Here is a 56,123-nt window from a genome sequence, read left to right on the forward strand (position 1 = left end):
CGTCTTCGTCATTGACATGCTGTCTTACGGTGTGCATAGCGTAAATATAGAAGGGCTGCGCCCTTCATCGTGCTCGCTAGTTTCTCGTTTGTTTCGTTTTTTTTTTTCAAAAACAGAGCGGGCCTCGCGGTTTCCCCGGGGGTGTGGGGTGTCAAGTGGTGTCCTCTCCCGTTCGGGCCCCGCCGCTACCGGGACCGCCTCGTCCTGATGGTGGTCGTCGGCGCCGTCGTCGCGGGCGTCACGAGCGTCACGGTCGGTCCGCGCTGGGCGGCGTCGATCGGGTGGGCGGCCGCGTGCGCGGTGTACGTCGTCACCGCGCTGCCCCTGCTCCGGGCGGACGCCGACCGGACCGCGCGGCTCGCCTCGCGGGAGGACCCGCGGCGGACGGTCTCCGACCTGCTGCTCGTTGGTGCCGCCGGTGCGAGCGTCGTCGCGCTCCTGGTCGTGCTCAGCACCGCGAAGGGGCTGCACGGTCCGTCGCAGGACCTCGCAGCGGCACTCGGCGTGGTCAGCGTGGCCCTGTCGTGGATGCTCGTGCAGACCCTGTTCACCCTGCGCTACGCCGAGCTCTGGTACAGCGGGACCCCGGGCGGCATCGACTTCAACCAGCAGGAACCCCCGCGGTACTCGGACTTCGCCTACTTCGCCCTGACGGTGGGGATGACGTACCAGGTGTCGGACACCTCGATCACGGCGAGCAGGATCCGGGTGGTGACGCTCCGGCACGCGCTGCTCTCGTTCTTCTTCGGGACCGTCGTCATCGCGAGCGTCGTGAACCTCGTCGCCGGACTCGGGAACTGAACCTTCGGAGCAGTGTCCTGAAGATGTGCTCAGCCGCCAGTGCCCGCTCCCAGCCTGGGGAGTGGGGCGAAAGGGGGACAGCGCGAGGGTGACGCGACACCTTCTTCCCCCCGTTCGGGGGTGGCACAGAAGGTACCGTTCGGCCGCGCTGCGCCCCACCGGAGGGCCGCGCTCAGGGAAACGACAGGGAATCAACTACTCACATGAAGAACGACACACGGAACACGAGCGGGCGCCGGAAGCGTCGCATCGCCACCGGCGCGGCGTTCGCGGCGGCCGGGGCACTCGTCATCGGCATGACGCAGCAGGCGACACCCTCGGAGGCGGCGACGGACTCGCTCACCGCGATGCCGAAGGGCGACCTGTACTCGAACGGCCGCACCTGGAAGCAGTCGTACGCGGAGGACTTCGACCGGGACGCCCGCCTGGGCAGCGTCCTGCGGGAGTACCCGGAGATGGAGGCCTACTCCGGCTACTCGGACACCAGCGGGCGCGGGTACTACGCCCCCGACAAGGTGCTCAGCGTCAGCAACGGCAACCTCGACTTCCGACTGCACACGGAGAACGGGCGCCCGCTGGTCGCCACCGTGCTGCCCGACGGGTACGCGCCGCACGAGACCGGCCGGGTCTCGATCCGCTACAAGACGACGGACACGCCCGGCTACAAGTTCGTCGGCATGCTCTGGCCCACCGACGACGACTGGAACAAGGGCGAGATCGACTGGCCCGAGGGCGACCTCGACAGCACGGTGCGCCCGGCAGCGGCCATCCCCGGGACGTGGTCCCGGGGCATGATGCGCTTCGATTCGAGCGTGCAGCGGCACACGTCGACGACGCAGAGCAGCGGGTACCACGTCGCGACGACCGAGTGGGACCACGGAGTGGTCCGCTTCTACTGGGACGACCAGCTCGTCTCGCAGACCTGGTCGGGTGTGCCGAAGGACCCGATGCGCGTGACGCTGCAGGCCGAGACCGCGATCACCGGCGACGTCCCGTGGTGGGCCGACGGCCACGTCGACATCGACTGGATCTCGATCTGGGACTGATCGCGTCCCGTCGCGACCGGTGACGGACGGGAGGCGCGTGGCGGCCTAGCCACGCGCCTCCCGTCCGTCCGTCGGTCCGCTCCCGACGGCGTCAGGCAGGCAGCTCCGCATCCTGCGCGACGGCGTCCTGCTGGACGGCGAACTGGGTCCGGTGCAGCTCCTCGTACCGGCCGCCCGCGGCGAGCAGTTGCTCGTGCGTGCCGCGCTCCACGATCGAGCCGTCCTCGACGACGAGGATCAGGTCCGCACTCCGGATGGTCGACAGGCGGTGGGCGATGACCATCGCGGTGCGCCCCTCGAGCGCCTCGCTCAGCGCGGCCTGCACCGCCGCCTCCGACGTGGAGTCGAGTGCCGCGGTCGCCTCGTCGAGGATCACCACGCGCGGCTGGGCGAGGAGGAGGCGCGCGATCGTCATGCGCTGCCGCTCACCACCCGACAGGCGGTAGCCGCGCTCCCCCACCATGGTGTCCAGCTGGTCGGGCAGCGACCGGACGAGCGGCTCGAGCCGTGCCCGTCGGACGGCGTCCCAGACCTCGTCGACGGTCGCCTCCGGTCGGGCGAGCCGCAGGTTGGCGAGGATCGTCTCGTGGAACAGGTGCCCGTCCTGGGTCACCATGCCGAGGGTGTTGCGCATGGAGGCGAAGCTGACGTCCCGCACGTCCGTGCCGCCGAGCCGGACCGCGCCGCTGTCGACGTCGTAGAGGCGCGCGAGCAGCTGCGCGACGGTCGACTTGCCCGCCCCGGACGTGCCGACGAGGGCGACCGTCTGTCCCGGTTCGATCCGGAACGAGACGCCGTGCAGCACCTCCTCACCGCCGCGGGTGTCCAGCGTCGAGACCTCCTCGAGGGAGGCGAGCGACACCTTGTCCGCCGACGGGTAGGCGAAGCGCACGTCGTCGAACTCCACCGCCACCGGGCCGTCGGCGACCGTGACGGCGTCCGGCTTCTCCGTGATGAGCGGTCGGAGGTCGAGCACCTCGAAGACCCGCTCGAAGCTCACCACCGCGCTCATGATCTCGACGCGGGCGTTCGCCAGGCTGGTCAGCGGCGCGTAGAGCCGGGTGAGCAGGAGTGCCAGGGTGACGACGTCGCCCGTGTTGAGCTGCCCGCCGAGTGCGAGCGCGCCGCCGAGCCCGTAGACGAGCGCGAGGGCGAGCGCGGCCACGAGGGTCAGCGCCGTGACGAAGACGAACTGCAGCATCGCCGTCCGGACACCGATGTCGCGGACCCGGGCAGCGCGGACGCGGAACTCCTCGGCCTCCTCGTCGGGGCGCCCGAAGAGCTTGACGAGGGTCGCGCCCGGGGCCGAGAAGCGCTCGGTCATCTGGGTGCTCATCGCCGAGTTGTGGTCGGCGGCCTCGCGGCGGAGCGCGGCGAGCCGGGTGCCCATCCGGCGTGCGGGGACGAGGAAGAGCGGGAGCATGACCACCGCGAGGACGGTCACGAGCCACGACGTGCTGAGCATGACGGTCAGGGTGAGGATCAGCGCGACGAGGTTCGTGACGACGCCGGACAGGGTCCCGCTGAAGGCCTGCTGCGCGCCGATCACGTCGTTGTTGAGCCGGCTGACGAGCGCTCCCGTGCGGGTGCGGGTGAAGAACGCGATCGGCATCTTCTGCACGTGGTCGAACACGGCCGTCCGGAGGTCGAGGATGACCCCCTCACCGATCCGCGCCGAGTACCAGCGCGTCGCGAGCGAGGCACCGGCGTCGGCCACGGCGACGACGGCGATCAGGACGGCGAGCCCGACGATCGTGCCGAGCGCCCCGCGGGCGACGATCACGTCGATCACGCGACCGGCCAGGACCGGCGTCGCCACCGCGAGGAAGGCCCCGACGACCGACAACAGGATGAAGACGACCAGTTTCGACCGGTACGGCACGGCGAACGTCATGATCCGCCGGAACGACTCGCGCGAGAACCCGCGACCGCTGTCCTTCGCCGACGAGATCTTGTACAGCGAGCTCCAGGCTGCGCCTTCCATGCTCATGGCAGTTCCTTCCCGGGGCGCCGGGCCCGGTTCGACGGGCGTGGGCCCGGTGGTCACGTCCCGGCGACGGTGCGCCGCGGACCCGAGCCAGCCTACGTCCGCGGTCAGTGCTGCGGGTGCGTCGTCCGCCCGCGGTCGGTGCTGCGGGTGCGTCGTCCGTCCGCCGTCAGTGCTGCGGGTGCGTCCCGAGGAGCAGGTGCGCATCGAGGAGCGGCGCCGCCGTGGCGGAGCGGACCAGCGCCTCCGCTGCCTGTCGCACCGCCCGTCGCTCGTCCTCGGACATCCGGCGGAGCGCCCCGCGGAACTCGGCGGCGCGGCGATCGAGCACCTGCTCGACGAGGGCGGTCGCCGCGGGCTGGGCCGTGACGGTGACCTCGCGTCCGGACACCCGTCTGCTGACCCAGTCGTCGCGGACGAGCCGGTCCACCATCCTCGTGATGCCGGACGGCAGCAGGCCGAGCTCGTCGGCCAGGTCTCCCGCGCGCAACGGGCCGCGGGTCACGAGCAGCACGAGGATCCGGTACTGCTGCAGGGTGACGTGCTCGAGGGCCGGGGCGAGCGAGCGCAGCACGATGCCGAGCCCGACGACCGACGCATCGACGACGACGGACTCCGTCCCCGCTGCGGACTCCTCGGCACTGGTCACCGGGTCAGCCTAACGGCGTCCCGCGCTCGTCCTCGAGGAACGCTCGTCGTGGACGACCACGCTCACCGATCGGTGCTGCGGTGGTCCGGCCGGAACCCGTTCTCGGTCCCCCAGAGCACGGCGTCGACCCGGTTCTCCGCCCCGATCTTGCTGTAGAGCGTCCGGATGTGGGTCTTGACCGTGTTCGGGCTGAGGTGCGTCAGCTCGGCGATCTCCGTGTTGCGCTTGCCCTGGGTGATGAGCGCGAGGATCTCGGACTGGCGGTCCGAGATGCCCTCCGCGCGACCGGGCCACCGGACCCCGGGACCGCTCGGCACCCGTCGTCGGGGCGACTCGAGCACGCGCTCGCCGGCAGCGACCCGCTGGAGCCCCTCGGCGAGGTGCTCGGCGGTCGAGCTCTTCGCGAAGTACCCCGTCGCGCCACGCGCCACCGCCGCGTCGATGAGGTCCTGGTCCATCTTCCACGTGAAGACCGCGACGGTCCGGATGCGCGGGTTCGATGCGAGCCGGTCGATGTCCTCGTCGTCGGGTTCAGGCTGCGCGAACGTGTCGTAGAGCGCCACGTCGACATCCACCGTGACACGGCGTCGGGCGTCGAGCTGCACGACGTCGATCCGGTCGGCGAAGGGCGCGAGCATGTCCGCCAGCCCGCGCAGCACGAGCTCGTAGTCGTTGACCAGGGCCACGCGGATGCGGTCGGACATTCCGTTCCTCTCAGGACCACCCCTGGGGGTGAGACGAGCGCCGGGCGGCGCTGATTCGTTCGGATGTACCACGCTACTGACGCCGTTGTACCCCGGTCCGAGCACTCGCTGGGACCGGGGATGGTTGCCCAGGAGCAAGTTTCTCTGGTCGGCGACGAACCGCCACCACCACCCACCGGAAGGACCCCCATGTCGGACGCACTCGCTCCGTGGAACGCGACGCTCACGCTCGCGGAGCACTCGATCATCGTCTACGCGCTCTCCGTCGCCGGACTCGCGCTCTTCGCGTTCTTCGTGAAGTCGCTCGTGTCGACCAACGAGGTCAGCGGGCGGTACCGCGCCGGCGTGTACGCCGGCATGACCATCACCGGCATCGCCTTCCTGTCGTACGTGCTCCTGGTCGTCGAGTTCGCGCTGGGCTACGAGCGCCGGGGCGACTCGTGGGTGCCGAACGCCAACGCGATCCTGTCCTGGGCTCCGCGCTACTTCGACTGGACCGTCACCGTGCCGCTCCTGGTGATCGAGCTCCTCGCGGTGGCCACCCTCGCCGGCGCCGCAGCACGCCGTCTCCGCGCCGTCGGCATCGCCGCGGCGTTCCTGATGATCAGCACCGGCTTCATCGGCGGCGTCGCCGTCGACTCCGGCACGAACACGGGCGCGCTCTGGCTCTGGGGCGTCGTCTCCGGCGTCTTCATGGTGATCCTGTACGTCCTCGTGATCTACGTGGTCGTCAAGGGCGGCCGTGACCTGGCGGGCACCCCCGCCGCTGCGACGCTGCGCAACGCCGGCATCCTGCTCATCGTGACGTGGCTCGCCTACCCGATCGTCTTCGGCCTGCAGGGCTGGGGCCACGGCGGTGCGGTCATCACCTGGATGCAGGTCGTCCTGTCGGCCGCGGACATCGTCGCGAAGGTCGGCTTCGGCTCGCTGATCCACAAGATCGCCAAGCTCCGTTCCGCCGAGGACGTCCGTGCCGGCGTCGACACCCTGCCCGAGGCGCTCTGGATCTCGTCCGAGAAGCTCTCGGACGGCGTCCTGCCCGGCACCGTCGCCGTGGACGACACCGCGCTGTCCGGTCGCGGCGAGCGCCGTGTCCGTCGCTGACACCGGCACGACGACGACACCGGGGGCCGGAGCGCGCGTCGCTCCGGCCCCCGGTCCGGTCCGGACGACCCTCCCGGAGCGCGTCGACGTGGCCGTCGTCGGCGGCGGGTGCTCGGGGCTCTCGACAGCCGTACGGCTCGCAGCGCTCGGCGACCGTTCCGTCCTGGTGCTCGAGGGCCGGGCCACCCCGGACCCGCGGTCGTGGTGCTCGTGGGACGACGGCACCGACCCGCTCCCCGAGGCCCGCTCGGCGTCGTGGGACCGGTGGGAGGTCCGGACCGAGGACGGGACGAGCGTCGGCTCGGATCCCGACCACCCGTACGTCCTGGTGCGGGCGTCCGACCGGTCCGCCGCCGCCGCGTCCCGTGTCGCTTCGGACGGGCGGGTCCGCATCGTCCGGGGCACCCCCGTCGCGGCGGTCCGACGCAGCGACGCCGACACGACCGACGACCGGGACGTCGTGGTGCACACCACCGACGGTCCCGTCCGGGCCGGCCGCGTCCTCGACGCCCGCGGACCCCGGTGCCCCACGGACGTCCCGGCCGGTCGGGTGCTGCTCCACCAGCGCTTCGTCGGACGGTGGGTCACCACGAGCCGCCCGGTGTTCGACACGACGACGGTGACGCTCATGGACTTCGGCGGCCAGGAGCCGGGCGGTCCCGTGCGGTTCGTCTACGTGCTGCCGGTGACGCCGACCGAGGCGCTCGTGGAGAGCACGCTGTTCACGCCCGACCCCGCGGAGGCGTTCGACCACGAGGACCACGTCGCCCGCTACGTCTCGCGACGGTGGGGTCTCCGGGCGGACGAGTGGCACGTGACCGACGAGGAACGCGGGTGCATCCCGATGACGGACACCCCCGCGCCGCCGGACGCCCGGTGGGCCGCTGCGGACACCGTGACCGGGACCACCCGTCCCAGCAGTGGCTACGGGTTCGCGCGGAGCAACCGGCACAGTGCGGTCGTCGCCCGGCACCTCGTCGACGGCACACCCGTCCCCGCGTTCTCCGACCGGTTCCGCACGCGCTTCCTCGACGCGGTGTTCCTCCGGTTCCTGCGGGACCGCCCCGAGCAGGCCGCGGAGGCGTTCCGTCGCCTCTTCGCGCTGCCCGGTCCGCTCGTCGTGCGCTTCCTGTCGGAGCGCTCGTCGGTGGCGGACGACCTCCGGATCGTGCTCGCCCTGCAGAAGCGTCCGTTCCTCGCCGCGCTCGTGCGGACCCTCGCCGACGCCGTCGCGCGCCGGCGCGAGGTCCGGCCGTGACGGCGGCGACGGCCGTCGACCGGAGCAGGGCCGTGGCGCCGGACGCGGCGGTCCCGCCCGCACTGCGGACCTGGGTCACCGACCGGGTCCTCGCACCGGTCACCACGGCCCTCGCCGCGGTGGCCCTGACGTGCGCGGTGCTCGGCCTGACGGGCGTGGCCGTCCCGATGGCCGTGCAGCTCGTGCCGTTCGCCGTGAGCGTGCTCGTCTTCGGGCTGCCGCACGGCGCCCTCGACCACCTCGTCCCGGCACGGCTGCGCCCGGGGACGAGCACCGTGCGGTCCGTCGTCGTGGTCGTCGTGCTCTACCTGGTGGTCGGCACGCTCACCGCGGCGCTGTGGGTCGTCGCCCCGCTGCTCGGCTTCGCGGTCTTCGTCGGCATCACCTGGTTCCACTGGGGCCAGGGTGACCTGTTCGTCGACCGGCTGCTCGGGGACGGTGCGCCCGGTCCGCTCGGGTCCGTCCTCACGGTGGCCCTGCGCGGTGCCGTGCCGATGGTGGTCCCGTTCGTCGTCCAGCCGGACGCGGCGCTCCACGTCGTCGTCGACACCGCTGCGGTCGTCGGCGGCGGGAGCGGTCCGTCGGTGCTGACCGTCCCCCCGGGCGTCCGGATCGCCGGGGCGGTCCTCGTGGTCCTGCTCGTCCTGCTGCACGCCGCTGTCGTCCACCGGGCGGGCGGTCCCCGCTGGCGGCAGCTCTCGGAGGACGCCGTCCTGGTGCTGTTCTTCGCGGTGGTCCCGCCGGTCCTCGCCGTGGGCCTGTACTTCACGCTGTGGCACGCGGTGCGGCACGTCCTCCGTCTCGAGCTCACCGACCCGACCAGCGCCGAGCTGCTGCACCGCGGTCGCCTGCTCGCGCCGTTCCTCCGGTTCCTGCGGCAGGCCTGGCCGATCACGGCGATCGCGATCGCGGCCCTCGTCGTCCTCGCCGTCGTCGTCCGACGCGCGGACCTCGGGGTCTACCTCGCGCTCATCGCCGCGCTGACGACCCCGCACACCGTCGTCGTCACCTGGATGGACCGCGTCCAGCACACCTGGGGCCGGGCGCCGTCCGACCTCGTCCCGTCTCCCACAGCCCCGGAGGGCACCCCGTGACCGTCTCGAACCCCGCCCCTCGTCCGTCCGGGCTCCGCACCGGTGCCGTCTTCGCCGGACGGGTACTGGTGATCGCCGCCGCGGTCGGCCTGGTCGGGTGGATCGCCGTCACCCTGGCGAACGTCGTCGTCCCCCTGCTCATCGGACTGGTCGTCGCAGCGCTGCTCGTCCCCTTCAGCGCCCTGCTGCAGCGGCACGGGGTGCCGAAGTGGCTCGCGATCGTCCTCGCGCTGCTGTCGCTGGTCGCCGGCGTCGCCCTGCTCGTGTTCCTGGTCGTCTGGCGCGTCAGCGAACAGTTGCCGAGCCTCGAGGACCGGACGGTCTCGCTCATCGGCAACGTCCAGGAGCTGCTCCGGCACCCGCCGATGGGGCTGCCGTCGGTCGACCTCGACACCGTGTCGACCGATGCCCGGACGTTCGTCCAGCGGCACGCTGCCGACCTGCAGCGCGGGGTCGTGGTCGCCGGCGCCACCCTGGTGCACCTCGGCGAGGGGCTGTTCATCGTCACGTTCGTCACGATCTTCGCGCTCACCGGCGGACGGCGGATGTGGGAGTGGGTCGTCTCGCTCTTCCCGAGGGCCGCACACCACCGACTCGGGGTGGCGGGCGAGGCCGGGTGGACCACCCTGACGCACTTCATCCGCGTGCAGGTCGTCATCGCCGCGACCGACGCGCTCGGCATAGCCCTCGGCGCCGCCCTGCTCGGGGTCCCGCTCGCGGGGCCGATCGGGGTGGTCGTCTTCGTCGGGGCGTTCATCCCCGTGGTCGGCGCGTTCGTCGCGGGAGCGGTCGCGGTGCTCCTCGCCCTGGTGTTCCAGGGCTGGGTGGTGGCCCTGGTCATGCTCGGGGTCGTCGTGCTGGTGCAGCAGTTGGAGGGGCAGGTCCTGCACCCGTTCCTGACCGGCTCGGTCGTCGCCGTCCACCCGTTGGCGGTGCTCCTCGCCGTGATCGCCGGCACGACGATCGGCGGCATCGCGGGCGGGTTCTTCGCGGTGCCGCTCGCGGCGACCGCGAACTCCATGATCCGCGCCGCGCGACAGGACGACCCCGACGTCGAGGTCGCCCTGCCGATCCCGCGGAGCGCCGAACCCGCGAGGTGACGGCGGAGGGGCCATGCTGGCAGCCGTGAGCGAAGCCTTCGACCTCGGACCCGTCCCGCAGCGCGTCCCCGTCGACGCGCAGCTCGTCGCGACGCTCGTGGCACGGCAGTTCCCGCAGTGGCGCGACCTCCCCGTGCAGCCGGTCGCGGACGACGGCTGGGACAACCACACCTTCCGCCTCGGCGACGCCCTGTCGGTCCGTACGCCGAGTGCGGCGGCGTACGCGCTGGCGGTCGAGAAGGAACACCGGTGGCTCCCCCGGCTGGCCCCGCAGCTGCCGCTCCCGGTCCCGGTGCCGGTCGCCGGGGGCCGACCGGACACCGGGTACCCCTTTCCCTGGTCGGTGTACCGGTGGCTGGCGGGCGAACCGCTCGCCACGGCACCGGTCGCCGACCCCGGACGACTCGCGGAGGACTTCGCCGAGTTCCTCCTCGCCCTGCGCGCCGTGGACCCCGAGGGAGGCCCGGGACCCGGTCTGCACGACTGGTTCCGCGGTGGACCGCTGCGGACCTTCGACGGTCTGGCGACCGAGGCCCTGCACGCGCTCCGGGGTCGGGTCGACCTCGACCTCGACCTCGCCCGGGCGGTCTGGACGGACGCACTCGAGACGCCCTGGGACGGCGTCCGGACCTGGTTCCACGGCGACCTCGCCCCGGGGAACCTCCTGGTGCGGGACGGCCGGCTCGGTGCGGTCATCGACTTCGGCACCTGCGGCGTCGGCGATCCCGCGTGCGACGTCGCAGCCGCCTGGACCCTCCTCGACCCGGCCGGGCGGCAGGTGTTCCGCGACCGCCTGCAGCTGGACGACGACACGTGGACGCGCGGACGCGGCTGGGCGCTGTGGAAGACGCTGACGACGGTCGCGAGCAGCACCGGCCGCACCGACGGGACCGCTGCCCGCTCCCTGGCGGTCCTCCACGGCCTGCTCGAGGACGCCCGGTCCCCACGCTGACAGCGGTCGGACACGCGCACCGGTGGTGCGGAGGGACGGACGGGAGGCGCGTGGCGCGGCCGCCCCGCGCCTCCCGTCCGTCAGCGGGTCACGTCGGTCGGTCGCACCGTGACCGGAGCCAGCCAGCGGGTGAGGCACACCGCCGTGCAGGCGCCCGCGGCCGCGATGGCCGTGAGGACGACGATCTGGAACCGACCCGCCTCGATCGGGGACAGCCCGCCGAACACCGCACCGACGAAGGCGCCTGGCAGGGTCACCAGCCCGGTCGTCTTGGTCTGGTCGACCGTCGGCACGAGCGCCGCGCTGACCGCTCGGCGCACCAGGCGCTCGGTCGCACGTCGCGGTGCGGCCCCGAGTGCGAGCCAACCCTCGACCTCGTCCCACTGGTCGGACACGAGCTCGCGGAACCGGCGTCCGCTGATGGTCGCGATCGTCATGGCGTTGCCGATCACGATGCCGCCCACCGCGAGGGCGTAGCGGGGGCTCAGCTCGATGGCGCCGGTGCCGAACACGACGACCCCGGTCACGACGATCCCGGCGGCCATCGACGCCCCGACCGGCAGGGCGGCGCTGGCGATCCCGCCGAGGCGTCGAGCCGCCGTGAGGACCGCGACCGTGAACATCACCAGGAGTGCGACCGCGATCAGCGCCGGTGAGCGGATCACCCCGGACAGCACGAGGCTGATGACGGCCAGCTGCGCCGCTCCGCGGACGATCGCCAGGGCCGGTGCCCACGGCGCCTCGGCCCGCGCCAGAACGAGCACCGCCGTCGCGATGCCGATGAGCAGCAGGACGCCCGACAGCGTGGGCACCAGGTGACCGGTCACTCGCACTCCTCTTACGCCGGTCGCACCGCGGCGCGCCGCCGTCCTCGTCCTCCCAGTGAACATGACCGGCGGACCGGCGGACCGGCGGACCGCCGCGCCGCGAGCACGGCCGACGGATCGGCGCCGGCGACGAGGGGGCGCGAGGGCGACCGTCGGCGTTCGGGTCGGTGACGGTCGCCCTCACGCGTGGACGACTCGGCGGCGCCGTCTCGGTGAGGGCTCGTTCGTCGTCGAACGTGGGCGACGGTTCGGGTCCGTGCAGCTCCCCCACGAGGAGGGTACGACAACGAACCGACGGATGCTCATGGATGGGTCAGTATCGTGCGGGAACCCGCACGGCGTCCGACCCGGCAGCTTCCTGACACCTGATGCGACACGTCGCCGAACGACGGGAGGCACCCCGCGCCACGGAATCCCGTGGCGCGAGGTGCCTCCCGTTGTGGAGATCGCGGCCAGGCCCGGCCAGCCAGGCCCCGGCCAGCCCGGCCCCGACCCGCCGGACCCGCCCGACCAGCCCTACCGCTTCAGGTTCGTCAGCTCCTGCAGCACCTCGTCCGAGGTCGTGATGATGCGCGCGTTCGCCTGGAACCCGCGCTGCGCCACGATCAGGTTCGTGAACTCCTGCGACAGGTCGACGTTCGACATCTCGAGCGTGCCCGAGGCGAGCGAGCCGATGCCGGCCGACCCGGGGACGCCGACGTTCGCGTTGCCCGAGTTCGCGGTCGCGCGGTAGCCCGACGCCCCGGTCTTCTCGAGGCCCGCGGGGTTGGCGAAGGTCGCGAGGGCGATGCGGCCGATCGCGAGCGAGGACCCGTTCGAGAAGGAACCGACGAGCGTGCCGTCCTTCGAGATGGAGTAGCCCTGCAGCGAGCCGGCCTCGTGGCCGTTCTGGGACGAGATCGACGCGGTGTTGAGCGTCGCGAAGCCGGACAGCTGCGTCATGTCGACGGTGATCCCACCCACCTGCATGGTCTGGCCGCTGGTGATCTTGCCGTCCGCGCCGAAGGTGATCGCGCCGGTCGCCGAGGTGCCCTGCCCGTTCGAGGCGGAGACGGACCAGCCGCCGGCGGTGCGGGTGTAGCCGAGCGACAGCGTGTGCTTGGTGCCGTACTGGTCGTAGACCGTTGCGTCGCGGTTCAGCGTCTGGCCGACGGCGGTGTCCGACGGCAGGTTGCCGCTGACGGTCGCCGAGCTCGTGGCGGTCGCCGGGGCGGCCGCGTCGACCGGCAGCATGATGTCGCTCAGGCCGCCGCCGTCGTTGACGACGCCGTTCGTGGCGGAGTAGCCCTGGACGATCTTGCCGTCGGCGGTGACCAGGCGGCCGTTCGCATCGAAGTCGAACGCACCCGCCCGCGAGTAGACGGTGTCGTTGCCGAGGCGCGTCACGAAGAACCCGTCGCCCGAGATCATCAGGTCGGTGGCCTTGCCGGTGGCCTGCGCCGAACCCTGGGCGAAGTTGGTCGAGACGCCGGCGACCTGCACGCCGAGGCCGATCTGTGCGGGGTTCGTGCCGCCGATGCCGGTCTGCGGTCCCCCGGCGCCCTGGGTCATCTGCGACAGGGTGTCCTGGAAGACGGTGGTCGACGACTTGAAGCCGACGGTGTTGACGTTGGCGATGTTGTTGCCGGTGACGTCGAGCATCTGCTGGTGCGAACGGAGACCGGAGATGCCGGAGTAGAGCGAGCGGAGCATGGTGCGACCTTTCGTGGAAGGAAGACGAGGTGGGGAAGAGGGAGGAGGGAGCGGGTCAGGCGGACTTGATACCGGAGATCACGTCGAGGTCGACCTCCTTCCCGTTCACGGTCACGGTCGGCACGCTCGCGGCGTACGACACCGCGGTGGCGGTCCCCGAGACCGCGGTCCCGGTCGTGGCGTCGGTGTAGCTGACCTGCTTGCCGACGAGGTTCGCGGCGGCCATGCGCATCTGCAGCGAGAAGTTCTCGTTGGCCGTCGTGGTCTGGTTGCTGACCTGTTCCATCATCGCGAGCTGCGTCTGCTGGCTGATCATCTGGTTCGTGTCCATCGGGGACGACGGGTCCTGGTTCCGGAGCTGCGTGACGAGCAGCTTCATGAACACCTCGGAGTCCATCGTCTGGGACTTCTTCGCGCTCGCGGTCTGCGCGACCGCGGCGGCCTGGGTGGCCGCGTCCACCGATCCGGTGATGCCGTCGAGGGGCATGGTGGTCCTCCTTCGGTCCGCGTCAGGCGAGGACGTCGAGTCCGACGGATCGGACGGTGGTCGGGCGGGTGGTGACCGGTGCGGTCGTGGTGGGGCGGGCCTCCGGGCCGGCTTCCGGTCGGAAACCTGCGGGGGTCCGCCGGTCGTCACGGCCGGGCTGCGCGTCGGGGTGGTTCTGCGACGACAGGTCGAGCGTGGTCACGACCGCGCTGCCGGCGGCGTCGCGGCGCAGGTCGGGCAGTACCTGGCGGACCGCGTCACGGCCCGCGTCCGACGCCGCGAACAGCTCGACGTGCATCCCGTGCGCGGTGACGTGGGCGCGCACCGTCACCGGACCGAGCGCGTCGGGCGAGACCTGCACGGTCACGACGTGCTCCCCCGGACCCGCCTGCGCGAGCGTGAAGAGCGGACGTGCGAGCTGCTGTGCGAGCGGGGCCGGGGCGTTCGCCGTGGCGGCGCCCGCGACGGTCGCCGGCGCAGTCGACGCGGGGATGGGGACCACGAACGGCGTCTCGCCGCCGCGGGTCGGGAGCACGGCCGGGAGGCCCGCGTCGCCCTGCCCGGTCGGCCCGCGGTCCGCCCCGTGGCCGGTCCTGCCCCCGGTGGCCGGTCCGGTCGACACGACCGGTGCACCGGTGGTCGCGGCCGTCGCCGCCGGGGCCGGCTGGCCCGGACGGACGGCCTCCGCGGCGTCGCGTTGCGGGGCGGCGGCCGGGAGTCCGCCACCCGGCGTCGGGGTCGCCGGGGCGGCAGTGAGGGCGGGTGCACCGGCGGGGGCGTCTTCCGGGGTCGGGGTCGCCGGACCGACCGGCTGCGCCGCGGGGGCGCGTCCGGCCACCCCGGTCGCGGTCGGGAGGGGGCTGCTCGTCGCGGCTCCGCCCGACGCCGGGGCGGTGCTGCTGCTCGGCGTCGAGGGCACGGGCGCCGGGACCACCGACGCGGTACCGGCGCTGCCATCGCCGGCGGGGCGGCTCGTGGCGCCCGCGCCGAGGGCGGTGGTGGCTGACGCCGTCGCGGGGGTCGCAGCGATCGCCGCGTCGCCCGCTGCCGTCGCGATCGGGGTCCCCGTCGCGGGAGCAGCGGCGTCGACGGGCACGGTCGGCACCGGGGTCGGGACGGGCAGCGCCCCGAGCAGGGCCGGGTCGACGAGCGAGGCCGACACGGCGACGGTCGGAGCGACGACGGCCGGAGCGACGACGGCCGGGATGACGACGGCGGGAGCGGTCGTGGTGGCGTCCTCCGTGCCGGAGCGATCCGGGCCGGGCTGCTGCGCGGAGTCCGCTCCGGTCCCGGTGACGGCGGCGAGGGCGGCGTCGAACGGCACGGACGACGTACCCGCACCGGACTGCGCGCCGGCGGGGCTCGCGGGAGCGGCGGGGCGTGCGGGAGGGGCCGCGATCGTCATCGTGCTCACGCGGCGCTCCCCGATCGCATCATCGACAGCAGGGCCGCCGTCTGCAGGTCCGTCGCGGACTGCAGCGCGGTCGCCGACGATGCCGCCGGGACCGCCGCGGGTGCGGCCGCCTCGCTCGGCACGATGCGACGGATGGTCGCGATGTCCGAGTCCTTGTACCAGTTGTCGACGATGCGGACGTCCTTGCCCGGACGCGGTGCGTGCAGGACCTTGCCGTCGCCGACGTAGATGACGATGTGCTGCTCGCCCTTCGGGATGATGAGGTCGCCGGGCTTCGCCTCCGCGAGCGATCCGACCGGCACGCCCATGTCCGCCTGGTCCGGCACGACGCGGGGCATGGTGACCCCGAGGTCCTTGAACACCGTCTGCACGAGGCCCGAGCAGTCCATCCCGGAGCGGCTCTCCCCACCGAACACGTAGGGCACCCCGAGGTACTTCTTCGCGGCGGCGACCACGTCGGACCCGGTGGCGCCGCTGCCGGTGGCGAGGGTGCCGCGCCCGGCGTCGACCGAGGTCGCGGGGGCGGCGGTCGCCGGTGCCGTCCCCGCAGCGGTCGCCGCGGCGGACGCGCCCCCGGGAGCTGACGCGGTGGCGAGGGCATCGGCGAACGCGCCGGTCGACGCCTCGGTCGAGGCGGTCGAGCCGGTCGTCGAGCCGTTCGTCCGGTCGGTCGTCGGTGCGCGCAGGGCATCGATCTGCGTGCGGATCTCGGCGATCCGGGAGAGCACGGCGTCCACGCTCATCGGGCACCACCTTCCGTGCGGCGTCGTGCCGCGATCTCGTCGAGGGCGTTCTGTTCGGTGCGCAGGTCCTCGGCTGCCTGCTCCCGGTCGTGGTGCGCCTCGAGCTTCTCGAGCCCCAGGGCGGCACGCCGCGCGGTGTTGAACGTGGTCTGGGCCTCGTCGGCCTCGGTGCGTCGCGACCGCGCGACGGCGTCGAGCTCCTCGAGCATGCCCCGGGTCGAGGCGCGCGCCGCGGCGAGGGCACTGAGCGTCGCCGCGTCGGTCACCGCGCTGGTCTCCTCGCGGTCGGCGAGGTTCCGGCGGGCCGCGATCCGAGCGTCGGCGGCGTCCCGGACCCGGTCGTTGGCGGCGGCGAGGGCGGCCGCCGCGCGGTCCTGCTCGGCGTGCCGGAGGCGGAGGAGCCCGGCGAGGGGGAAGCGTCGGGCCATCAGGCGGCCACCCCCAGCCGTGCGACGAGGGCGTCGAGCGCGCGCCACGACGTGTCGGCGTCCGCCTGCTCGTCCATCCCCTGGCGCAGGAACGCGTCGATGGTGTCCTGGTGGTCCACGGCGGCGTCGACGAGGGGGTTCGATCCGCGCTGGTACGCCCCGACGTCGAGCAGGTCCTGCGCGTTCCGCCGGGCCGCCATCACCTTCCGGAGCGCAGTCGCCGCGGCGCGCTGCCACGGCTCGGTGACCTTCGAGGCGACGCGGGAGATCGACCCGAGGGCGTCGACCGACGGGAAGTGCCCGGTGACGGCGAGCTTCCGGTCGAGCACGACGTGCCCGTCGAGGATGCTGCGGGCGCTGTCGGCGATCGGCTCGTTGTGGTCGTCCCCGTCGACGAGCACGGTGTACAGCCCGGTGATGCTCCCGACGCGGTCGGTCCCGGCGCGCTCGAGCAGTCCGGCGAGCACCGAGAACGTCGACGGCGGGTACCCCCGGGTGGCAGGCGGCTCCCCCACGGACAGGCCGATCTCGCGCTGGGCCATCGCGACGCGGGTGAGCGAGTCCATCATGAGCACGACGTCCTGCCCGGCGTCCCGGAAGGACTCGGCGATGCGGGTGGCGACGAACGCGGCGCGCAGACGCATGAGGGCCGGCTCGTCCGAGGTCGACACGACGACGATCGAACGGGCGAGCCCCTCGGCGCCGAGGTCGTCCTCGAGGAACTCGCGGACCTCGCGCCCGCGCTCCCCGACGAGGGCGATGACGTTGACCGCGGCGTCGCTGCCCCGGGCGATCATGGACAGCAGCGACGACTTGCCGACACCGGACCCGGCGAACAGGCCCATGCGCTGCCCGCGCCCCACGGTGGTCAGGGTGTCGAGCACCCGCACGCCGAGCTGCATCGGCGCGTCGATCCGGGTCCGCGCCATGGCGTTCGGGGTCGGGTGGTCGAGCGGTACCCAGCCGTCGGTGTCGAGCGGCCCGCGGTCGTCGATCGGCCGGCCGAGGCCGTCGAGCACGCGCCCGAACAGCCCGGCACCGGTCGGTACGAGCACCGGACGACCGGTCGGACGCACCGGGGTCCCGGCGGTGACGGCGACGAGGCGGCCGAGCGGCATGCACCGGACACCGGTGGCGTCGGTGGCGACGACCTCGACGGCGGTCTGCGGGCCGTCGTCGGCGCCGACCGTGACGACGTCGCCGATGCGGGCGTCGAGGCCCGCGACGGTGAGCCCGAGGCCCACCGCACTGGACACGACGCCGACGCGCTGCGGACCGGCCTGCGCGACGGCCTCGTCGAGGCCGTGCGGGCGGAGGAGCGTCGCGGTCACCGGGTCACCCCGAGGGCGTCGCGGGCGCGGTCGAGTGCGGCGCCGAGCCGCGCGTCGAGCATCCCGTCCGGCAGGTCGACGACGGCGTCGCCGTCGCGGAGCGATGGGTCGCCGACCACCGGGACCGTGAACCCGGCGTCGGCCACCCGCGCCGCGTCGGCGGGGCTGACCCGGACGGCCAGGGCGACCGTCGCGTCGACCGCGGCGAGTGCGCGCCGGACGGTGGCCTCCGCACCGGGGGCGGGCAGCGCCTCCCGGCCGTCGTCGACACCGTCGGCCGCCGACCTGGCGGTGCGGACCGAGTACCCGACGACGGCCTCGGCGAGGTCGAGGGACGCCTGCACGAGCGACTCCTCCGCGTCCCGCAGGACCGGCACGACCTGCGACAGCAGCGCGGCGGTGGCGGCGTCGAGGACCTGCACGCGACGGACCGCCTCGGCGTGCAGCGCGGTGAGGCGCGCGGCGTGCTCGGCCTCGAGCCGGGCGCGGAGCGCGTCGGTCTCGGCCTGGGCGGCGCGGAGTCCGGCCGCGTAGCCGGCGGCGTGCCCCCGGACGTCCGCAGCGGCGGCGAGGTCGCGCGTGGTCGCGCTCCCGAGGACCGGGAACGCGACGCGCTGGACGACGGTGTCAGTCAACGAGCTCGTCCTCCTCGGCGCGGTGGACGGTGATCGTGCCCTGGGCCTCGAGCTCGCGGACGGAGCGGACGACCTCGGCGCGCGCTTCCTCGACCTGCGACACGCGGACCGGCCCCATGTTCTGCAGCTCGTCGTCGAGCACCGAGCGGTTGCGCTCGGAGACGTTCGCGCGGATGGTCTCGACGACCGGCGCGGGTGCACCCTTCATCGCGGTCGCGAGCAGCTTCGAGTCGATGCCGCGCAGCACCTGCTGGATGTCGCGCGACTCGAGCTTGACGATGTCCTCGAAGGTGAGCATCCGCGACCGGATGTCCTCGGCGAGCTCGGGGTCGCGCGCCTCGAGTCCCTCGAGCACGGCCTTCTCGGTCGCGACGTCGGAGCGGTTGATGATCTCGACCAGCGGCGCGATGCCGCCGACGACCTCAACGCTCTCGCGCGGCGACACGACCGCGCCGGCGCGCTGCCGCAGCACCCCGGCGACGATTCCGACGGCCTCCGGGGTGGCGGTGCCCATCGTCGCGAACGCCTGCGCGACGTCCGTCCGGGTGCGGTCGTCGACGCCGGCGAGCACGGCGCTGGCCTGTCCGGGCTTCAGGTGCGCGAGCACGAGGGCGATGGTCTGCGGCAGCTCCCCCTCGAGCAGGCTGACGACCTGGCCGGGTTCGGCGTCGTCGAGGAACTCGAACGACTGGCCGGCGAGGTTCGACGCGAGCCGGTCCATCACGCCCGCGGCGCGTTCGGACCCGAACGACGCCTCGAGCAGGCCGAGCGCGGCGTCCTTGCCGCCGCGCTTCTGCACGCGACCGCGCTGGGTGATGCGGTGGAACTCGGACATCGTCCGGTCCACGACCGTGTCGTCGACCCGACGCATGCGGACGATCTCGGCGGAGATCTCCTCGGCCTCGAGCTCGGTGAACTGCTTCATCACCTCGGCGGCGCGCTCGGTCTCCATCTGCATGAGGATGAGCGCGACCTTCTGCGAGCCGGTCAGGGCGCGGTCGGCGGTCCCGCCGCCAGCGGGGACCGGGACGAGGGCGCTCACACCGACGTCCGGTCGTCGAGCAGGCCGCGGAGGAGGTCGGCCGTGCGCTTCGGGTCGCGCTCGGCGAGGGCGGAGATCTCCTGGCGACGACGCTCGGCGCTGATCTCGTCGGTCGTGAGCACCTCGGTCGGGGCGTCGTCGTGCGGCAGGGTCGGCAGGGCGACCGTCGGCGCGTCGACGTCGCCGAGTGCCAGGTCGTCCTCGACGCCGAGCGGCAGCTCGAACGTCTCACCGGCGAAGGCGTCGAGCTCGCCGACGTCCACCGCCTCGCGGGACTGGCGGCGACCGCGGCGGGCCAGGACGATCGCCAGCACGACCGCGGCGGCGAGGACCGCGGCGATGATGCCGGCCGTGCGGATGGTCGACCACATGGCCTGCTGCTGCTCGTCCTGCTGTTGCTGCTGCAGTGCCTTCGCGGCGTCCTTGGCGGCGGTGTCGTCGAAGTCCATCATCGCGACGCGGACCTGGTCGCCGCGGGTGTTGTCCGCTCCGGCCGCCGCCGACACGAGGTCGTTGATGCTCTGCAGGTTCGCGTTCTGCACCGACTGGGCACGGGAGTTCAGCGCGACCGAGATGGTCTGGCGCTGCACGCCACCGGCCGGGATCTGCGTCGTCTCGGTCGTCTTGTCGACGGCGTTGTTCTTCGTCGCCGACTCGTTCTCGTAGCCGCCGTCGCCGGAGGCCGCGGTGCCGTTCGTGCCGTTCGCGGTGCCGTTCGGCACGGCGATGTTGTCCGGGCCGAGGACCCCGGTCGCACCCGCACCCGCGCCGGACCCGGAGCCGTACTGCTCCTTCGTGCTCGACTCGTTGAGGGCGACGGGGCCGCTCGTGGGCTGCGCGAAGCTCTCCGACGTCCGCGTGCCCGACTCCTGGTTCATGGTCGCCGAGACGACCACGCTCGCGTTGCCCGGGCCGAGCGTCGTGTCGAGCAGGTCCTGGATCTTCTGCCGCGTCGTGGTGTCGTAGTCGGCGGCCTGGTCGGCGCCGCTGCCGGTCGCGCCGGTGCCGACGGCCGAGAGGGTCTGCCCCTTCTGGTCGACGACCGACACGTCGGTGGGCTGCATGCCCTCGACCGCCGCGCTGGTCAGGTGCACGATCGACTGCACCTGGTCCGTCGTCAGCTGGGTCCCGTTCTCGGTCGCGACGAAGACCGACGCGGTCGGGTCCTTCTCCTCGGACACGAACACGGTCTTCTCCGGGATCGCGAGCTGCACGGTGGCGGTCTTGACGCCGTCCATCGCCGAGATGGTCTTCGCCAGCTCGCCCTCGATCGCCCGCTTGTACGTGACGTCCTGCTGGAACTCGGAGCTCGTGACGCCCATCTTGTCGAGCAGCGAGTACCCGCCCTCGTTCGACGACGGCAGGTTGTTCGACGCGGCCTTGAGCCGCTCCGAGTACACCTTGTCCTGCGGCACGAGGATCGTCGCGCCGCCGTCCGTCAGCTGGAACGGCACGCCGTCGGTCTGCAGCTGGTCGGTGATCGAGCTGGCGTCCGCCGCGGCGAGACCCGTGAAGAGCGGCGCGTAGGACGCCTTGCCGAGGAAGCTCGCGAGCGCGACGCCGCCGAGCACCAGCGCGGCGATGCCGATGACGGCGATCGTGCGCTGTGCGGCGGAGAAGCCCTTGACGTAGCCCGTCAGGCGGGCCCACGCGTTCTGCATCGCGGCGGGCATCAGGCCTGCATCCGCATGATCTCGTTGAACGCGTCGACGCCCTTGTTGCGGACGGCGGCGACGAGCTCGAGGGTGACCTGGGCGCGCGTGGACGCGATGGTGGCGTCGTGGATGTCGTCGAGGTTGCCCGTGACGGCCTTGAGCGCGAGGGTCTTCGACGTGCTCTGCAGCTCCTGCAGGCCGTCGACCGCGTTGGTCAGGCTGCTCGCGAACCCGTCCCCGGTCGCGGTCGCGGCGCCGGTGCCGGTGGTGCCGGTCGAGGGCGCGGTGCCGGTGACGTCGGTCCCGCCGAAGGCGCGGGTCATCGCGTTCGTGGTCACACCGTTCAGTGCGTCGATGGGCATCAGTTCTTCCCGATCTGCAGTGCCGCCTCGTAGGCGGTCTTCGCACGGTCGACCACGGCGGCGTTCGCCTGGTAGCCGCGCTGGGCCATGATGAGGTCCGCCATCTGCGTGCCGAGGTCGATGTCCGGCATGCGGACGTAGCCCTCGGCGTTCGCGAGCGGGTTGTCCGGGTCGTACGTCACGCGACCGGCGGCGCTGCCGAACGCGGCCCCCTTGACGTAGGCGCCCGAGGTGCCGGCGCCCTCCTGGACCTCGACGTAGCGGGCCTGGAAGGCGGAGTCGTCCATCGACCGGACGGTGTTGACGTTCGCGATGTTGTCCGAGATCGCGTCGAGCCACTTCCGGTGCACGGTGAGGCCGGTGCTCGCGATGCCGATCGCGTCGAAGGTCGTCACGAGTTCGTCCGCATCGCCGTGCGCAGGCTGGTGGCCTCGCCACCGACCGCCTGCGTCGCGAACTGGTACCGGAGCACGGTGTCGATGTTCGACAGCGTCTCCTGGTCCAGGTTGACGTTGTTGCCGTTCGTGTTCGTCGGCTCGAGGCTCCGGGCGGTGGTCGCCGTCGCGTGCCCGTCGCCGTGCACGATCGAGTCCGCGAGGGCGTCCTCGAAGCGGACCTTCTCGGCACGGTAGTTCGGCGTGTTGATGTTCGCGATGTTGTTCGCGATGGTGCGCTGTCGCAGCGACAGGCCGTCGAGCGCACTCTGCAGCGCGACGCTCGTCACGGAATCGAACACGTGGGACCGGTCCCCTCGGTGCGCGACGTCGTCCGACGTCGCCGGGTTGGAGGTGGCCGATCCGTGGCCGGGAGTGGTGAGCGATCCGTGCTCGAGGTGCGCTATCGACGGCGGCCGTCGGCGGCGTAAGTGCTCGCCCCGAACGGGGGGCCGGGTGCGGCACGGGTGCGCTCGCGCGTGGTCGGCGCGTTCTGCGACACAGCACGTGTCGATCGACACGCGCACCGTCGTCCCGTGCGCGTGCATCCAGTGCGTGCGCATCGTGCGACGTCCCGCACGTCGATCGACACGCGGAACGTCGCGGCCGCGCGTCAGGCGGAGGCGTCCAGGTACACGGACCCGCGCGGCTCGTCGGTCGCCGCGACCCGGCGGAGCGCGCCGAGGTGCTCCAGCGTCCGCCGTCGCTCCGTCTCGAGGTCGGCGGCGCGGTCACGCTGCGCGGCGAGCAGCCGGGAGGCACGCCCCACCAGGTCGCGCGGCACCGGTCCCAGCCCGGTCGGCTCGGTCCACGTCGTGGTCGCGTCGGCGGACAGGTCGCCTTCGAGCGCGTCGAGCGTCGTCACCCAGGCGTCGTGGGCCGCGGCCTCCTGCTCGTGCGCTGGTGCCGACCCGGGCGCGGGGGCGGGCGCGGGCGCGGGCGTCTCAGGCGACACCGAGCGCTCCCCCGGTGCCGGTCGACACGGTCTGCGCCGCCGGCAGTGCCGCGGCGGCCTCGTGCCACGACTGTCGGAGCGGTTCAAGGATCCGGATGCAGTCCCGCGTCGCCTGCACGTCACGGTGCACGTTCGCGGTGATGAGCGAGGTGGACGCGTAGTTGTAGATCGCCAGCAGTCCCTCGCCGCCGTCCCACACGTCGATGCGGAGCGTCGAGGACAGCTCGCCGACGATGGCCTGGGCGTGCAGGAGCTGCTCGCGCGCGGCCTCCCAGTCGGACGTCGTCTGCGCGGCCTCGGCACGGTGCAGGTCGAGGAGCAGGCGGTCGTACAGCATGGTCACGAGCTGCGCCGGCGTCGCCGAGAGCACGGCCTCGTTCGTGTACTGCGCGCGACGCTGGTCGGTCACGGTGCGGGGCTGGGCGGCCTGCCGGAAGGCGGCGGACTGCAGGTCGAAGGCGTTCATCGTCGTTCCCGTCAACTCGTCGACGTCGATGCCAGCTGGCTGGAGAGCCAGGAGGACTGGGACTGGAGCTTGCTGAGACTGGTCTCGAGGGCCGAGTACTGCGCCTGCAGCGTCGCGCGGCGCAGGGTCAGCCGGTCGGTCCAGTTGTCGATCTGGGTCGTGAGGTCCTTCGCCACGGACTGCTGCCCGGTGATGGACGTCGTGATCGACCCGTTGTACTTGTCGGACGCGGCCGTGGCGGCGGCCCCGACGTTCGCCGCGACGCCCGACAGGACCGCCTGGGTGCCCGCGGGGTCCGACGCGAGCGCGTTCTGGAACGCGGTGGCGTCGAAGGTGAACGAGCCGTCCTTCGTGATCACGATGCCGATGCTCGACGGCGACTTCCCGTTCACCGGCGCCGACATCGTCGCCGTCAGGCGCTGCACGACGTCGCGCGTGGTGCCGTCACCGCTGAGCACGCCCGCGGTCGTCGAGGTCGTCCCCGTGGTCGGGCTCGTCGTGCTCGTCACCGCGGTGTTCGACGCGTAGTACGAGGTCACGGCGTTCAGCGCGTCGACGAGCCCCGATGCCACCGACTGCGCCTTCGTCGTGTCGCGTGCCACGGTCACGGTGACCGGGTCGGCGGTGGGCTGGGACACGGTGACGTCGACACCGGGCAGCAGGTCCGTGAAGGTGTTCGACGCGCTCGTGATGGTCTGGGCGGCGGCGGTGCCGGCCCAGAGGGTCACGCTCGCGTCCTTCGCCGGCGTGACGACCGCTGCGCCCGGCTGGGCGAAGACGTCGGTCGCGGTGCCCGCCGTCACCTCGTCCCCGGTCCCCCGGTAGAGCGAGAAGGCACCGGCCGCGCCGGTCGTCGTGGCGGTGAGCTGCAGCCGGAACGTCTTGGTGCCGTCGGCGGCGCTGCCCGAGGCGACCTTCGTCGCGGTGACACCGGCGCCGGCCTTGTTGATCGCGGCGACGGTGTCGTCGAGGGACCCCGACGCCGGGGTGAACGTGGTCTGCTTGCCGTCCGCACCGACGAGGGTCAGCGGCTCGGCGGCGGACGACCACGTCGTCGACGCCGCGGTGACCGCGACCTGTGCGGAGGCCGTGGAACCGACCTGGAAGCTGAGGGAGCCGGCGCTCGCGTCCGCGCCCGTGGTGACGCTGACGCCCGCCGACGAGCTCTTCGCGGAGAAGACGTCGAGCGAGGCGGCCTTCGACGCGTCCCCGGCCTTCGTCGCCAGGGTCTGCACCAGCGAGTTGATGGTCTGCAGCGACGAGATGAACGAGTTCGTCGAGGTGAGCTTGCTCTTGAGCAGGGTCTGCGGGACCTGCTCGATCGTCATCAGCGAGTTGATGAGGTCGGTGGTCTTGAGACCGCTGACCAGGCCGTCGATCGCGAGACTGTTGCCCGACACGGACGACGTCGACATCGGTGGCTCCCTGCCGTGGGGTGGTGGACGTGGTGGGGGTACGGCGACGCCGCCGCCCGCGGGACTCGAACTCCCCCGGACGACGGCGTCAGGTCCGCTAGCGCAGGAGCGAGAGCACGCCCTGCGTGCTCTGGTTCGCCTGCGCGAGCATCGAGGTGCCGGCCTGGCTCAGGATGTTGTCGCGGGTGTACTTGACCATCTCCTGCGCCATGTCGACGTCGGTGATGCGCGAGCCGGCGGCCGTCAGGTTCTCCTTGGCCACGTTCGTCACGTTGATGGCGTGGTCGAAGCGGTTCTGGACCGCACCGAGGCTCGAACGAGCCGACGACACGGCGGAGATCTGCTGGTCGATCAGCTTGATCGCGGCCTGGGCGTGCTCGGCGGTGTCGAACTGCACACCACCGGTGACCGCGGTGCCCTCGACGGCAGCGCCGAGACCGTTGGCGGTCGCGTTGTCGGCCGTCTTCAGGGTGCCGCCGTCCTTCGCGCTGACGACGATGCCGGTGCCCTGGCCGTTCGCGTCCTTCTGCACGCTCACGGTGAAGTTGGCCGAGAACGCCTTGTCGCGCTGGAGTGCCGCGGCGTAGTCGTCGACGCTGGTGAAGTCGGCCGTCTGGGCCGTGCCGTCCGCCTTCGTGAGGGCCGCGGTGTTCACCGTGGTCTTCACGCCGTTGGCGTCCGTCGAGACGAACTTCGACGAGGCGGTCGGGTCGACGGCGGTCAGGTCGACCGTGAAGGAGCTGCCGGTCGCGGCGGTGGAGCCCGAACCGAGCGTCTTGGCGATGTCCGAGACGTTCGCCGCCGACAGGTCGACGACGATCTGGCTGCTCTTGTCGCCGTTGGCGCCGACCTGGAACGCCAGCTTGCCGGTGCCGCCGTTGGCGGAACCGTCGAGCAGGTTGATGCCGTTGAAGTTCGTCGACGACGAGATGCGGCCGAGTTCCTTCTGCAGCTCGCCGACCTCGGTGGAGATCGCCTTGCGCGAGGCGTCGTTGTTCGAGTCGTTGCCGGCCTGGACGGCCAGGTCACGCATGCGCTGGAGGATCGAGTGGGTCTCGGTGAGGCCACCTTCAGCGGTCTGCACGACGGAGATGCCGTCCTGCGAGTTGCGGGCCGCGACCGTGAGGCCACCGACCTGCGACTTGAGCCCCTCGGAGATCGACAGACCGGCAGCGTCGTCGGCAGCACGGTTGATGCGGAGACCGGTCGAGAGCTTCTCGAGGGACTTCGACAGGTCGTTCTGCGTGGAGCTGAGGTTCCGGTACGTGTTGAGTGCCGAGAGGTTGGTGTTGATGGACATACCCATGGTGGTTTCCTCCGTGAATCCTTGGGTGGTGGTGCCTGCCCGTCCATGGGCTGACATCCGGGACTCTCGGCCGTCGGGCCGAGGTCGTTAGGGGATCGGCGAGATTTCCCTCGCCGAAGGGCTAGCCCGCCGCGACGGCCGTCGGTGCGGCGGCGTCGTGCACGGCCCGCGCGACGCCGGCGGCGGCGTTCGCGGCGACCCGGGCGAGGTACGCGCTGCGTCGGGCGGCGGTGGTGCGGGAGACCGGCTCGACCGCGGTTCCGTCGCCGTAGTGCTCGGCCAGGCCGTCGCGCAGGAGCCGCATCGCCTCGGAGCGCTGCTGCGACACGGCGGAGTGCGTGATGCCCAGCTCCGCGGCGACATCGGTCACCGAGCGGTCGCCGAAGTACACGTTCTCGACGACGTACCGCATGCGCTCCGGCAGCGCGGCGACGGCGGCGCGCAGGTAGCGGCGCTTCTCGGCCTCGAGCAGGTCCTCACCGGGGAGCGGCTGGTCGGTCGCCACCGTGTCGTGCACGGTCTCGTCGATGGGGCTGACGGTGCGGGCGGCGTCGGCCATCGCGGCGGCGGCGGTGTCGCGGTCGACGCCCATGGCATCGGCGATCTCCTGCACGCCGACCGACCGACCGAGCCGGGCGGACAGCGCCTCCTGCGTGGCGAGGGTCTCGCGGATGCGCTTCCGGGTGCCTCGGGAGGCCCAGTCGGCGGAGCGCATGTCGTCGGCGATCGCGCCGTTGATCCGGGTGCGGGCGTAGGCGCCGAACGGCACGCCGAGGTCCGGGTCGAACGACTCCGCTGCGGCGACGAGCGCGAGGGACCCGACGGCGGCCAGGTCGTCGCGGTCGAGGTGGGTGGCACGCGCCCGGACGTCGGCGACGATGTAGCCGACGAGCGGCAGGTGCTCCACGATCATCGCGTTGCGTGCGTTGCGGTCCATGTGTGTTCCCCTGGTCGACCTGCTGACTGACCCGTCCGTGGGCACGACGGACACCGGCCCTCGGGAGGCCGGCGCGGTCGTCGAAGAACCACCCGGATCCTCCGGGCGGTGCGTTCCGCGTCCCTGCGACGCGGTGCGGGGTGTCCCCCGCGGTGCGGTTCGAATGTATCGGCTGGGAAAGTCCCCGGGGAGGCTGGGAACGTCCCCAGTGCGGGGGGACGACGGGCCGGAGCGGTCCGCACTTCGGCGGACATCCGCCCCGGAACCGCCGAGATTGTCCCCCGATCTGGGTCCGGTACGGCCGGACGGGAGGCGCGGCTCGGCCGGGTCCGGATCGGCGCGCTGTCCGGAAGCCGCTTACGTCGCGCCCCGCCGGACCGATAGTCGTCGGTGTCCACCGGAAGGCGGACCGGAACGACCCGAACGTCGCCGACACCGAACCCGTACCGGGAGGAGCCATGAGCGTGAACGACCTGTCCGCCGTCCTCTGGCGCGAGCGTGAACTGCTCGAACTGCTGACGTTCAAGCTCGAGGAGGAGCAGCTCCTGCTCGCCGCCGGCCGCTCCCGCTGGGTCTCGCACGCCAGCCGCGAGGTCGAGCAGGTCCTCGAGCGCCTCCGCAGCACCGGCCTCGAGCGGGCCGCGTCGAGCGCCGCCGTCGCCGAGGAGTGGGGCGTCGACCCCGCTGCTCCCCTGCGCGACGTCGTCGCCGCCGCGCCGAACGGCCCCTGGGGTGAGATCCTCGCCGCGCACCTGACGGCGATGGTCGAGCTGACCAGCCAGATCGGCGCGCTCCGCGACGAGAACGACCGCTTCCTCCGCACGGCCGCCCAGTCCACCGAGGAGACCCTCGCCGGGACCGTGACCGACGCCGCGACGTACGACGCATCGGGGACCTCCGGCTCCCGCGCCGACGGCGCCCGCCTGTTCGAAGGGACCCTGTAGCACCGTGGTGAGCACCTTCGGATCCCTCGCGACCGCCTACTCCGGCCTGACCGCCGCACGCGCCGGCATCGACGTCACCGGGCAGAACATCGCGAACGCCGGCACCGTCGGCTACACCCGCCAGCGCGTGACGCAGTCGTCCGTGCCCGCCGTGCAGACCGGGTTCGTCCGCGGCACCGCGGCCCTCGCCGGGCAGGGCGTGTCCGTCGACGGCATCGCGCGCCTCGGCTCCCTGACCCTCGACGCCGGGGTCCGGGCCGCGACCGGGTCGTCCTCGTGGGCGCAGACCCGGGCGACCGCGCTGTCCACGCTCGAGGACGGCCTGCAGGAGCCCGGGAAGAACGGCCTCGCCACGAAGCTCGACGGCTTCTGGTCGTCGTGGAGCGACCTGGCCGCGCACCCGGACGACCCCGGTGCCGCATCCGCCGTGATCGCCGCGGCGTCCACCGTCGCGAGCACCCTCGCGAGCGGTTCGCGGGCCGTCGACGACCAGTGGTCCACCGTCCGTGCCACCGCCGCCACCCAGGTCGGCCAGCTCAACGACACCGCCGCGCAGGTCGCCGACCTCAACGGGAGGATTCGGGCGACGCTCGCCGGCGGCGGGAACGCGAACGAGCTCCTCGACCAGCGCGACCAGCTGACGCAGCAGATCGCGGGCCTCGCCGGCGGCACCGTCCGCACGAACACCGACGGCACGGTCGACGTGCTGCTCGGCGGCAACCCGCTCGTGCAGGGCGACACCGTCCGCACCGTCGCCCTCGAGGGCGGCGCACGCCTCGCCGACGGGCAGCCCGTCACCCTGCGGTGGACCTCCGGCAGCGCCGGCACGGTCGGCCTCGACGGCGGGTCGATCGGCGGGGCGCTGACCCTGCTCGCACCGGCCTCCGGCGGCACGGGCGGCGCACTGGCCGAGGCGTCCGCGTCCTACGACCGGGTGGCGACGCAGCTGGCGTCGACCGTCAACGCGGCACACGCGCAGGGGACCACCCCCGGTGGCGCCACCGGAGCGCCGTTCTTCGCGCTCGCGACGGGGACCCCGGCCGCACGCGGCCTGTCGGTCGTCCCCACGGACGGCAGCGGCCTGGCGACGCGGAACGCGGCGGGGGAACTCGACGACTCGTTCGCCGATGCGCTCTCGCGACTCGGGTCGGTCGCCGGTGGTGCGGACAGCACCTGGGCGACGTTCGTGGCGGGGGTGGGCAGCGCCTCCCGGACGGCCGCATCGGAGACGACGCTGACCGGGCTCGCGCTCACCAGCGCCCGCACGCAGCAGCAGTCGGGTGCCGGCGTGGACCTCGACGAGGAGAACGTGAACCTGCTCAGCTACCAGCACGCCTACCAGGGCGCGGCGCGCGTCCTCACCGCGGTCGACGAGATGCTCGACACGCTCATCAACCGCGTCGGCATCGTCGGGAGGGGCTGACCGTGATCACTCGAGTGACCACCCAGATGACCATGGCGGCGGCCGGCGAGCGCCTGCAGGCGAACGCCGCGCGCGTCGCCGAGGCGACCCAGCGCGCCACCACGCTGCAGGCGATCGCGAAGCCCTCCGACGACCCGGTGGGCACCGGCGCCTCGATGCAGGTGCGGAAGGAGCAGGCGGCCGCCGCGCAGTACACGCGGAACGCGGACGACGCCGTCGGCTGGCTCGCCACGACCGACAGCACCCTCGGCAGCGCGTACTCCGTGCTGACGAAGGTCCGCGACCTCACCGTGCAGGCCGCGAACTCCGGCACGATGGGCGACACCGATCGCGACGCCTTCGTGACCCAGTTCCGTGCCCTCAAGGCCGATCTCGAGGCGACCGCCAACACGAAGTACGGCATGCGCTCCGTGTTCGCCGGGTCGTCCACGGCCGCTGCCGCGCACACCGACGACGCCGGATGGGCCGCCGCCACCACCGCGGTCACCCGCCGGGTGGGCGACGACCGGACCATCCGCGTCGACACCTCCGGCGCCGCGGCCTTCGGCACCGGGAACACCTCGGCCTTCGCGGCGATCGACCGCATCGTGGCGGACCTCCAGGACGGCGTGAACGTGAACCCCAGGCTGAACGACCTCGACACCGCGATCGACTCGGTCCGCGCCGCACAGGCCGACGTCGGGGTCCGGCACGCCGCCGCCCTCGCCGCACAGGACACGCTGAAGACCGCCTCGGTGTCGCTCGAGAACCGCCGCGCCGGGATCGAGGACCTCGACCTCGCCGGTGCCGTCCTCGACCTCCAGGTGCAGCAGACCACCTACCAGGCAGCCCTCGCCGTCACCGCGAAGGTCCTGCAGCCGACCCTGATGGACTACCTCCGATGAGCATCGACCTGACCTTCCCCGTCCCGCCGTTCGGGCTTTCGCCGGAACCCGTCTTCGCGCTCGCCCCGGTCGAGGGTGCCGAGGGGCTCTTCGCGCTCACCGGCGGCGACGCGCGGCTCTACCTGCTCGACGCGGCCGTGCACCTGCCCGACTACGCGCCGGAGCTGACGGACGAGCAGGCGACGACGATCGGGCTGACCGACGCCGCCGACGCGATGCTGCTCGTCGTGGCGAACCCCGGCGAGGACGGGACGACCGTGAACCTGCTCGCGCCCGTCGTGGTGAACGGCCGCACGGCGGTCGGCGCGCAGTTCATCCTCGAGGACCAGGACCTGCCGCTGCGCGCGGAGCTCGCCCGGCGGTAGCGCGCGGCGCGCGGCGCTCGGCGTCGCACGCGTTCTGCGACATCGCGCACGTCGATCGACACGTGCAACGTCGCTTCCTGCGTCCGCATCGGATGCGCGTGCATCGTTCGACATGCCGCGCGTCGATCGACGTGTGCCGTGTCGCATGATGCGCGGGCATCGGCAGCGCATCGTCCTGCACAGGACGCCGTTCGGTCATCGTTCCCCACCGGCACCGCCGTCGTCCTGCGGCGCCGCTCTCCCCGCCGCCAGGCTCGGAGCATGACCGAGGCAGACGACATCGACCTGGTGCGGACGGCGCACCTGCCCAGCGCGGAGCGACGCGCACTCGAACGAGCGACGGCGCGTGGCGAGTACGAACGGATCCGCCCCGGGGTCCTCGTCCGCCGCGGGAGCACCACCGGGCTGCGACCGGATCAACGGCACGTGCTGCTCGTCCGCGCCTCGCTCCCCCGGCTCCGCCCGCAGGACCGACTCAGCCACGAGTCCGCCTGTGCCGTGCTCGGCCTCCCCGTCGTGGGCAGCTGGCCGTCCCGCGTGCACGTGGCGGACCCGACGGCCGACGGGACGCGCGTGAGTGCGTGGTTCGTGCGGCACGGCGTCGCGAGGAGGCCGCCGTCCGGCCACCGGGACCACCGGGGACTCCCGACGACGTCCCCGGCGCGGACGGCGGTCGACATCGCCTCGAGCCGCCCGCTGCTGCTCGCACTGCCCGTGCTCGACCACGTCCTGCGGTGGCGGTGCGCCACGACCGAGGACCTCGGTCGTGAGGTCGCACTGCTCGGGCCGAAGGGTCGGTCGAAGGCGGCGTCCGCCGTGGCGATGGGGTCGCCGCGCTCGGACTCGCCGGCGGAGTCGATGTGCCGCGTGCGCTTCCGGCTGCTCGGGACGCCGGAGCCTGAGCAGCAGCACGTCTTCTCACGGCCCGGAGAGCGCACCGCCGTGGTCGACTTCTGGTTCCCCGACCACGGCGTCGTCGTCGAGGTGGACGGTCGCGCGAAGTACGGCACGGCCGCCGCCGACGTCGCCGCCGCGCACTGGCAGGAGAAGCAGCGCGAGGACTTCGTGCGCTCGTTCCCCGAGGTACGGACGGTCGTCCGGGTGGTCTGGACGGACCTCGTGGAACCGGAACGCCTGCGCGCGAAGCTCCTCCGGGCCGGGGTGCCGTGCTCGTGAGACCCGCACGCGCGGTGCCGCCGGCCGAGGATCCCGGAGGAGTTCCCACCGCCCGGGCGTACCGTCACCCGCATGGCCCGACAGCACAACGACGGGGCGATCGTGCCGATGCCGCCCGCCCCGGTCCAGTCCGACTCCCGCGACGACCGGACCCCCACGCCGGACGGTCCCGGCGGGTGGACGAAGATCCTCGACCGCGTCATCGCCGTCCAGCGCCCCGTGGTCGTCGCGCACGTGAACGCGCTGCGCCGCCGCCACCCGGACGCGAGCCCGGCCGAGATCGTCCAGATCCTCGAGCGGCAGTACCTGACCGCCGTCACGACGGGTGGCGCCGCCGTCGGTGCGAGCGCGGTGATCCCCGGCGTCGGCATGGTCGCGGCCCTGGGCCTGAGCGGTGCGGAGACCGTCGGGTTCCTCGAGACGACCGCCCTGTTCGCACAGTCCATCACCGAGGTGCACGGCATCGCCCTCGACGACCCGGAGCGGTCGCGCACGCTCGTGATGGCCCTGATCCTCGGCGCCCCGGGGACGCAGCTCGTGAAGCAGCTCGCCGGCCAGGCCGCCGGTGGCCCGGCACGGAACGCGTTCTGGGGCGAGATGGTGACCTCGACGCTGCCGAAGCAGGTGGTCAGCGGCATCGGGGGCAAGGTCCGCGACCAGTTCATCAAGCGCTTCGCCGCCCGCCAGGGTACGTCGGTGCTCGGTCGTGCGCTGCCGTTCGGGATCGGCGCCGCCGTCGGTGGGCTGGGCAACCACGCCCTCGGCAAGCGGGTCATCCAGGCGTCGCGCGAGGGCTTCGGCCTGCCGCCGCGGCACTTCACCGTCGTGCTCGAGGCGAAGCCGACGAAGGACCGGAAGGCGTCGGACAAGGCGGACAAGACGGACCAGGCGGACAAGCCGGACAAGTCGGGCGACCGCGAACGCCGTGCGCTGCCGTGGCGTCGGAAGGACCGCGACGACGAGGACCTCTGGGCGGAGACGCCGCGGCGCGACGACCGCGACTGACGACCGGCCGAGCCCAGCCGAGCGCAGCCCGGCCGAGCCCAGCCGAGCACAGCCCAGCCGAGTTCAGTCGAGCCCAGCCCGGCCGAGCCCCGCCCGACCGCACGCAGCCCGTCCCGACCCACCCGGGTGCGCGACGACGGACGGGAGGCGCGGTGCCAGCCGGCACCGCGCCTCCCGTCCGTCAACCGCTCACGCCGTCACGCACGCCGCTTCGGCGTCCGCACCACCTGCCCGGCGTGCGCGAACCCGCCCCCGAAGCCGAACAGCAGCGCCAGCGCGTCCTCGGGCAGCTCCCCGCGCTGCCACGCCTTCGACAGGCCGAGCGGCACGCTCGCCGCGGACGTGTTCCCCGACTCGACGACGTCCCGCACGACGTACTTGTCCGCTCCGCCGAGCGCCTCGGCCAACGGCTCGATGATCCGCAGGTTCGCCTGGTGGAAGGCGAAGACCTCGATGTCGTCCATCGTGAGCCCCGCGGCCTCGACGACCGCACGGGCGTGCCCCTCGGCCTCGGTGATGGCCCAGCGGTAGATCGAGCGCCCCTGCTGGGTGAAGTACTCCGGGTCGCGCGTGACGAGCACGGCCTCGTTGAGGTGCGGCACGCTCCCCCACGAGACCGGCCCGATCTCCGCGGTGTCGGCGACGCCGAGCACGGCCGCACCGGCTCCGTCGCCGACGAGCACGCAGGTCGAGCGGTCCGTCCAGTCGGCGATGCTCGACAGCGTCTCCGACCCGATCACGAGCGCGGTGTCGGTGGCGCCGACCCGGATCGACTGGTCGGCGAGGGCCATCGCGTACTCGAAGCCGCTGCACGCGGTGTTGATGTCGATGGGCGCGGGACCGTTCGTCATCCCGAGCGCGGCGGCGACCCGGCCGGCGGTGTACGGCGACCGCTCCCGGTGCGTCGTCGAGGCCACGATGACCAGTCCGATGTCCGACGGCTGAAGACCGGCGTCGGCGATCGCGTTGCGGCCGGCCTCGATCGCCAGGGACACGACGCTGTCGTCCGGCCCCGCGATGCGGCGGGTCTTGATGCCGGTGCGGGTGGTGATCCACTCGTCGTTCGTGTCGACCATGGTCGACAGCTCGTCGTTCGTCAGGACACGGGAGGGCTGGTGGTGGCCGAACCCGAGGATCCGGCTGCCACGGAGTGCTGGGGTGTTCATCCGCGGCACGCTACTCCCCCGACCGGACCGCTCATGCCGGGCACGGCATGCACCGGCTCACTTCCGCGCGGCCGCCGTCGCCCGGTCGTTCGCGTGCTTGATGGCCTGCACGAGCTCGTCCTTGTCCATCGTCGATCGCCCGTGCACGTCGAGCCGCTTCGCGACCTCCATGAGGTGTGCCTTGGTCGCGTTCGCATCGACACCGCCCTGGGTCTCCCCCGACCCGCGGGTGCCGGCTGCGCCGTCGTCGGACGGGCCGGAGGACTCCTTCTCCTCCCAGTGGTCACCGACCTTCTCGTACTCGTGCTTGACCGCGGCGAACGCCGTCCGGTGCGCTCGCTCGCCGGGGCCGTACGTCTCGTTCGCCGAGTCGAGCGTCTTCGCGAAGATCTCCTGCGCGTGCTCCGGCGACCGCTGCAGGGTGCTCGGGATCTCGTCCTTGGCCGGCATGGCGGCTCCTTCCGTCGGGACCTCCCGTTCTACGCCCCGCACGTGACCGGTACCCGCAGGGCCTGGTCCGCACACCGCGACGCGCGTAGACCGGGGTGATGGACTACACACACCTCGGACGGACAGGGTTGTCGGTGTCACGGGCGGTGCTCGGCACCATGAACTTCGGACCGGAGACCAGCGAGGACGACTCGCACGCGATCATGGACCGGGCGCACGAGCTCGGCGTGAACTTCTTCGACACCGCCAACGGCTACGGCGGCTCGGTTGGCAAGGGCGCCACCGAGGAGATCATCGGCCGCTGGTTCGCGAAGGGCGGCGGCCGGCGCGAGAAGACCGTGCTCGCCACGAAGGTCTACGGCGAGATGGTCGACTGGCCGAACGGTGGCAAGCTCAGCGCGCTGAACATCCGGCAGTCGCTCGACGCCAGCCTCCGCCGGCTGCAGACCGACCACGTCGACCTGTACCAGTTCCACCACGTCGACCGGGCGACCCCGTGGGACGAGATCTGGCAGGCGATCGACGTCGCGGTGCAGCAGGGCAAGGTCCTCTACGTCGGCTCCTCGAACTTCGCCGGGTGGCACATCGCCCAGGCGCAGGAGGCCGCCGCCCGTCGGGGCACGCTCGGCCTGGTCAGCGAGCAGTCGATCTACAACCTCGTCGTCCGCGACGTCGAGCGCGAGGTGCTGCCGGCCGCCCGCAAGTACGGCCTCGGCGTCATCCCGTGGTCGCCCCTGCAGGGCGGCCTGCTCGGTGGCGTCATCGAGAAGACCGAGAACGGGTCCCGCCGCCTCTCCGGCCGCAGCGCCGAGTACGTCGAGGGCCACCGCGACCAGCTCACCGCCTACGAGTCGTTCGCGAAGGAGCTCGGCCACACCCCGGGCGAGCTCGCCCTGGCGTGGCTGCTGCACCAGCCGGGCGTCACCGCGCCGATCACCGGCCCGCGCACCATGGAGCAGTGGGAGTCGGCGGTCCGCGCCGTCGACATCCGTCTCGACGAGGCGGCGCTGGCGCGCCTCGACGAGATCTTCCCGGGGCACCAGACCTCGCCGGAGGACTACGCCTGGTGAGTCGCTGACGCGACCGTCGGACGGGAGGCGCGGTGCGGGTCGGACCCGCACCGCGCCTCCCGTCCGTCCAGGCTCCACGTCGTCATCGACGACGGGACCAGCTCACTTCTCCGGATGCTCTGACGATCACGGCGACGAGGTCGTGCAGGCCCGTCGCAGTCGCGGCACCGACCACCTCGATCCAGGTGCCCCCGTCCGACTCGGTGGTCCGCACGAGCTCCGACGTCGACACGTCACGCGCAGCGAGGTACGTCACGACCCCCAGTTCGATCGACAGCTCCAGATCGAGGAACACGTCCTCCGCCTCCGCCAGGAAGACACCCGCCGTGTCCGGCTCCCAGATGGCGACGAGTTCCCGGAGGACGATCCACCACCCGTCCCGAGAGTGTGGCGCCAGGGGCGGTCTCGAGACGGACGGAGTACCCGTCCTGCGGGAGCGGAGCGCCGTCCTCGTTCCGCGCGACACCCAGCTCGAGGGCCGAGACCAGTGCCGTGTCTGCCAGGTCCGGCACGGTCCCGAGCGCGTTCCCGTCGGGGTCGACGACCGCGAGTGATCGTCCGAACGGCGTGTGCAACCTCCGGACGACGGCGTCCGTCGCCCGGAGCTTCGCACCGACGGCATGGAGTCCCTCGCCCCTCGGTCCCCAGCTGAGCCGCAACAACAGCTCCCCACCGAACGGGAGCTCCTCGGTCATGCTTCGTCCTTCCACGCGGTGGGTCGTGATCGAGCGAGGCCGCGGCCACCGGCGTCTTCGATGGCGTCCGCGATCGCCACGATGTCGGCGGCGGCGGGCTCGAGTTCATCGCTGCCGACGTCGACGGTGAGCCACGTTCCACCGTCGGCCACGGCCGCTCTCGCCGATGTGCGGAGGTCGATCGAGGAGAGCAAGGAAGTGTGGTCACCGCGGAAGAAGTTGGTCAGCCCGACGAGGGTCGCGAACCCTCGCTGACTCCGGTTCGCGTTCCGGACGGTCACCTGCGCCAGGTCGGCACGCCAGAGCTCGACGAGTCGCCGAAGGACCTCGCCGTGGTGCTCACCGTAGCTCTGCCGGAGATCCATCGACGCCCCGGGCTGCACCGCCCGGAGCGCACGGCCACCTCGTTCACGATGTACTCGCTCACGGTCGCGCCGACGTGCAACCGCATCGAAGCGCCGACCGATCCGACGAGCTTCCCGACCAGGGACACGCTGTACCCGTCCCGCGGGAACGGCTGTCCGTCCGCGTTCCGAGTGACCCCGCGGTGGATCAGGAGGCTCACCTCGTCGTCGGTGAGATCCCCGACGAACGCCCCGTCCGCCTCCTCCGACGACGGGTCCAGGAGCTTCCACGGACCGGCGAACGGCGCGCCGCAGCACGCCAGGACCGCCAGCGTCTTCCGCAGGGCCCCGACCGCGTCGTTCGGCTCGGACGGTCGGGTTCCCCACTGCACGCGCATGGCAGGCTGCTGCGTGGTCCAGATCGAGGTCACGGCGCTCCAGGTGTGGTCGAGGTCGTCCGGTCGAACACGGAGGGTACTCGAGCTGGGCGACGCGACCCAGCGCTTCGGGTCGGCCCTGCGTCGGTCGAAGTGCTCCGGGACCGCGTCTCGTCGACGCCCGCCTCGCTCCTGCGACTTCGACCAGTCGGGACTCCCAGTGGACGGGACGGCTCAGACGGAACGATCTGGCGCGTCGAAGCGTCGCGTCAGGACCGCCTCCGACAGGCGTCGGAAGAATTCTCGGCCGCTCAGACCGAGGTGCCGCTCCGGGTCGAGGTTGACGCCGAGCTTCACGAGGATCGCAGAGAAGTCATCCTCACGCGCCCCCGGATGCAACACCGTGTCGACCTCATCCTGGATGGCCGTCGCCGTTCCTTGCGAGAGCCCCTCGAGTGCATCGTCGAGCGCCTCGACGGCATTGCTGTAGTCCGACTCCCAGCTCGAGTACAGGGCGCCCGGAAGCCACCCGGCGAGGGCGGGAAGGGCGCGCCGCAGTCCGGAGGCATCAAGATCCTTCACCGGTGCCACGGCTCTCCTCCTCGATCGATGGATACGCGGACCCGACGAAGAACACCTGTGGCGTGCCGGGGGTTCCGTGTCAGTCAACGTGCTTCAGCATCGCGCCGTGTTCCAGTTGCCCCACCCGTTCGCCGATCTGCGCAAGCATCTGCCGTCCGCCGCTCGGCCCCTGATCGGATCGGTAGTTCGCGTTCATCCGGTGGAGGAAGGAGTTGATGTCCTCGTCCTGAGCATCGTCGATGTCGAGCGAGCGGTACTCACTCGCCATGACGGCGAACGCGTCGCGTGAGAACCCGTCGAGGTAGAAGTCAAGGTAGTCAGCCACCGACGAGTAGTCGTCCCACCAGAACGGGAACAGATTCTCGATGAACCCACCGATCAAGGGGATGCGGTTGCCGTAGTTGGAAAAATTGATCTCGTTGAGTAGTCGCATGTGGACGCCGTTGCACCAATCGTTCGTCAGGCCGGCACAACGTTTGCAACCTCTTGAGTTGCAAGCTGGTCGACCAGATGCATCAGCACAAGGATGTTCTGTCGAAACACATCGTCTTCCTTGAGTACCGCGCTGGATGGTCGGCTCTCATCGGATCGTAGCGACGCCGGTTCCTCCACGAGGCCAGCGGCTGATGCATCACGCAGAAGTCGCATCAGTTGACTTGCTCGCGTCGAGCCGATGAGGTCGCTGCTGACGCCTTCTGCAACGACGTCACTCTCGAGAAGGGGCTGGCTGTCGTCGCCGATGACCTGGATCACGTCACGCACCATGTCGCGGACGATGTTCCAGTTCGGGCTCTCCGCCAGTGGCGCAAGGGTCTCAGTCCATCGGTCCCGGAAGCCGATCGGGGCTGATCCGAGTCGTTCGACGAGCCATGCGGGGGTGTGAGACGCAGCCCTTGGATGCATCGAGAGATCTTCGCGGAGCTCCGCCTTCTCGACCGGAAGTGACTCGAGGAGGTTCCCCTCGATGTCGATCAACAGCGGCCAACGCGGCTCGTCGTCCCAGACGAACTCGAACCGGTAGGCGCCGATCGGTTCGAGTCGGAGGACACCGGTGAACCACGCGCCGCGCTCCTTCTCGGTCATTGCCTCACGCAGCGCGCTCCACGCCTCGAATTCGGCAAGGTCAGCCGGCGGGCCATGCATGACGTTTCCCGCGGTTTCGACCGCACGTTCGACCCGAGCGGTGACGCCGAGGCTGACGAACACGCTCGTCGCTCTCCTCCAACCCGTCTCCAACCGGTCGAATGTGAGGATCGCAAGCGTATTTTGCAATTCGTAGTAGTCCGCTGATGAACTCAATCGGCCAAACCTCCGGTGCGCGTCGCCGCCTCGCAGGAGCCCCGCGGGGTCCTCGGTCAGCAGCCGTCTCATCTCGTCCTCGATCCGACCAACCTCAACAGGTGGACAGTGTATGCGCGCTGAATGGTCAAGATGATCCCGGTGGCGAACCGCCGAAGCCGTCGAGACGATCAAGCGGTGTCTTCAGTCAGGTCGAAGATCAGCCGCGCGAACACGCGTCCACTCATGTGCAGCTCTGACTCGATCCAGAGGTCCGCTCCCGACGACTCGAGGAAGTGCTCGACCTGCGAGTCAGTCACATTGCTCGCGAGCAATTAAGCGGCTTCCTCGTGCACCAACTGCCTGTCTGAATCTCCGTATCGCGACAGGTCCGCTTCCAGAGCCTCGCGAGCGCTGTCGAAGTCGTCGCGCCAGTCAGTGTGGAAAACGGCGTTCAGGAGATTCCTCAGAGCGGGCGCTCCGCGCTTCACCTCCGCATTGGTAATTCTCGAGGCTTCATGCTCATCCTCCTGCTCCCGACATCGGTCAAACGCTGGCCCGCGACTCATCCGTGTTCGACACGGAGGTCCCCAGCGGCCCAGATGCGCTGGATCTCAGCGCCGAGCTGTCCGAACCGTCGCCGGGCTCGCTCTGGCAGATCGACCTCGATCCGAGCGTTGAACGGATCCGCCACGAAGTCAAGAGCGAACTCATTCGGCTTGTGCAGCGTGGTCTGGAAGGTGGCACCAGCTGTGATGACCGCTCGAAGGAAAGTCCCACTCTCGAACTCGGAGACCAAGGAGAGGGCAGATCCACGAGCGGGTTCCGCCACGCCATCGACCCGGTAGGGCGAGGCGGCGATCACCCCTCCCCAGGATCGTGCATCCGCGCCGAGGATCGTTCGGTCGTGAACAGTCCAGGTGTTGTTGAAGGAGGGAAACGCCTCGAGCACCGCGGCCGAAGTCTGGACGATGCGAGCGGCTATGGCATCAGCTGATTCAGCTCGAGCATCCCATTCCGCGACGAGCAGCCAACCACTGACGTCGATCACCACAGTCACCTTCCTTCGACACTCAGCTGCCCCGGTCAGACTCCCCGAAGTGTTGAGTCAGGACCCGATTGCACGTCTTCGGAGGAACTCCTGCCAGTCATCCCGAACTTCCGCCTGGGAGCCCTCCCGATATCGAGCGAAGCACCTCAGTGAAGCACTTTTGCCCCCTCGCACCCCGAGCACCCGCAACTTCGACGTGAATCGAGGTCGATCCAACTCGGACGGTCCTCTTGGCGATACCGCCAGTCAAGGTCAGTGAGCCGGAACGACGTTCCCGAGCTCCTGAGCCGCTAGCGACAGAAGGGGCTGGAACAAGGCGTCGAACCGTTCTCGGAATGCTTCGTCAGCCAGGAGTGCGTTCCGTGTCTTCGTGGATGATTCGCTCGACGCCTCTGGGAGGTTCGGGACGAGCCCCAGTCCAGTCGCGTCTCGGTACAGCCTCTCGATCTGGCCGACGGTCGTCGAGGCGGCCAACTCACTGGACACAACCTCCGCAACTTGATCCGCTCCGACCGCTACTCCGCGATCATCGGTGCCGGCTTGTACCGCATCTCGTAGCATGTCCCTCACGATCAGCCAGTTTGGGTGGTCCGCGAGTGCGCGGAACTCCTCGAGCCAGGTGTCAGCGAAGCGCAACCCGGTGGGCACCAGTCTTTCCCCGAGCCACGAGGGAATGAATTCGGCAGTGCGCGGATACCGCTGGAGATCCTCGCGAAACTGCGACGTTTCAACGCGCTCGCTCTTGACGATGTTGCCGTCGAGGTCGACTTCCACGGGCCAGGAAGGTTCCGAGTCCCAGTCGAACTCGAACCGGTAAGCGCCGGTCTGTTCGAGGTGAAGACGTCCACTGAACCAGGCTCCATGTGAATCGTCCGCCATGAGTTCACGGAGATCAATCCACGCCTGGTACTCCGTCAGGTCCGCAGGGGGCGAGTACACCAATGACGTCTCGCGAAGTACAGCACGCTGCAATCTGGAAGTGACACCGACGTCCACGAACACAGAAGTCGCTCTGGACCATCCAGGGTGTAGGCGGTCGAAGGTGATGATCGCAAGTCGATTCTGCAGATCGTGAAGTTCAGTAAACGAGCTCACTCCCAGCCCCCAGCCTTCCCCGACGCCTCGAACGAGGCAGGATTCTTGGTGATGACCTGCCGCCGACTGTCCGCGGCGTGGCGGCTTCAGCTCACCAAGAATACGGCGGCCCTCCCTGGCTGTGGCAGCGTACGGTCGCGGTGCACCAGCCATCACGGCGGGTTCCCGGAGCTCAATGAAGGAACGCACCGCTGCGCGCTGAGAACGCGACTCAATCAAGTGCAACCCGATGCTCTACGGCGCTCGATCTGCGCTGAAGCCCCGCACCGAGTTGCTCGAAGCGCTCCCGCGCCTGCTCTTGTCGCCCATCTCGAGTGCGATGGCCTTCCTGATGAGGACCTGCTACGAAGGGTCACTGACTGTCACTGACCTGAGATCGAGGGCTCGGCGTCACGCCGCAACCTCCTCACGCGTGATCGGTCTCCGCCGAGACGACGACGCGTCGCTCGAAGGCCGTGAGGGCCTCGAGTGCATCACGAACCACCTCGACTTCGGCAGCGGTGTTCTGATTCTCGAACAGCATCTCGCGCGCGTTGCCGGAAAGCTCGATACCGGATGTGTCCGGTTCACGCTGATCGATGACGCTGGACCGAACCGCCGCTGCCATGGAGAGAAAGCGCCTCGCATCGACTCCGTTGAGGACATCCTGCAACAGACCATCTGCCAGCTCGTCATCCTCGAGGAGATCGAGTTCATCATCGAGAATTGCATCACTGATCAGACGCTTGACACCCTCGGCGACGACAAGCCAATCCTCGTTCTCCTGCATAGCGCGAAGCTCGTCCGGCCAGACGTCATCTCGGAACACGGGACGCGGCGCAGCCTGAAGGTTCGCCATCCACACCGGAGTCATGCGCGCTTCACGAGGATACCTGCGCAAGTCGTCGAGCAAAGCGGAACGCTCAACGTCTCGCCCGTTGTGGATCGTCCCCTCTGGGTCGACCGCAACCGGCCAAACGGGTCGTTCGTCCCAGTCGAAGTCCATGCTGTAATGCCCGTTGCTGGAAACACGCAGATGCCCGGTCATCCACGCGCCACGCTCCGGGCCTGACATCACCTCACGGAGATACCCCCATGCTCGGTACAGCTCGAACGCAGGTGCCGGCCGTCGCACGGACTGGCCGTCGGAGGTCAGGAGAATGCCGTTGAGTTGCTGCGTGTTCGCTACTTCCACGAAGACATCGCAGCACGACGACCATCCTTGGCCGAGCGTGCGAAGAGTGAGCGAAGCCACCGCGTTCTGTGCCGCGATTTCGGCTTCCAATTTCCCCAAACCCGCCTCCGTTCAACAACTCAAAAGTCGGTTGTTGCTGATCACGCTCACCTCGGGCTCATCCCCACGCCCACCCCAGGTCACCCGCGATGCAGCGGAGCGATGAGAACTGCCACCCAGATGACCGCGGTGTCCATGCGCAGGGGCAGGTCCGGCTCTGCCTGGAGCATTCGACGAATCGGGCGCTTGATGTTCGTAGATGACGTCAAGCTCACCGTGGATCCATGCTGAGCGACCAGATCCGCTCCGAACGGCGAACCGCCACCCGCGGTCGCAACGACGTATGCGCCGTGGTCGCCGAGCAGTCGATCTTCGCCTCCATCAATGAGCTCTTCCAACGGCGAACGCACGCGTTCGCTCCGAGGCACGACGTCACTGATGATCGATTCGGCATGGACGGTACGTCCCGAGTCCTCGGTATCGAGCACGGACGATCTGTTGAAGAGCACAACCGGCCAGACCTTCGTTGCGCATCGCCGTCTCGTGCGAGACGTGGGTGGAGATCCTGACCATCTGCGGTCCTCCGTCCCGTTGGTTCCCCGCTGGCACGGCTCTCCTCTCAGACCGCGTGTACGAGCGGGGCACAACTCAGGTCAGCAACTCTCCGCTGGCGCGATCAGTCAGCCGGACGTCCGTAGCGTTCCAGAAGTCGCTGATCGACCGAGCACACGAAGCGAAATTACTGTACTCGAACGGTTCCCCGTCGATGATCGGTGGCTCGCCGAGCGTCGCGGCCAAGAAGTCCATCGTCACGCTGTTCGTTGCACTTCTTCTACTTTCATGAGTAGCGCCAGCTCGCACGCGTATCATCGCATGGACGCCGCGAACGGTCGGCGAAATCAGCGCAAAGCTGATGCCTCTAGTTGGATCTGGCGCTCCACTGGTGCGGACGACGCTCGCGGTCACGAACGACGAGAACTCCGGAGAGAGCAGTTCGACCGTCCTCTGGGCACTACTTGCATGCCACGTGCCGCGGAATTCTCCGAAAGCGAAAATGAAGCGTTCACAGGTCTGGAAGGTTGCTTGCACGATGCTGTCGACGGAGTCACTTCGCGCTGCCCATCGAAGGCTCGCGTGCCAACCCGAAACATCAACCATGTCAGTCACCAGCCCTTGAATCCATCCGGGATCGGACGATATTCCACCATGATACCATCATATTCAGACGCCAAGCGAGCGAATTGCGGGGCAACGTCGCGGTCCCTGGTGAACACCCAGCGGAGAACCGCATCAGGTTCGGCCATTGCGTCGAGCTTGTTGGCCGCGGAATCCAGCCAATCTTCAATGATCTTGGCGCGCCGCTCCGGGTTCATCGACTCCAACCAGGAGTAATTACCCTTCACCTCGATGTACTGAGGTCGTCCATCGACGACCTCGAATCCGTCGAATTCCAGGTCTCTCGCGCCGGAAGGATTCGGGACCATGTACTCAGGAATGTGTCCATCCGGGAGCGGCTGTACGCCGGTTGCCCACTCCTGATCCAACGCGCCTGGGCCACCCGCGGTTCTCGTGCTTGCCGCCCAACGACCGTAGTTCGATCCTTCACCGGCGCCGATCACCGGTTGTTCGAGCCGCGCCGTATCCGGTGGGCGGAAGCCGGACCGTTCATAGATCGCGTCAGATCGCGCAGCCCGTTCTGCTGCTGTCAGAGATTGCTCCGTCGGGACGCCATGCGCCGAGTGAGCGGACGGCGGGCCATCCGAGGACACGTGCTGGTCGGGCAAAGCGTCACTGCCTGTGTCCGCGGATCCTCGAGCTGCTGCGCTTTCAGCCGTCGAGCCGACGACGTGGCCGGAGCCGCGGTCGTGGCCGAGCACCTCGTGGGCCTGCGCGTTCGAGTGCTCGCCGTGAGGCTCGTGTTCAGCGCCTCCCCCGCCCTCCACCCGATCCGCCACCGAGTGCAACCAGTGCGACCCCGGCTCCGGGTGCCCCACCTCGATGTGCGGCCGCCCGAGCCCGACGCCGAACCCGTCCGGTGTCGCCATCGCGTGCTCCACGCTGACCTTCACCGTCGGGATGTTGTCCCCGAGCCCCCGGAGCGCGTCCGCGAAGCTCCCCCGCCCCCGCGACACCAGGTCTCCCAGACCGTCGAGCGCCCGACCGGGGATCGCCGACAGGGCGTCCCCGACCCGGACCATCGTCGTCCCCGCCGCCGCGATCTTCGACCCGAAGGCCGCGAGTCGGCTGCCGTCCGCCGCCATGGCCGCGACGCGCGACCCCACCGCGGCGACCTTCGCGCCGGCACCGATCTCGCCGGCACCCGGGATGAACAGCGTCCCGATGTTGAACGCGGCACCACCGGCGGCGTGAGCGGGGTCGTCCCGCCAGTCCTCCGGCGAACCGACGAAGCCCTCGACGATCGCCTGCTGCTTCGCCGTGATGCCCTGCGCGGTCTCGCGCACCACGTCGGGCAGGACGCCCGGCGGCAGTGTGGCCGCGAGGATCAACGGCGGGCTGCCCATCAGCGCGAGCGCCCCGAGCGACTCGGCGAACCCGAGCCACGACTGCCCGGCCCACTCGCCGTCGCCCCACTCGCCGGTCTGCGAGTTGTAGCCGATCAGCCCACCGAGGCCCTCGACGGTCCCCACGGCAGCGTCACCGACGCCGGAGTTGAACGACTCCTGGCACGACTGGTCGCCGCGGCCGGTGCTCCCCCACGGCATCGGCTCGTTCGCCTTGACGGCCGCCGTGTAGTCGACGGCCTGCACCTCGGCGATGCACATGTCGGTCCGGAGCCCGTTGATCGCGTTGACGCAGTCGGTCGAGGCCTGCGAGAGCTTCGTCTCCTGCTCGGCGACCTTGGTGAGCAGTTCGTTGTTCTCGTCGACGTAGGGCGTGTACTCGTCCCAGCGCAGGTGCACGTCGTCGAGGATCTCGCCGAAGTGCTGCACCAGGCCGACCGGTCCCTGGTTCGCCGGGTGCTCCGGGTCCCACGGCCCGACCGTCTTGCCCTGCAGCGCCTTCGCCACGAAGGTCTCGGCCTCGGCCTTGAGCTCGACGAGCCGTCGCGCGATCGGGGCGACGACGGTGGCGTAGTCGCTGATCGCGGTCGACACCTTCTGCATGGTCCCGGCCAGCGCAGCGGTGTCGGTCTCGACGCCGTCCATGACGGCGAGGAGCTCGGCCGAGTCCGGCGTCGTGTAGCTGCCACCGAGGCCGGCCCACGCGGTCTTCACCTCGGATCCGCGCGTCTGCACGTCGGTGCCGGCGGTCGCGAAGGCGGTGCCGGCCGCGTCGACCTGCTCGGGCTTGATGTTCGCGCCGGGGATCGCGTCCGGGTCGATCAGGCCGTCGGCGCGGCACTGCCCGGTCATGCGCCGTCCCCGAGGTCGACACCGGCGAAGTCGCCCGTACTGGAGGCGCGGATCGCGTTGGCCTGCGCCGTCGCGGCCATCTCCTCGTCACCCTGGTAGTACGCCATGGTCGCGTTGGCAGCGCCGGCCAGACCGGCGGTGATGTGGTTGCCGACGCGCTGCAGCAGCGCCGTGTGGCTCTCGATCAGGGCGGCGACCGCTCCGGCGACCGCCTGGTCGTCACCGACCGCGGTCGTCAGTGCCGCGTGGGCATCGGCCAGCCCGTCGAACGCGGTCGACAGTTTCGTCGCCGCTGTCTCGGTGCCCGCGAGCGTCGTCTGCACGCCCGCCGGGTCGATCTGCCAGCCGTTCCCCATCGCTCCCCCTCGTTCCGTGGTCCCGTCGTCCCGCGACGCGCCGTGTCGATCCTCGTCAGTCTCCGACGGCGGACCGTGACACCGCCAGGCCCCCGGCCGCAGCGGCGACGTCCCGCACGATCCGCTCGGCCGCCGCTCGGGACGGGTCCTGGGCGGCCGTGTGGACCGACGTCCACCATACCGGCTCGTCACCCCCGAACAAGGGGGTGCCGGTCGAGTGCGTCCCGAGCAGCCGTGCGGCATCGACGGTCCGCACGAGCTCGCGGGACTGGAACAGGGTGAGGAGCACGATCCCGTCGTCGGCCACGAGCTGCAGGGCATCACCCTCCCAGAGCTGGCGGATGCCGATCGCCGGGTCCTCGCCGGCCGCTGCCGCGACGACCACCGCGGCGTCGACGTGCCGTGGCGAGAGCACGACCCACTCGGCGCTCATCGTCGGTCCCCGAAGCCGAGCATCTCGACGGCACGCGGCCCGAGCGCGTCCCCGAGCTGCGCGAGCCGCCGCCACCGGGCCTCTGCGTCGGCGCCGCGCGACAGCACCACCCCGGACCGCACGTCGTCAGGGGTGGGGTCGAGCACCAGCGACGGGACCCGGGCCGGTCCGACCGCCCGCGCACCGGTGGGGAGCGTCCGGGGATCGATGCCGAGGTCCCGCACCGCTGCGGCCCCGACGACGGCGCCGAGCGGCACCGGCAGCGGGAGCTGGTGGGCGGACACGGTGGCGTCGGGGTGTCCGCTCGTCCGCCAGGCGGTGCCGAGCAGCACCCGCTGTCGCTGGGCGAGGTCCGCGAGTACCGTGGGGATGTCGTCGTCGGTCGGCAGCGCGTCCGACGGGGCGGGTCGCGGCAGCACGAGCCGCGTCTCCTCGGTCACGCCGGTGGCCGAGCGTTCGATGCGGAGCTGCACGGACGCGACTCCGCCGGTGGTGGGTGCCACGGCGACCAGGCGTGTCGGTCGGGGTGCCCGGCGGCGGGCGAAGGCGGTGACCTCGGCAACGCTCCAGGCGAGCGTGGCGGGCTCGACCGTGCCCCAGGCCTCGAGGCCGACATCGCCGACGTCGCCGAGGCCGGCGAGCAGGAGTTCCGCGGTCCGCCCGAGGGTCGCGGCCTCCGATGCCGGGTGGTGCACCGAGACGAGCGCCTCGACCCACGGCACCGCGCCCGGCCCGATCGTCGCCGAGCGGGTGACCGTCTGCGGCGCGAGCATCGCGGTGGCGACGTCGTCCGCCACGACGTCCGACCCGGCTGCGCGGTACCGGTCCCCCTCGCGGACGACCCAGCTCGACGCCGTGCGGCGGAGCATCGCGGACATCGCGGCGGTAAGCCGGGACGACCCGGGCGTGAGCAGCACGGCCACGACCCCGGCGCGGCGGGCCTCGAGGAGGAGTCCGGTCCGCTCGCTCGAGCAGTCGACCACCGCGGCGTCCGTCTCGTGCACGACGAACCCGGGCCCGACCGCGTCGACGAGCGGGTGCGCGAGGGTGACGTCGTCCACGGCGCCACCCTACCGAGCACCCGCCCGCCGCCCCACACGACGACGGGCCCCGCGCTGGTGTGCGCGGGGCCCGTCGTCGTGCGGGGTGGACGGTGCTAGCGGACCGAGACCGGGGTCTCGTCGCGCTCCTCGTAGAGGACGTAGCCCTCCTCACCGTGGACGGCGGTGTCGATGCCGGCGACCTCGTCCTCGGTCTTGACGCGGAAGCCGATGGTCTTCTCGATCGCGAACCCGATCACGAAGGCCAGGACGAACGAGTACACGAGGACGGCCGCGGCGGCGACGGCCTGCTTGCCGAGCTGCTCGAACGAACCCGAGTAGATGAGGCCGGTGCCGTCGGCGAAGATGCCGAGGTAGAGCGTGCCGAAGATGCCGCCGACCAGGTGGACGCCCACGACGTCGAGCGAGTCGTCGAAGCCGAGCTTGTACTTCCAGTCGATCGCGAAGCAGCAGACGATGCCCGCGAGGAAGCCGAGCAGGATGCCCCAGCCCGGGGTCAGCGCGGCGCAGGCCGGGGTGATGGCGACCAGACCGGTGACCGCACCCGAGGCGGCGCCGACCGAGGTGGCCTTGCCGTCCTTGATCTTCTCGATGAGCAGCCAGCCGAGGATCGCGGCGGCCGGGGCGGCGAGGGTGTTCACCCAGGCGAGCGCAGCGACGCCGTCGGCAGCGCCCTCTGAACCTGCGTTGAAGCCGAACCAGCCGAACCAGAGGATCGCGGCGCCGAGCAGGACGAAGGGCGGGTTGTGCGGCTTGTGCGCGCCCTTGGCGAAGCCGACGCGCTTGCCGAGGACGATCGCCAGCGCCAGACCGGCGGCTCCGGCGTTGATGTGGACCGCGGTGCCACCGGCGAAGTCGATGACGCCCCAGGTCGCGAACATGCCCGAGGTCAGGTTGAAGACCCACGACGCGACGGGGAAGTAGACGACGGTGACCCAGACGCCCGCGAAGACCATCCAGGCGCCGAACTTCGCGCGGTCGGCGATGGCACCGGAGATCAGGGCGACGGTGATGATCGCGAAGGTGGCCTGGAAGCCGACGAAGGCCATCGACGGGTACGCGGCGTTGATGGTCGACGCCTGCGACTCCTCGAACGCCTGACCGAGACCGATCTGGTTCCAGTCGATGCTGAAGAAGCCGACGATGCCCGCGACGTTCGTGCCGGCGCCGTGGTTGGCGAACGCGATCGCGTAGCCGTAGAGCACCCACAGGACGCCGACCAGGGCGATGGCCCCGAAGGACATCATCATCATGCTGATGACGGACTTGGCCTTCACCAGGCCGCCGTAGAAGAAGGCCAGGCCCGGTGTCATGAACAACACCAGCGCCGCCATGATCAACACGAATGCCGTGTTGCCCTGATCAAGCATCTGTTCACCTCTCGCGATTGCAGTGCGGCTCTCGGGACCGCCCTCGGGTGTTCAGAGTCTGGCGACGTGAGGTTTCGCGAGGGAGCACGAACTGTTTCGCGGGTGTAACGCGACGGGTCCCCGTGTAAACGGTGTGTTTCGGGGAGCCGGGAACGGGCGGACGGGAGGCGCGGTGCGGTCCCGCCACGCGCCTCCCGTCCGTCGCGCGGTTCAGTCGGCGGCGCGGGAGAGCGCGACCACGCGCGACGCGGCCCGCAGGTACTTCTTGCGGTACCCGCCGTCGAGCATCGCCTGCGGGTACACCTGGTCGAGCGGCGTGCCGGACGCGACGATGCGCACCTGCGCGTCGTAGAGGCGGTCGACCAGTGCGACCCAGCGGAGCGCGTCGGTCTGGTCCGTGAACGCCTGCACGTCGGTCAGCCCCACCGCGTCGAGCCCGTCGACCAGCGCGACGTACTTCGAGGGGTGCACGCTCGCCAGGTGACCGACGACCGCACGGAAGTCGTCGAGTGTCGTGGCGCCGGCCGGCAGTCCGGCGACGACGTCGTCGACCACACGGGCCGACTCGTCGACCGCTCGTCGGCGGAAGTCGAGGCCGTCGATGCGCATGGTGTCGAACCGGTCCGACATCGCCTGGATCTCGCGGAGGAAGTCCTGGGCGGCGAAGCGGCCCTCGCCGAGCGCTCCCGGCGGCGTGTTCGACGTGGCGGCGAACCGGGTCCCCGTCTCGGAGAGCTCCTTGATGAGGCGCGTCATCACCATCGTGTCGCCCGGGTCGTCGAGCTCGAACTCGTCGATGCAGACGAGCGAGGTCCCGCGGAGCAGGTCGACGGTGCCCTGGAACCCGAGCGCGCCGACCAGGGCGGTGTACTCGATGAACGTGCCGAACGTCTTGCGTGACGGCTCCGCGTGGTAGGCCGCCGCGAGCAGGTGGGTCTTGCCGACACCGAACCCGCCGTCCAGGTACACGCCCGAGCGCGTCGGCTGGACCGGCTCGCGCCGCCGGCCGAACAGCCCGCGCTTCGCCGGCTCGGGGCGGGTCGCGACGAACCGCTCGACGGCGTCGCGCACGTCCGCCTGCGACGGGTACTCCGGATCGGGTCGGTAGCTGGCGAACGACGCGTCGGCGAACTGCGGCGGCGGCACGAGCGCAGCGGCCATCTGCTGCGGGGTGACCTGCGGGTCGCGGTCGACGAGGTGAGCGGGCAACGGGTCCTCCGGAGGGAAGCAAGTCGGCGGGTGTCACGTTGCAGGAGTCGAACGGCACGTCCGCGTACCGTTGCCCACAGGCACCGACGACCGATCCTAGTCCGGTGCAGCCGCACCCCCTGGAGGTACCCCCGATGACCGCACCGGTCGACCCGTCCGAGAAGTTCGCCGCCTACGCCCACCCGGAGCGCCTGGTGTCGACCGAGTGGCTCCAGGAGCAGCTCGACGCCGGGGTCGGCTCCCCGGATCTGGTGGTCGTCGAGTCCGACGAGGACGTCCTGCTCTACGAGACGGGCCACGTCCCCGGTGCGGTGAAGATCGACTGGCACACCGACCTCAACGACCCCGTCCAGCGGGACTACATCGACGGCGAGGCCTTCGCGGCGCTCGTCGGCGGCAAGGGCATCGGCCGCGACACCACGGTCGTCATCTACGGCGACAAGAACAACTGGTGGGCCGCGTACGCCCTCTGGGTCTTCACGCTGTTCGGCCACGAGGACGTCCGCCTGCTCGACGGCGGCCGGGCGAAGTGGATCGCCGAGGACCGCGCGCTCACCACCGACCGCACCGAGGTCACCCCGGTCGAGTACCCCGTCGTGGAGCGCCGCGACGAGCAGGTCCGCGCGTTCAAGGAGGACGTGCTCGACCACCTCGGCAAGCCGCTCATCGACGTGCGGAGCGCTCCGGAGTACTCCGGTGAGCGCACCACCGCGCCGGACTACCCGGAGGAGGGTGCCCTCCGCGCCGGCCACGTGCCGACCGCCGTGAACATCCCCTGGGCGACCGCGGCCGCCGCCGACGGCACGTTCAAGTCGCGTGACGAGCTCGACGCCGTGTACCGCGAGGGTGCCGGCATCGGCGACGCGGACGAGGTCATCGCGTACTGCCGCATCGGTGAGCGGTCGAGCCACACCTGGTTCGTCCTGCAGCACCTGCTCGGCTACGAGAACGTCCGGAACTACGACGGCTCGTGGACCGAGTGGGGCAGCGCCGTGCGCGTGCCGATCGCGGTCGGGACCGAGCCGGGGACCGTGCCCGCCCGATGAGCGAGGAACTCCCCCAGGCCCTCGCCGAGATCCGCGACGACTTCCTCGAGCTGTCCCAGCAGGACCGGCTCCAGCTGCTGCTCGAGTTCTCCGACGAGCTCCCCGCGCTGCCCGAGCGCCTGCAGGGGCACGAGGACGAGCTCGAGCGCGTCGAGGAGTGCCAGTCCCCCGTCTTCATCACGGTGACGGTGGGTGCGGACGGCGACGCTCCCGACGTCGTCCGGATGCACGCGACGGCACCCCGCGAGGCGCCCACGACCCGGGGCTTCGCGTCGATCCTCGCGCAGGGGCTGTCCGGGCTGACGGCGCCCGAGGTCCTCGCGGTCCCGGTGGACTACCCGCTGACGCTCGGGCTCACCGAGGCGGTCAGTCCGCTGCGGATCCGGGGCATGGTCGGCATGCTCGGCCGGGTGCAGCGACAGGTGCAGACGGCCGCCGCGGCCTGAGACGCACCACCGGACGGGAGGCGCGTGGCGGATCCGCCACGCGCCTCCCGTCCGTCCAGCGTGCCGACTACCGGGCGCTGGTCGCGTCCGTCGGCTGCACCACCTCGGTCAGCCACGCGAGGATGCGGGCGTCGAACCAGTCCGCGTCGTGGTTCCAGAGCTTCGTGTGCCGCGCGGTCGTCTGGACCTCGAGCCGGACGATGTCGGGCCGGACCCGCGCGAGCTCGTGCGACGCCGACGACGGCACGAACCCGTCGTCGTCGCTGTGCAGGATCAGGATGGGCACCGTCAGCTCGTCCGCCCGGGCGACCATGTCGAGCTCGCGGAGGTCGACCGGCTGCTCGAGGCCGACCACGCGGTGCAGGACCGGGGTCCGGAGGAGCCGCTGTGCGACCTTCCGGACGGGCCGCGGCAGCTTGAGCACCCGGCTCTGCGACTTGAGCACCTCGTGCCAGTCGACGACGGCCGACTCGAGGACGACCCCGTCGACCATCCCGGCGAAGCGCGAGCGGACGAGGGTCTGCAGCACGACCGCACCGCCCATCGACCACCCCATGAGCACGACGCTCCGGGCGTTGCGGGCGGCGAGCCAGCGGAGCACGGCGTCGACGTCCTCCCACTCGGTGGTGCCGAGCCCGTAGCGGCCGTCGGAGCTCCGCGGTGCCACACCGTCGTTCCGCCACGACGCGAGCACGACCGAGTACCCGGCGGCGCGGAACACGGGCACGGCGCGGATGGTCTCGGCGCGGGTGACACCGCGGCCGTGCACGAGGACGGCCCACGGGGCGTCGGGGTCGTCGGCACGGACGATCCAGGCCGGCGAGGGGCCGTTCGGGGTGGGGATGTCGACGTCCTCGACGGGCACGTCGAGCTCGCCGGGGTTCAGGTAGAACCAGCCGCCCCAGCGTCCCCGTCGAGCGGTGGTCGGGTCGCCGGCGTCGACGGCGATGATGCGCCGCGTGACGGTCGTCTCGGTCGTGCCGAGGACCTCGCCGATCCGCATGTGCCCGGTGCCGCCGCCGAACCACAGGCTGTAGCGGCCCTGGAGCTCGGTGTCGGCGGTGCGTTCGAGGGTCACGGTCATCCGGTCCGGGTCGACCGCGTGGATCGGGACCCGCTCGGCGCGCTTCCGGTCGGGGGTGACGACGGCGCGGGCGACGGCGGCGACGAACCCGCCCACCACGGCGGTGCCGATCGCGGCGGCGGCGACCCCCGCCCCGAGTGCGACGAGGCCCGCCGAGCGCACGGCTTCCTGGGCGACGTCCTCGGCGGGTCGCGCTGATCGGGACATGGTGCGGAGCCTAGTCTGCAAGCGTGTCCGAATCCGCTGAGCCCGAGGCCTTCGCGCGACTGCGCGCGCTGGTCGCGTCGGGCGGCACCCGCACCGAGACGACGGTGACCGAGATCCCCTCGCCCTCGCGGATCGCGCCGCACTCGATCGCCCTGGCCGCGGACGTCTCCGGTGCGGTGCACGGCATCGACTCCGACCTCGGCACCGGCCGGTTCATCGCGCTGTACGACCCCGCAGAACCCGAGGGGTGGGGCGGCGCGTTCCGCGTGGTGACCTTCGCCCAGGCACCGCTCGAGCCGGAGATCGGCGTCGACGAGTTCGTCGCGGACGTCACGTGGAGCTGGCTCGTCGACGCCCTCGAGGCACACGGGGCGAGCTACGACCGGGCGTCGGGCACGGCGACCAAGATCATCTCGCGCGGCTACGGCGACCTCGCCGCCCAGGGCGACGGCGCACAGCTGGAGCTCCGGGCGTCCTGGACGCCCCGTGACGAGGACCTCACCGCGCACGTCGAGGCCTGGGAGGAGATCGTCGCGATGCTCGCGGGGCTCCCGCCGGCGTCGGACGGCGTGACGCTGCTGGCCCCGAGGAGGACCACGAAGTGACCGACCCCGCCGATCCCGCGTTCGAGGACGCGCACGACGCCGTCCACGTGATCGAGGACCGCGACGAGTACCTCGAGGCGGTCGCCGCGATCGCCGCCGGCCACGGCCCGGTCGCCGTCGACGCCGAACGCGCCAGCGGCTACCGCTACTCGCAGCGCGCCTACCTCATCCAGGTCTTCCGCCGCGGTGCCGGCGCCTTCCTCTTCGACCCGATCGCGATCGGCGACTTCGCCGAGCTGCAGGACGCCGTCGTCGACGAGGAGTGGCTGTTCCACGCCGCATCCCAGGACCTGCCGTGCCTGCAGGAGGTCGGCCTCGTGCCGACCCGGATCTTCGACACCGAGCTGGGCGCCCGCATCGCCGGCTTCCCCCGCGTCGGACTCGGTGCCGTCGTCGAGCAGCTGCTCGGCATCACGCTCGCGAAGGCGCACTCCGCCGCCGACTGGTCGACGCGTCCGCTCCCCCAGGCCTGGCTCGTCTACGCCGCGCTCGACGTGGAGCTGCTGCCGGACCTCCGCGACGCCCTCGCCGCCGTGCTCGACGCCGCCGGCAAGTCCCGGATCGCGTCGGAGGAGTTCGCCGCCGTGCTCGGTCGCGCCCCGAAGCCGCCGAAGGCCGAGCCCTGGCGTCGGCTGTCCGGCATGCACGCGCTGCGCGGTGCACGGGCGCTGGCGATCGCCCGCTCGCTGTGGCTCGCCCGCGACGCGTACGCGCGCGAGGTCGACATCGCCCCCGGTCGGCTCGTGCCGGACTCGGCGATCGTCGCGGCCGCGGCGGCCGCCCCGACGTCGCGGTCGGAGCTCGGCGCGGTGAAGGCGTTCACCGGGCGCGCGAGCCGGTCGGAGCTCGACCGGTGGTGGGCCGCCGTCGACGAGGGTCGGACGACCGAGGACCTGCCGAAGCTCCGCGGGACCGGCGAGGCCACGCTCCCGCCGCCCCGCGCCTGGGCCGACCGCAACCCCGACGCGGACCGCCGGTACAAGGCCGCCCGTGCCGCCGTCGTCACCCGTGCCGAGGAGCTCGACCTGCCCGTCGAGAACCTGCTCACGCCGGAGACCCTCCGCGTGGTCTCGTGGGAGCCGCCGACGCCGATCGCGACCGAGACCGTCGGCGCCGCGCTCGCGTCGCACGACGCCCGTCCGTGGCAGGTCGAGGAGACGGCGTCGATCATCGCGCACGCCTTTGTCGACGCCGGACAGCAGCCTGCTGCCGAGAGCAACACCGGCTCGTAGGAACACCCCAACGGGCATGCGTCCGTCCAGCCTCCGGGCATAGCGTCTCCGGTGTCGCCGGGCGCTGCCCGGCCGGTCGGGGCGGAACGCGTCCCGACCCGATCGAAGTGGATCTGGAGGCCCCGATTGCCCAAGGCATCAGACGTCGTGTTCGTGGACGGTGTCCGCACCCCGTTCGGACGAGCCGGTGAGAAGGGGGTGTTCTGGAAGACCCGCGCGGACGACCTCGCGGTCCACGCGATGCGCGGCCTGCTCGACCGGAACAGCCAGCTCGACGGTGCGGCGGTGGACGACGTCGCCGTCGCCGCCACCACCCAGCAGGGCGACCAGGGCCTGACCCTCGGCCGGACCGTCGGCATGCTCGCCGGGCTGCCGAAGTCGGTCCCCGGCTACGCGATCGACCGCATGTGCGCCGGCGCGATGACGAGCGTCACCACCCTCGCCGGCGCGATCGCCTTCGGTGCCGCGGACGTCGCGATCGCCGGCGGCGTCGAGCACATGGGCCGACACCCGATGGGCTTCGGCGCCGACGTCAACCCCCGGTTCATCGCCGAGCGCATGGTGGCGGGCGACGCCCTCGTCATGGGCAGCACCGCCGAGCGACTGCACGACCGCTTCCCCGCCATCACGAAGGACCGAACGGACGCCTACGCCGTCCAGTCGCAGCAGCGCTACGCCGCCGCCTGGGCGGCCGGCAAGCTGCAGCCCGACGTGGTGCCGGTCGAGGTGAACACCGGCGAGGGCTGGGACATCGTCGCGAAGGACGAGCCGCCGCGACCGGGCACCACCCTGGAGGCACTGGCCGGCCTGAAGACGCCGTTCCGGCCGCACGGACGGGTCACCGCAGGCAACGCAGCCGGTCTGAACGACGGTGCCACCATGAGCCTGCTCGCGTCCGAGGACGGCGCGAAGCAGCACGGCCTGCCGACCAAGATGCGCATGGTCTCGTTCGCCTTCGCCGGCGTCGAGCCCGAGGTCATGGGCGTCGGCCCCGTCCCCGCGACCGACAAGGCGCTGCGCAAGGCGGGCCTGACGATCGACGACATCGGCCTGTTCGAGATCAACGAGGCGTTCGCCGTGCAGGTGCTCGCCTTCCTCGACAACTACGGCATCGCACAGGACTCCCCGAACGTCAACGCCTGGGGCGGCGCGATCGCCGTCGGGCACCCGCTCGCGTCGAGCGGCGTCCGGCTGATGAACCAGCTCGCGGCGCAGTTCGCCGAGCGTCCGGACGTCCGGTACGGCATCACGACGATGTGCATCGGGCTCGGTCAGGGCGGCACCGTGATCTGGGAGAACCCGAACTTCAGCAAGAGCGCGGCACGGAAGGCGGCCTGACGATGACCACCACTGCGATCGACCAGCTGACCGCCCTGAGCGAGGACGAGGTCGTCACCCACTCCTACGTGAAGCACGTGGCGCTGCCGTCCGGCGGCACCCTGGCGCTCATCACGCTCGACAACGGCAAGGACTTCAAGCGCCCGTCGACGCTCGGCCCGCGGACCATGCGCGAGCTGTCCGACGTGCTCGACACTCTGCGCGCGGCGGCGTCCACCGGCAGCATCCAGGCGGTCGCGATCACCGGCAAGGAGTACTGCTTCGCCGCCGGCGCCGACCTGTCGCAGGCGGCCGCGCTGCCCTCCCGCGAGGTCGCGCACGAGCTCGGGTCCCTCGGGCACGCGACCCTCCGCAAGCTGACCGACCTCGGTGTGCCGTCGTTCGCGTTCGTGAACGGCATCGCGCTCGGCGGCGGCCTGG

Annotated in this window: 61 protein-coding genes (1 of these 61 running past the window's edge); 20 read left to right on the plus strand and 41 right to left on the minus strand. The window is 71.3% G+C overall.

The window, feature by feature from the left end:
- Positions 1-207: 207 nt before the first annotated feature.
- Entirely contained in the window at positions 208-801 is a 594-nt protein-coding gene (locus tag H7A69_RS08900; RefSeq protein ID WP_182046714.1) for a DUF1345 domain-containing protein, read from the plus strand.
- Between the two features lie 203 nt (positions 802-1,004).
- On the plus strand, positions 1,005-1,847 hold the full coding sequence (locus H7A69_RS08905) for a glycoside hydrolase family 16 protein (RefSeq protein WP_182046715.1): 843 nt from the start codon (positions 1,005-1,007) through the stop codon (positions 1,845-1,847).
- 91 nt (positions 1,848-1,938) lie between these two features.
- Here the strand turns inward: H7A69_RS08905 and H7A69_RS08910 are convergent, their stop codons facing one another.
- The 3 genes from H7A69_RS08910 to H7A69_RS08920 form a co-directional block, all read right to left on the minus strand.
- A complete protein-coding gene (locus tag H7A69_RS08910) occupies positions 1,939-3,837 on the minus strand; it encodes an ABC transporter ATP-binding protein (RefSeq protein WP_182046716.1) in 1,899 nt (632 codons plus the stop codon).
- Between the two features lie 166 nt (positions 3,838-4,003).
- A complete protein-coding gene (locus H7A69_RS08915) occupies positions 4,004-4,483 on the minus strand; it encodes a MarR family transcriptional regulator (RefSeq protein ID WP_182046717.1) in 480 nt (159 codons plus the stop codon).
- A 62-nt stretch (positions 4,484-4,545) separates the two neighbouring features.
- Positions 4,546-5,187: a response regulator transcription factor gene (locus tag H7A69_RS08920; protein WP_069710973.1), complete on the minus strand. Its 642-nt coding sequence runs from the start codon at positions 5,185-5,187 to the stop codon at positions 4,546-4,548.
- A gap of 189 nt (positions 5,188-5,376) precedes the next feature.
- Here H7A69_RS08920 and H7A69_RS08925 point away from each other — a divergent pair, with 189 nt between their 5' ends.
- The 5 genes from H7A69_RS08925 to H7A69_RS08945 are packed head-to-tail and all read left to right on the plus strand — an operon-like array spanning position 5,377 to position 10,695.
- Complete coding sequence (locus H7A69_RS08925; protein ID WP_182046718.1) at positions 5,377-6,291, plus strand: bacteriorhodopsin; 915 nt, start codon at positions 5,377-5,379, stop codon at positions 6,289-6,291.
- Positions 6,278-7,549 carry a lycopene cyclase family protein gene (locus tag H7A69_RS08930; RefSeq protein WP_182046719.1) on the plus strand — a complete coding sequence of 424 codons (1,272 nt, stop codon included), beginning with the start codon at positions 6,278-6,280 and terminating at the stop codon, positions 7,547-7,549. Before H7A69_RS08925 ends, H7A69_RS08930 begins: the two co-directional genes overlap by 14 nt.
- Complete coding sequence (locus tag H7A69_RS08935; RefSeq protein ID WP_182046720.1) at positions 7,546-8,643, plus strand: Brp/Blh family beta-carotene 15,15'-dioxygenase; 1,098 nt, start codon at positions 7,546-7,548, stop codon at positions 8,641-8,643. The genes H7A69_RS08930 and H7A69_RS08935 overlap by 4 nt, the downstream gene beginning before the upstream one ends.
- Positions 8,640-9,743: an AI-2E family transporter gene (locus H7A69_RS08940; RefSeq protein WP_182046721.1), complete on the plus strand. Its 1,104-nt coding sequence runs from the start codon at positions 8,640-8,642 to the stop codon at positions 9,741-9,743. Before H7A69_RS08935 ends, H7A69_RS08940 begins: the two co-directional genes overlap by 4 nt.
- A gap of 25 nt (positions 9,744-9,768) precedes the next feature.
- On the plus strand, positions 9,769-10,695 hold the full coding sequence (locus tag H7A69_RS08945) for an aminoglycoside phosphotransferase family protein (RefSeq protein WP_259346155.1): 927 nt from the start codon (positions 9,769-9,771) through the stop codon (positions 10,693-10,695).
- 80 nt (positions 10,696-10,775) lie between these two features.
- On the opposite strand, the gene H7A69_RS08950 is transcribed toward H7A69_RS08945, so the two are convergent.
- From H7A69_RS08950 to H7A69_RS09035, 18 genes are all read right to left on the minus strand, one after another.
- Complete coding sequence (locus H7A69_RS08950; protein ID WP_259346156.1) at positions 10,776-11,528, minus strand: ABC transporter permease; 753 nt, start codon at positions 11,526-11,528, stop codon at positions 10,776-10,778.
- 510 nt (positions 11,529-12,038) lie between these two features.
- Positions 12,039-13,214 carry a flagellar hook protein FlgE gene (locus H7A69_RS08955; RefSeq protein ID WP_069710977.1) on the minus strand — a complete coding sequence of 392 codons (1,176 nt, stop codon included), beginning with the start codon at positions 13,212-13,214 and terminating at the stop codon, positions 12,039-12,041.
- Between the two features lie 55 nt (positions 13,215-13,269).
- Positions 13,270-13,701 (minus strand): flagellar hook assembly protein FlgD, encoded by a 432-nt coding sequence (locus tag H7A69_RS08960; protein ID WP_069710978.1) that lies wholly within the window; start codon positions 13,699-13,701, stop codon positions 13,270-13,272.
- Positions 13,702-13,723: 22 nt separating this feature from the next.
- Complete coding sequence (locus H7A69_RS08965) at positions 13,724-15,106, minus strand: flagellar hook-length control protein FliK (RefSeq protein WP_259346160.1); 1,383 nt, start codon at positions 15,104-15,106, stop codon at positions 13,724-13,726.
- A gap of 5 nt (positions 15,107-15,111) precedes the next feature.
- Positions 15,112-15,858 carry a C40 family peptidase gene (locus H7A69_RS17625; RefSeq protein ID WP_182046725.1) on the minus strand — a complete coding sequence of 249 codons (747 nt, stop codon included), beginning with the start codon at positions 15,856-15,858 and terminating at the stop codon, positions 15,112-15,114.
- On the minus strand, positions 15,855-16,286 hold the full coding sequence (locus H7A69_RS08975) for a flagellar export protein FliJ (RefSeq protein ID WP_182046726.1): 432 nt from the start codon (positions 16,284-16,286) through the stop codon (positions 15,855-15,857). Before H7A69_RS08975 ends, H7A69_RS17625 begins: the two co-directional genes overlap by 4 nt.
- Positions 16,286-17,617, minus strand: coding sequence for a FliI/YscN family ATPase (locus tag H7A69_RS08980; protein ID WP_182046727.1), 1,332 nt, complete (start codon positions 17,615-17,617; stop codon positions 16,286-16,288). Before H7A69_RS08980 ends, H7A69_RS08975 begins: the two co-directional genes overlap by 1 nt.
- Positions 17,614-18,252, minus strand: a complete 639-nt coding sequence (locus H7A69_RS08985; RefSeq protein ID WP_182046728.1) for a hypothetical protein — start codon at positions 18,250-18,252, stop codon at positions 17,614-17,616. Before H7A69_RS08985 ends, H7A69_RS08980 begins: the two co-directional genes overlap by 4 nt.
- Positions 18,245-19,294 (minus strand): flagellar motor switch protein FliG, encoded by a 1,050-nt coding sequence (gene fliG, locus H7A69_RS08990; RefSeq protein ID WP_182046729.1) that lies wholly within the window; start codon positions 19,292-19,294, stop codon positions 18,245-18,247. Before fliG ends, H7A69_RS08985 begins: the two co-directional genes overlap by 8 nt.
- Complete coding sequence (gene fliF / locus H7A69_RS08995) at positions 19,291-20,967, minus strand: flagellar basal-body MS-ring/collar protein FliF (protein ID WP_182046730.1); 1,677 nt, start codon at positions 20,965-20,967, stop codon at positions 19,291-19,293. The genes fliG and fliF overlap by 4 nt, the downstream gene beginning before the upstream one ends.
- The gene (gene fliE, locus H7A69_RS09000; RefSeq protein ID WP_069710985.1) at positions 20,967-21,311 is read right to left on the minus strand and encodes a flagellar hook-basal body complex protein FliE; all 345 of its coding nucleotides are present in this window, start codon (positions 21,309-21,311) and stop codon (positions 20,967-20,969) included. Before fliE ends, fliF begins: the two co-directional genes overlap by 1 nt.
- A complete protein-coding gene (locus H7A69_RS09005; protein ID WP_069710986.1) occupies positions 21,311-21,706 on the minus strand; it encodes a flagellar basal body rod protein FlgC in 396 nt (131 codons plus the stop codon). The genes fliE and H7A69_RS09005 overlap by 1 nt, the downstream gene beginning before the upstream one ends.
- Positions 21,703-22,047, minus strand: a complete 345-nt coding sequence (locus H7A69_RS09010; RefSeq protein WP_069710987.1) for a flagellar basal body rod protein FlgB — start codon at positions 22,045-22,047, stop codon at positions 21,703-21,705. The genes H7A69_RS09005 and H7A69_RS09010 overlap by 4 nt, the downstream gene beginning before the upstream one ends.
- A gap of 311 nt (positions 22,048-22,358) precedes the next feature.
- On the minus strand, positions 22,359-22,700 hold the full coding sequence (locus tag H7A69_RS09015) for a hypothetical protein (protein ID WP_182046731.1): 342 nt from the start codon (positions 22,698-22,700) through the stop codon (positions 22,359-22,361).
- The gene (gene fliS / locus H7A69_RS09020; protein ID WP_259346157.1) at positions 22,690-23,166 is read right to left on the minus strand and encodes a flagellar export chaperone FliS; all 477 of its coding nucleotides are present in this window, start codon (positions 23,164-23,166) and stop codon (positions 22,690-22,692) included. Before fliS ends, H7A69_RS09015 begins: the two co-directional genes overlap by 11 nt.
- 11 nt (positions 23,167-23,177) lie before the next feature.
- Positions 23,178-24,581 (minus strand): flagellar filament capping protein FliD, encoded by a 1,404-nt coding sequence (fliD, locus tag H7A69_RS09025; RefSeq protein WP_182046732.1) that lies wholly within the window; start codon positions 24,579-24,581, stop codon positions 23,178-23,180.
- 97 nt (positions 24,582-24,678) lie between these two features.
- Entirely contained in the window at positions 24,679-25,887 is a 1,209-nt protein-coding gene (locus tag H7A69_RS09030) for a flagellin (protein WP_182046733.1), read from the minus strand.
- A 121-nt stretch (positions 25,888-26,008) separates the two neighbouring features.
- Positions 26,009-26,824, minus strand: coding sequence for a sigma-70 family RNA polymerase sigma factor (locus H7A69_RS09035; protein WP_182046734.1), 816 nt, complete (start codon positions 26,822-26,824; stop codon positions 26,009-26,011).
- Between the two features lie 458 nt (positions 26,825-27,282).
- On the opposite strand from H7A69_RS09035, the gene H7A69_RS09040 reads away from it, so the two are divergent.
- The 6 genes from H7A69_RS09040 (at position 27,283) to H7A69_RS09065 (ending at position 32,621) form a co-directional block, all read left to right on the plus strand.
- Positions 27,283-27,768 carry a flagellar protein FlgN gene (locus tag H7A69_RS09040; protein ID WP_182046735.1) on the plus strand — a complete coding sequence of 162 codons (486 nt, stop codon included), beginning with the start codon at positions 27,283-27,285 and terminating at the stop codon, positions 27,766-27,768.
- A gap of 7 nt (positions 27,769-27,775) precedes the next feature.
- Positions 27,776-29,191 carry a flagellar hook-associated protein FlgK gene (gene flgK / locus H7A69_RS09045; protein ID WP_182046736.1) on the plus strand — a complete coding sequence of 472 codons (1,416 nt, stop codon included), beginning with the start codon at positions 27,776-27,778 and terminating at the stop codon, positions 29,189-29,191.
- A gap of 2 nt (positions 29,192-29,193) precedes the next feature.
- Entirely contained in the window at positions 29,194-30,075 is an 882-nt protein-coding gene (locus tag H7A69_RS09050) for a flagellin (protein ID WP_182046737.1), read from the plus strand.
- Positions 30,072-30,440, plus strand: coding sequence for a flagellar assembly protein FliW (gene fliW / locus H7A69_RS09055; protein ID WP_182046738.1), 369 nt, complete (start codon positions 30,072-30,074; stop codon positions 30,438-30,440). Before H7A69_RS09050 ends, fliW begins: the two co-directional genes overlap by 4 nt.
- A 261-nt stretch (positions 30,441-30,701) precedes the next feature.
- Positions 30,702-31,616, plus strand: coding sequence for a hypothetical protein (locus tag H7A69_RS09060; RefSeq protein ID WP_182046739.1), 915 nt, complete (start codon positions 30,702-30,704; stop codon positions 31,614-31,616).
- A 72-nt stretch (positions 31,617-31,688) separates the two neighbouring features.
- Complete coding sequence (locus H7A69_RS09065; protein WP_182046740.1) at positions 31,689-32,621, plus strand: hypothetical protein; 933 nt, start codon at positions 31,689-31,691, stop codon at positions 32,619-32,621.
- 197 nt (positions 32,622-32,818) lie between these two features.
- Here the strand turns inward: H7A69_RS09065 and H7A69_RS09070 are convergent, their stop codons facing one another.
- Both H7A69_RS09070 and H7A69_RS09075 read right to left on the minus strand, forming a co-directional pair.
- Positions 32,819-33,787 carry a beta-ketoacyl-ACP synthase III gene (locus H7A69_RS09070; RefSeq protein ID WP_069710998.1) on the minus strand — a complete coding sequence of 323 codons (969 nt, stop codon included), beginning with the start codon at positions 33,785-33,787 and terminating at the stop codon, positions 32,819-32,821.
- 57 nt (positions 33,788-33,844) lie between these two features.
- Positions 33,845-34,237, minus strand: coding sequence for a ChaB family protein (locus H7A69_RS09075; RefSeq protein WP_069710999.1), 393 nt, complete (start codon positions 34,235-34,237; stop codon positions 33,845-33,847).
- Positions 34,238-34,335: 98 nt separating this feature from the next.
- Here H7A69_RS09075 and H7A69_RS09080 point away from each other — a divergent pair, with 98 nt between their 5' ends.
- Positions 34,336-35,307 carry an aldo/keto reductase gene (locus H7A69_RS09080; RefSeq protein ID WP_182046741.1) on the plus strand — a complete coding sequence of 324 codons (972 nt, stop codon included), beginning with the start codon at positions 34,336-34,338 and terminating at the stop codon, positions 35,305-35,307.
- Between the two features lie 82 nt (positions 35,308-35,389).
- On the opposite strand, the gene H7A69_RS09085 is transcribed toward H7A69_RS09080, so the two are convergent.
- The 17 genes from H7A69_RS09085 to zapE all read right to left on the minus strand — a co-directional run bounded on the left by H7A69_RS09085 (position 35,390) and on the right by zapE (position 49,697).
- Positions 35,390-35,602 carry a hypothetical protein gene (locus H7A69_RS09085; protein ID WP_182046742.1) on the minus strand — a complete coding sequence of 71 codons (213 nt, stop codon included), beginning with the start codon at positions 35,600-35,602 and terminating at the stop codon, positions 35,390-35,392.
- A 396-nt stretch (positions 35,603-35,998) separates the two neighbouring features.
- Positions 35,999-36,367 carry a hypothetical protein gene (locus H7A69_RS09090; RefSeq protein ID WP_182046743.1) on the minus strand — a complete coding sequence of 123 codons (369 nt, stop codon included), beginning with the start codon at positions 36,365-36,367 and terminating at the stop codon, positions 35,999-36,001.
- 590 nt (positions 36,368-36,957) lie between these two features.
- Positions 36,958-37,314, minus strand: coding sequence for a hypothetical protein (locus tag H7A69_RS09095; protein WP_182046744.1), 357 nt, complete (start codon positions 37,312-37,314; stop codon positions 36,958-36,960).
- 70 nt (positions 37,315-37,384) lie between these two features.
- A complete protein-coding gene (locus H7A69_RS09100; RefSeq protein WP_182046745.1) occupies positions 37,385-37,738 on the minus strand; it encodes a hypothetical protein in 354 nt (117 codons plus the stop codon).
- A 26-nt stretch (positions 37,739-37,764) separates the two neighbouring features.
- Positions 37,765-38,778: a hypothetical protein gene (locus tag H7A69_RS09105; RefSeq protein ID WP_182046746.1), complete on the minus strand. Its 1,014-nt coding sequence runs from the start codon at positions 38,776-38,778 to the stop codon at positions 37,765-37,767.
- On the minus strand, positions 38,775-38,903 hold the full coding sequence (locus H7A69_RS17460; RefSeq protein WP_259346158.1) for a hypothetical protein: 129 nt from the start codon (positions 38,901-38,903) through the stop codon (positions 38,775-38,777). The genes H7A69_RS09105 and H7A69_RS17460 overlap by 4 nt, the downstream gene beginning before the upstream one ends.
- 245 nt (positions 38,904-39,148) lie before the next feature.
- Entirely contained in the window at positions 39,149-39,637 is a 489-nt protein-coding gene (locus H7A69_RS09110; RefSeq protein WP_182046747.1) for a hypothetical protein, read from the minus strand.
- 249 nt (positions 39,638-39,886) lie between these two features.
- Entirely contained in the window at positions 39,887-40,636 is a 750-nt protein-coding gene (locus H7A69_RS09115; protein WP_182046748.1) for a hypothetical protein, read from the minus strand.
- 499 nt (positions 40,637-41,135) lie between these two features.
- The gene (locus H7A69_RS09120; RefSeq protein ID WP_182046749.1) at positions 41,136-42,002 is read right to left on the minus strand and encodes a hypothetical protein; all 867 of its coding nucleotides are present in this window, start codon (positions 42,000-42,002) and stop codon (positions 41,136-41,138) included.
- Positions 42,003-42,082: 80 nt separating this feature from the next.
- On the minus strand, positions 42,083-42,430 hold the full coding sequence (locus tag H7A69_RS09125) for a hypothetical protein (RefSeq protein ID WP_182046750.1): 348 nt from the start codon (positions 42,428-42,430) through the stop codon (positions 42,083-42,085).
- A gap of 160 nt (positions 42,431-42,590) precedes the next feature.
- Entirely contained in the window at positions 42,591-43,109 is a 519-nt protein-coding gene (locus H7A69_RS09130) for a hypothetical protein (protein WP_182046751.1), read from the minus strand.
- Positions 43,106-45,316, minus strand: a complete 2,211-nt coding sequence (locus H7A69_RS09135) for a hypothetical protein (RefSeq protein WP_182046752.1) — start codon at positions 45,314-45,316, stop codon at positions 43,106-43,108. The genes H7A69_RS09130 and H7A69_RS09135 overlap by 4 nt, the downstream gene beginning before the upstream one ends.
- Positions 45,313-45,672 (minus strand): DUF6507 family protein, encoded by a 360-nt coding sequence (locus tag H7A69_RS09140; protein WP_182046753.1) that lies wholly within the window; start codon positions 45,670-45,672, stop codon positions 45,313-45,315. The genes H7A69_RS09135 and H7A69_RS09140 overlap by 4 nt, the downstream gene beginning before the upstream one ends.
- A 55-nt stretch (positions 45,673-45,727) precedes the next feature.
- Positions 45,728-46,105: a hypothetical protein gene (locus H7A69_RS09145; RefSeq protein WP_182046754.1), complete on the minus strand. Its 378-nt coding sequence runs from the start codon at positions 46,103-46,105 to the stop codon at positions 45,728-45,730.
- The gene (locus tag H7A69_RS09150; protein ID WP_182046755.1) at positions 46,102-47,166 is read right to left on the minus strand and encodes a DUF6177 family protein; all 1,065 of its coding nucleotides are present in this window, start codon (positions 47,164-47,166) and stop codon (positions 46,102-46,104) included. The genes H7A69_RS09145 and H7A69_RS09150 overlap by 4 nt, the downstream gene beginning before the upstream one ends.
- 95 nt (positions 47,167-47,261) lie before the next feature.
- A complete protein-coding gene (locus H7A69_RS09155) occupies positions 47,262-48,536 on the minus strand; it encodes an ammonium transporter (RefSeq protein ID WP_069711012.1) in 1,275 nt (424 codons plus the stop codon).
- Positions 48,537-48,746: 210 nt separating this feature from the next.
- The gene (gene zapE / locus H7A69_RS09160; RefSeq protein WP_182046767.1) at positions 48,747-49,697 is read right to left on the minus strand and encodes a cell division protein ZapE; all 951 of its coding nucleotides are present in this window, start codon (positions 49,695-49,697) and stop codon (positions 48,747-48,749) included.
- Positions 49,698-49,879: 182 nt separating this feature from the next.
- Here zapE and H7A69_RS09165 point away from each other — a divergent pair, with 182 nt between their 5' ends.
- Positions 49,880-50,791: a sulfurtransferase gene (locus H7A69_RS09165; protein WP_182046756.1), complete on the plus strand. Its 912-nt coding sequence runs from the start codon at positions 49,880-49,882 to the stop codon at positions 50,789-50,791.
- Positions 50,788-51,237, plus strand: a complete 450-nt coding sequence (locus H7A69_RS09170; protein WP_182046757.1) for a SufE family protein — start codon at positions 50,788-50,790, stop codon at positions 51,235-51,237. Before H7A69_RS09165 ends, H7A69_RS09170 begins: the two co-directional genes overlap by 4 nt.
- Before the next feature lie 67 nt (positions 51,238-51,304).
- Here H7A69_RS09170 and H7A69_RS09175 read toward each other — a convergent pair whose 3' ends face one another.
- The gene (locus H7A69_RS09175; protein WP_069711015.1) at positions 51,305-52,528 is read right to left on the minus strand and encodes an alpha/beta fold hydrolase; all 1,224 of its coding nucleotides are present in this window, start codon (positions 52,526-52,528) and stop codon (positions 51,305-51,307) included.
- A gap of 23 nt (positions 52,529-52,551) precedes the next feature.
- Between H7A69_RS09175 and H7A69_RS09180 the strand changes: the two genes are divergently transcribed.
- From H7A69_RS09180 to H7A69_RS09195, 4 genes are all read left to right on the plus strand, one after another.
- On the plus strand, positions 52,552-53,133 hold the full coding sequence (locus H7A69_RS09180) for a DUF3000 domain-containing protein (RefSeq protein ID WP_069711016.1): 582 nt from the start codon (positions 52,552-52,554) through the stop codon (positions 53,131-53,133).
- A complete protein-coding gene (locus H7A69_RS09185; RefSeq protein WP_069711017.1) occupies positions 53,130-54,365 on the plus strand; it encodes an HRDC domain-containing protein in 1,236 nt (411 codons plus the stop codon). The genes H7A69_RS09180 and H7A69_RS09185 overlap by 4 nt, the downstream gene beginning before the upstream one ends.
- 126 nt (positions 54,366-54,491) lie before the next feature.
- Positions 54,492-55,703: a thiolase family protein gene (locus H7A69_RS09190; protein ID WP_182046758.1), complete on the plus strand. Its 1,212-nt coding sequence runs from the start codon at positions 54,492-54,494 to the stop codon at positions 55,701-55,703.
- A gap of 2 nt (positions 55,704-55,705) precedes the next feature.
- Positions 55,706-56,123, plus strand: partial view of a 3-hydroxyacyl-CoA dehydrogenase NAD-binding domain-containing protein gene (locus H7A69_RS09195; RefSeq protein WP_182046759.1) — the beginning only. Its footprint extends 1,721 nt past the window's final position; the window shows 418 of its 2,139 coding nt (coding positions 1-418); its start codon is at positions 55,706-55,708; its stop codon lies beyond the right edge, outside the window.

The organism is Curtobacterium sp. ME26 (genome assembly GCF_903970945.1).
Taxonomy (GTDB): Bacteria; Actinomycetota; Actinomycetes; order Actinomycetales; family Microbacteriaceae; genus Curtobacterium; species Curtobacterium citri.

Coding starts and splice junctions, on each gene's coding strand:
- H7A69_RS09040 (WP_182046735.1), top strand. CDS start 27,283: ATGAGCGTGAACGACCTGTCCGCCGTCCTCTGGCGCGAGCGTGAACTG.
- H7A69_RS09030 (WP_182046733.1), bottom strand. CDS start 25,887: ATGGGTATGTCCATCAACACCAACCTCTCGGCACTCAACACGTACCGG.
- H7A69_RS09090 (WP_182046743.1), bottom strand. CDS start 36,367: ATGGATCTCCGGCAGAGCTACGGTGAGCACCACGGCGAGGTCCTTCGG.
- H7A69_RS08925 (WP_182046718.1), top strand. CDS start 5,377: ATGTCGGACGCACTCGCTCCGTGGAACGCGACGCTCACGCTCGCGGAG.
- H7A69_RS08905 (WP_182046715.1), top strand. CDS start 1,005: ATGAAGAACGACACACGGAACACGAGCGGGCGCCGGAAGCGTCGCATC.
- H7A69_RS09065 (WP_182046740.1), top strand. CDS start 31,689: ATGGCCCGACAGCACAACGACGGGGCGATCGTGCCGATGCCGCCCGCC.
- H7A69_RS17625 (WP_182046725.1), bottom strand. CDS start 15,858: ATGAGCGTGGACGCCGTGCTCTCCCGGATCGCCGAGATCCGCACGCAG.
- H7A69_RS09140 (WP_182046753.1), bottom strand. CDS start 45,672: ATGGGGAACGGCTGGCAGATCGACCCGGCGGGCGTGCAGACGACGCTC.
- H7A69_RS09170 (WP_182046757.1), top strand. CDS start 50,788: ATGAGCGAGGAACTCCCCCAGGCCCTCGCCGAGATCCGCGACGACTTC.
- H7A69_RS08965 (WP_259346160.1), bottom strand. CDS start 15,106: ATGACGATCGCGGCCCCTCCCGCACGCCCCGCCGCTCCCGCGAGCCCC.
- fliW (WP_182046738.1), top strand. CDS start 30,072: ATGAGCATCGACCTGACCTTCCCCGTCCCGCCGTTCGGGCTTTCGCCG.
- H7A69_RS08920 (WP_069710973.1), bottom strand. CDS start 5,187: ATGTCCGACCGCATCCGCGTGGCCCTGGTCAACGACTACGAGCTCGTG.
- H7A69_RS08960 (WP_069710978.1), bottom strand. CDS start 13,701: ATGCCCCTCGACGGCATCACCGGATCGGTGGACGCGGCCACCCAGGCC.
- H7A69_RS09080 (WP_182046741.1), top strand. CDS start 34,336: ATGGACTACACACACCTCGGACGGACAGGGTTGTCGGTGTCACGGGCG.
- H7A69_RS08900 (WP_182046714.1), top strand. CDS start 208: ATGGTGGTCGTCGGCGCCGTCGTCGCGGGCGTCACGAGCGTCACGGTC.
- H7A69_RS09070 (WP_069710998.1), bottom strand. CDS start 33,787: ATGAACACCCCAGCACTCCGTGGCAGCCGGATCCTCGGGTTCGGCCAC.
- H7A69_RS09075 (WP_069710999.1), bottom strand. CDS start 34,237: ATGCCGGCCAAGGACGAGATCCCGAGCACCCTGCAGCGGTCGCCGGAG.
- H7A69_RS09135 (WP_182046752.1), bottom strand. CDS start 45,316: ATGACCGGGCAGTGCCGCGCCGACGGCCTGATCGACCCGGACGCGATC.
- H7A69_RS09145 (WP_182046754.1), bottom strand. CDS start 46,105: ATGAGCGCCGAGTGGGTCGTGCTCTCGCCACGGCACGTCGACGCCGCG.
- zapE (WP_182046767.1), bottom strand. CDS start 49,697: ATGGCCGCTGCGCTCGTGCCGCCGCCGCAGTTCGCCGACGCGTCGTTC.
- fliD (WP_182046732.1), bottom strand. CDS start 24,581: ATGTCGACGTCGTCCGTGTCGGGCAACAGTCTCGCGATCGACGGCCTG.
- H7A69_RS08955 (WP_069710977.1), bottom strand. CDS start 13,214: ATGCTCCGCTCGCTCTACTCCGGCATCTCCGGTCTCCGTTCGCACCAG.
- H7A69_RS09100 (WP_182046745.1), bottom strand. CDS start 37,738: ATGCGACTACTCAACGAGATCAATTTTTCCAACTACGGCAACCGCATC.
- H7A69_RS09165 (WP_182046756.1), top strand. CDS start 49,880: ATGACCGCACCGGTCGACCCGTCCGAGAAGTTCGCCGCCTACGCCCAC.
- H7A69_RS09155 (WP_069711012.1), bottom strand. CDS start 48,536: ATGCTTGATCAGGGCAACACGGCATTCGTGTTGATCATGGCGGCGCTG.
- H7A69_RS09035 (WP_182046734.1), bottom strand. CDS start 26,824: ATGGACCGCAACGCACGCAACGCGATGATCGTGGAGCACCTGCCGCTC.
- H7A69_RS08910 (WP_182046716.1), bottom strand. CDS start 3,837: ATGAGCATGGAAGGCGCAGCCTGGAGCTCGCTGTACAAGATCTCGTCG.
- H7A69_RS09175 (WP_069711015.1), bottom strand. CDS start 52,528: ATGTCCCGATCAGCGCGACCCGCCGAGGACGTCGCCCAGGAAGCCGTG.
- fliF (WP_182046730.1), bottom strand. CDS start 20,967: ATGCCCGCCGCGATGCAGAACGCGTGGGCCCGCCTGACGGGCTACGTC.
- H7A69_RS08975 (WP_182046726.1), bottom strand. CDS start 16,286: ATGGCCCGACGCTTCCCCCTCGCCGGGCTCCTCCGCCTCCGGCACGCC.
- fliS (WP_259346157.1), bottom strand. CDS start 23,166: ATGAACGCCTTCGACCTGCAGTCCGCCGCCTTCCGGCAGGCCGCCCAG.
- H7A69_RS09060 (WP_182046739.1), top strand. CDS start 30,702: ATGACCGAGGCAGACGACATCGACCTGGTGCGGACGGCGCACCTGCCC.
- fliE (WP_069710985.1), bottom strand. CDS start 21,311: ATGCCCATCGACGCACTGAACGGTGTGACCACGAACGCGATGACCCGC.